The sequence below is a fragment of the Achromobacter sp. JD-1 genome, from assembly GCF_038594925.1.
Taxonomy (GTDB): Bacteria; Pseudomonadota; Gammaproteobacteria; order Burkholderiales; family Burkholderiaceae_B; genus Achromobacter; species Achromobacter spanius_C.
Genome location: NZ_JBCGCS010000016.1, coordinates 1 through 54,849 on the forward strand (window position 1 = coordinate 1; position 54,849 = coordinate 54,849).

The following is a 54,849-nucleotide window of genomic DNA, read 5'->3' on the forward strand; positions in this document are numbered from 1 at the left end:
AACAGCACCGCCTTGCCTTCCATGACCGGCTTGGAGGCCAGCGCGCCGATATTGCCCAGGCCCAGCACCGCCGTGCCGTTGGTGATCACGCCCACCAGGTTGCCACGCGCGGTGTAGCGGAACACATTGGCCGGGTCGGCCACGATTTCCTCACAGGCCGCCGCCACGCCCGGCGAATAGGCCAACGCCAGATCGCGCTGGTTGGTCAGTTGCTTGGTCGGCGTGACCGAGATTTTGCCGGGGCGGCCGGCCTCGTGATATTCAAGGGCGGCTTTGCGAAGGTTGGCATCCATATGGGCGGCTACAGGCTGGTAAGTGAAACAGAGGGAGGAATTCTATTCCCATGACGGCCGTCTGGGTATGCCCGCGCGACCTCGCCTCTTGGGGCAGGGCAAGCGGCGGAATCTTACATTAAGCTGAACAACATTCAGCTTGCGTTGGGCAGGAATAGGGGAAAACGACCATCGGGGTCGAATAGCGTCTTGACCCGGTCGTCGAGCCGGAACGTGGCAAGTCCGGGCGTTTGGGGTTCCGGTGACGGGAGGTAAGGCGCCGCGGGCTCCTGGCCCGAGTCCAGGTCCGAATCCAAGCTTGGCTCCATGGCGGCCGGCGCATCAGTCAGCGTCACGCCCTGCACCCATGCCAGCGTGCCGCCGTGGCCCAACAGCAGATGAGCCAGGTTCACGGTGGCCGGGGCATCGGGCTTCAACGCGTCCAGCCGGTAGCGGCCCAGCCAGTGGTCGCCGTCCCGCGTGGCGAAGGCGTCGCCGCCCGAGGCCAATTTGAATAGCGCGGGCACCAGGCTTTGCACGGTGGCCGAGCGCAACGGCTGGACATCGGCCTCGCCAAACGGCCCCAGGGTTTCTTCAACCCCGTCAGCCAACATGACATCCACCGTCAGCAAACCCGAGGCCGCACAGCGGCCCGCGCGCCAGGGTGCTGGCGCGGCCAGCCATTCCGCCAGGGTCATGGCGTCCGGCAAGCCCGCGAACTGCCGCAAGCCGGCCTGGACCAGCGCCGCCATGGGCACGCCTGGCTGCGCCCGCCAACGCGGGATGTCGCCGGGCTGGTCCACCAGGCGGGCCAGCCCGGCCAGCCGCGACGGATCAATCCGCAGGCGCGGGCTGCCGGACGGCGCATACGGCCCCGTCGCCCCCTCCAGCGCCATCACGACGCCGTACTCGGCGCACAGCGTGCGCGCATGGGCCACGTCGGCATCGCGCGTGGGCGTCAGGATGGCCTGCGCACCGCCCGGGCCGTTCTCGCCCAAATCATTGACCTGCCCCTGGCACAGCAGCTTCAAGCGCTGCATGAATGCGGCCCACGGCGTTTGCGCGGGCCGCCTACCTAGCAGGAAAGCGCGCCGGGATGGCTGCATGACTACAATTCCTTTTTGCTTCAAAGACGCTATTCGAGAATCCAATGCCCCGCCTTGCTGCTCGCACCCATGACTTTCTGACCTTCCAGGTAATGGAACTTTTCAAGCAGGCGCAGGCGCTCCAGGCGGCGGGCAAGGACATTATCAGCCTGGGCATTGGCGAACCGGACTTTACCGCGCCGCCCCAGGTGGTGGAAGCGCTGGACCGCGCCGCCCGCGCCGGCCTTAGCGGCTATGGCCCGGCCGCCGGCCTGATGCCGCTGCGAGCCGCCATTGCGCAGTTCTACCACGACCAGTTCGGCGCCAAGATCAATCCGGCGCGCGTGATTGTCACGGCGGGCGCGTCGGGCGCGCTCACGCTGGCCTGCGCGGCGCTGGTCAATCCAGGTGGCGAAGTCCTGATGCCGGACCCGTCCTACCCCGCCAACAGCAACTTCGTGCTGGCGGCGGGCGGCGTCCCGCGCTTGATTCCGAGTTCGGCCGCGAAGCGGTTCCAGCTTTCGGCGGACGACGTGGCCCGGCACTGGACGCCCGCCACCCAAGGCGTGCTGGTGGCGTCCCCGAGCAACCCCACCGGCACCTCCATCGCCCATGCCGAACTGGCGGAACTGTTGGCGCAGGTGCGCGCGCGCGACGGCTTTGCCATCGTCGATGAAATCTACCTGGGCCTGTCCTATGAAGGCCAGCCGAAGTCGGCATTGACGCTGGACGATGACATCATCGTCATCAACAGTTTTTCGAAGTACTTCCATATGACAGGCTGGCGGCTGGGCTGGATGATCGTGCCCGAAGACATGGTGGCGCCGGTCGAGAAAATTGCCGCCAGCCTGGCGATCTGCGCGCCCACCCTGGCCCAGCACGCGGCGCTGGCCTGCTTCACCGAGCAGGCGATGAAAACCTTCGAGCACCGCCGCGAAGCATTCAAGCAGCGCCGCGACTACCTGTTGCCTGAGTTCGAGCGCCTGGGCATCCATGTGCCGGTCAAGCCAGACGGCGCGTTCTATATCTACGCCGATATCAGCAACCTGGGCATGGACAGCGTCACGTTCTCGCAACGCCTGCTGCGGGAAGCCGGGGTTGCCGCCGTGCCGGGGCTGGACTTCGGGCCGGCCCATGGCGGCCACACCATGCGTTTTTCCTACGCCACCGGCCTGGACCGGCTGGAAGAGGCCGTGGCCCGCATCGGCCAACTGCTGCAGCGCTGAACCAAAAAAAAACGCGCTTCATGAAGAAGCGCGTTGTGTGCCGGTGGGCACGCCGGGCGGGATCAGTCCCGCGCCAGCGCAATGCCCGAGGCCAGCGCCAGGCGCCGGCGTTCTGCCTGTACCTTGGCACCATAGCCGTTGTCGTTCGGCCCGGTCGCGCCCACGTAGCAGGCCAAGCCGGCGTCGACCGAACCACGTCGGTTGATGCAGTCGCGCAGAATCGTGGCGCCCACGCCAATATTGGCGGCGGGGTCCAGCGGGTTCTTGCCCACGGCGTCGAACTTCTCCTGGTGCACGCTGGTCATGACCTGCATCAGGCCCTGCGCGCCCACATGGCTTTCGGCCAGGGGGTTGTAGCGGGACTCGATGGCGATGACGGCCAGCACCAACAGGGGATCAAGCTGCTTTTCGCGGCTGACCTTGTACACGGTGTTCAACAGCGGGCCGGTGGCGTCATAGGCCACCTTGTATTTGCGCGATATATAGTTGCGCAAAGCCTCTGCCTGGGGGCCCGTGGCCGACAAGGCGGACTTTTTCGGCGCCGGCGGCGCGACGCGCGCAGGCCCCAGCATGCCGGTGGCATTGCTGGCGGGAGCGGTTGGTACGGCCATGGCAATTGCCGACGCAGTGTCGGAACCCAGTTCGGAACCGGCATCGGAATCGGTGCCGGTTTGCATGGATGAAGGCGCTAGGGCGGTCAACAAGGCTTTGTGCACTTGCAATGCCTGGTCGCGCAAACCGGGCAGGGCAAATCCCATGCTTACCGTCACAATCACTGCGATGCCCAGATAGACTGAACAGATTCGCAAGCACTCGGCAAGATACTGGTGCACTCCTTGGGCCATATTCCTGAACAGGCTGGCCACTGACGCATCGGGCATGAAAACCTCCTGCGTGGAAAAAGAGGGAGTCAATGTTAACCTCTCTTTCGACCTCAAATGTAACCAAATCGCTGGGATCTGTAGTGAAATACCGCGACCTTAGAGACTTCCTCGCCCAACTCGAACGCATGGGCGAGCTCAAACGCATTGCCGCGCCCGTGTCCACGCGCCTGGAAATGACCGAAATTTCCGACCGCGTGCTGCGTGCCGAAGGCCCCGCCCTGCTGTTTGAAAAAGCCCAGCACGACGGCCAGCCGGCGCAGATGCCGGTGCTGACCAACCTGTTCGGCACCCCGTCCCGCGTGGCGCGTGGCATGGGCGCCGACAGCGTCAGCGCGCTGCGCGATATCGGCGAACTGCTGGCCTCGCTGCGCGAACCCGAGGCGCCCAAGGGGCTGCGCGACGCGCTGGCCAAGGTGTCGATGCTGAAGGCCGCGCTGTGGGACATGAGCCCCAAGAACGTGAAGAGCCCGGCGTGCCAGGAAGTGGTCTGGGAAGGCAAGGATGTGGACCTGACCCGCCTGCCTATCCAGACCTGCTGGCCCGGCGACGTGGCGCCGCTGCTGACCTGGGGGCTGGTGATCACACGCGGGCCGAACGCCAAGCGGCAGAACCTGGGCATCTACCGCCAGCAGCTGCTGGGGCCGAACAAGCTGATCATGCGCTGGTTGTCGCATCGCGGCGGCGCGCTGGATTTTCGCGACCACGCCCTGGCCAACCCCGGCACGCCCTTCCCCATTGCCGTGGCGCTGGGCGCCGACCCGGCCACCACCTTGGGCGCCGTCACCCCCGTGCCCGACAGCCTGTCCGAATACCAGTTTGCCGGCCTGCTGCGCGGTTCGCGCACCGAAGTCGCGCAAGCGCTTGGCAGCAACCTGTCGGTGCCGGCCTGGGCCGAGATCGTGCTGGAAGGGCATCTGCTGCCGTCCACCGACCCGCGCGCCATCAAGCCCGTGGTGCCCGAAGGCGTCAACCCGCCGCCCAACAGCGACTATGAAATGGCGCTGGAAGGTCCCTACGGCGACCACACCGGTTATTACAACGAGCAGGACTGGTTTCCCGTCTTCACGGTCGAGCGGATCACGATGCGGCGCAACCCCATCTATCACTCCACCTACACCGGCAAACCGCCCGACGAGCCCGCCGTGCTGGGCGTTGCGCTGAACGAAGTCTTCGTGCCGCTCCTGCGGCGCCAACTGCCGGAGATCGTCGACTTCTATCTTCCCCCCGAAGGCTGCAGCTACCGGCTGGCCGTGGTGTCGATCCGCAAGCAGTACGCCGGCCACGCCAAGCGCGTCATGTTCGGCCTGTGGAGCATTCTGCGCCAGTTCATGTACACCAAGTTCATCGTGGTGGTGGACGAAGACATCAACCCGCGCGACTGGAAAGAAGTGGTGTGGGCCATGACGACCCGCATGGACCCTGTGCGCGACACGCTGCTGGTGGAAAACACGCCTATCGACTACCTGGACTTTGCGTCGCCGGTGTCCGGGCTGGGCGGCAAGATGGGGCTGGACGCCACCAACAAATGGCCCGGCGAAACCCAGCGCGAATGGGGCACGCCCATCACCATGGATGCCGACGTCAAGAAACGCGTGGACGATATCTGGAGCCAGTTGGGCCTGTAGCCACACCCGGCAACCGCACCCCGTAAAAAAACCCGCCGTTGTATCCAACGGCGGGTTTTTACTTGGGCGCAACGCAGGACGCTACTGATCGTCCTCGCGCGAACTGCGCCACATCTTGAACAATTGCCAGCCGACCAGCGCACCGCCCGCAACCTTCAACAGCTTGGAGCGCTTGCCGCCCCGCATCAGCAGTGTCGACAAGGACGAGCTGACCAGCGGATAACGGCGCGCCAAGGTAATGGCCTGCATAACCCAGCGCGATGCGCCGCCCGAGGCCAGTCGGGGCAGTAGCCCCCGGATGATCGAGGCGGGCTCCAGCTTTTGGCCGGTCGTGACGATGTCGTGCACCAGCGATTCGCGTTCGATCGCCGCGCGGGCGCGCAGCAATTCGATACGCACCGCGCGATCCACGACGGGAGACCTTTTCGACATGGTTCAGCCCTCCTCGCGCCGACGCGCCAGGGGATCGTCGTCTTGAGCATCGCGCACCCGTTCCAGCAGTTCCGCATCGCGGCTCAGCTCTTCCAGGGTGGCCGCGAACGGTGGTGCGCCATTGACCAAACCATGCCGCACCATCAGCAGCAGCACAATGCCGGCGATTCCGTAAAACGCCGCCAACAAGCCCAAGGCCATGTAGCGGTCTTCGGTGGGCCAGAACAGCACCGCCACCGTCACCGTGAACACCAGCACCGCAAGCGTCAAAAAGAGCAACGCCGCGAATGCCATGCCCAGCAGTTTGAGCAGGCGCGCCTTTTCATCGGCGGCTTCCAGTGCCAGCAGCTCCAAGCGCGTTCGAAACAGCCCGACCAGGCTGGACGCAACGCCGAAAACAGATTTTCGTAGACCCATGGCGTCTGGAACGTCAAAGGCGGGCGTATGCCCGCCTTTGACGCTCTAGCCCTTAACGGCGGCTGATCAGCAAGCCGAGCAGCAGGCCGGTCACGCCTGCGACACCGATGGCTTGCCAGGGATTGTCGTGCACATAGTCGTCAGTGGCGCGTGCGGCTTTGCGGCCACGCTCCAACACGGCGTCTTGGGCTTCGTAGAGGGCTTCACGCGTGCGCTTGAGCGAGGTCATGGCGCGTTCACGCAGTTCGTTGGCCTTGTCGCCCGTGGTGCCGGCTGCTTCGCGCAGCAGGTTTTCGGCGTCGTTAAGGCTGGTCTTGACACTGTCGATGAGTTTTTCTTTTGCGACTTCTTCGGATTTTCTCGTGGCCATTTTATTGAGCTCCTGTTGTGTGTCTATGACGAAAACATCATACCAGCCGCCTTGCCCGCGGCAAGGCGTGCTTGATACCGTGTGCTACTTGATCTGCGTAATTTCAACGGCTGATTTGACGCCACCCTGATCGATGTCTTGCTTCATCACCAGATTCACCGCCGGGCAATACCAATCGGTGACCGTCGTGTTCATGCCGGGAATGGGAATGGTCAGGCCTTGGAACGTGGCCATGGTGGGGTCCGAGTTGCGCGTGTACTTGACGGGGTGGCACGACTGGCTGCCCAAGGCCGTGTTCAACGACGTCTTTTGGCCCACGCTTTTTTCGCCGATGCGAACCGTGGTGCTGGGCTGGCCGCCCACCGGCGCTTCCTTGCCGATCTTCAGGCGGAACGAAGAACCCGGCAGCTTCTGGCCGGGATTAAGCTTGCCGTCGTAAGCGAACAGGCCCAGCATGCGCAGGTCGAACTGGCCCTCGGACGGCTTCGGCGCTTCGCCCGCGGTGGCGTAGCGCACGAAGGTGGCTTGGCCGCCCTTCACCGTCATCAGGTAGTCCAGCTTGGACTTGCCCGGTGGCAGGCCGGCGTAGCCGAAGGTAGCCACGCCTTGCACGCGCGCGCGGCAGTTGTCGCCATTGCTTTTTGTAACTTCGGTGAAGTTCAGGTCCGCGCCCAGGGCCAGGTTGCCCGAACCGGTCAACTGCACCGCACCGCCGTCATGCATGAACTGGGCGTCGCACACGCCCGCCTGCACCGACGCGGCCGCGCCCAGCGCGCCCACGCACAACATCAAGGATGCGATTTTTTGCATCGTCACTAGCCACTCCAGTATTCAGGACAGGCCGCCCACGGCTGGCGGCGGCTGGCTTGATACTACACCGGTTGCCGTGCCTGACATATGTCCACTCGTGTCGATGCGCGGGCGATCAACGCGCGAAGTTCGGGCACGCAGGAACCGCAGCCCGTGCCGCAACCCAGGGTGGATTTCAGCCCGTCCAGATCGCATCCGCGCGCGATGCCCGCCACGATCGCGGCCTCGCTCACGCCAACGCACGCGCATACCGTACGCGAACGCGCCGGCCCGCTGATGCGCCCCGCCAGCAAGGCGGACACGCTGGCGGGCGCCTGGCCGCCGGCGGCCCAGGACAGCAAGGCGTCCTGCGCCCGCATATCCCCCGTCAGCAGGAAGGCGCGCACGCCGTCCTGCGCAACGGCCACGCGGCGCAGCTTGCCTTGCACCAGATCATCGAACACCACGTCGGCCTGGCCAAGATCCAGCGACTGCGCCAACTGGTTGATCACATCGACGTCCGGCGCCTGAGCCGCGGCCACGCGGATCCGCACGCCGCCCGCGCTGGATGGCAACACCACCGCGTAGTCAAAGCGGCGCAGCCAGGGCGCCAGGCGCGCGCGCAAGGCCACGGAATCGCCTTGCAGCCAGCCTGCCGCCTGCCAGGGCAGAGCGGCGGGTTCGACGGCGACGGCGCTGAACTTCAATTCGGGCTGGCGCGAAAAGGGGTCTGTCGCGGGGCTGGCCAGCGCGTTCACGCCCAGCCCCGACATATAGGCGCTGCCCCAATGCATGGGCAAGAAGGCGTGCCCGCGTTGCAACCCCTCGTCCGCCTGCACGGGTAGCACCACACTGCCCCTCCGCGAACGCAGCCGCGCCAGGGCGCCCGGCGCCAGACCCAGGCGCTGCAAGGTTTCGGGATGCAGCGACAGCCAAGGCTCTTCAACATGCTGCGTCAACACGCGCGCCAACGACGTGCGCGCCATCGTGTGCCAGTGGTCACGCAGGCGGCCGGTGGTAAGCGGCATGGGGAAGTCGGGCGTCAGCGCGTCGGCGGGCGGTAGATAGCGCACATCGCAAAACCGCGCGCGGCCGTTGGGGGTGGGAAACGCGCCGTCGGCGTAGAGGCGCGTCGTGCCCTGCCCGGCCCGATAGGGCCACTGCTGCGGGCCATCCCGATCCAGGATGCCGTAGTCCAGCGCGCTGTAATCCAGATCGCGCCCGGCCGTCATGCGGACGTGCTCCGCGAACACTTCGGCTTCGTCGCGGTACGCAAACCCGGCAGCCTGCTCCGGCGCGATGCGGGCCGCCAGGCGCTGCGCCACCGCCTGAGCCAATCGCCAATCCGGTTGCGCATCGCCAGGCGGCGCTACAGCGGCATGCACGCGGCTGACGCGGCGTTCGGAATTGGTGACCGTGCCCGATTTCTCGGGCCAGGTGGCGGCCGGCAGCACCAGGTCGGCATAGGCCAGCGTCTCGGTGCCGGTAAAGGCCTCTTGCACGATCACGAACTCGGCTTGCTCCAAGGCCGCGCGCACGCGGGCCTGGTCAGGCAGCGACTGCGCCGGGTTCGTTGCCGCAATCCACAGCACTTTCACACGGCCGTCGAGCACGGCGTCGAAAAGCTCCAGCGCGGTGGCGCCCGGCGTGTCGGGCAGGCGGTCCACGCCCCACAGCGCCGCGACCTCGGCGCGGTCCTGGGCCACGGCCGGATCGCGGTGGCCCGGCAGCAAGGTCGCCATGCCACCGGCTTCGCGCCCGCCCATGGCGTTGGGTTGGCCGGTCAGCGAGAACGGCCCCGCGCCCGGTTTGCCGATCTGCCCGGTGGCCAGATGCAGATGGATCAGCGCGGCGTTCTTGTCGGTGCCCTGGGTGGATTGGTTCAGGCCCATCGTGTAAAGCGACAGCGCCGCGCCGCCGCTTCCAAACCAGCGCGCGGCCTGGATGATGTCGGCGGCCGGCACGCCGCAAATCTCCTGCGCCACGGCCGGGGGATACGCATCCACGGTATGCATCAGCGCATCAAAGCCGTCGGTGTGGCGGTCGATGTAAGCCTGGTCGATCCGCCCTTCACGCGCCATGACGTGCAACATGGCATGAAAGAGCGCCACGTCCGTGCCTGGCGCGATGGGCAGGTGCAGGTCAGCGAACGCCGCCGTATCCGTACGGCGGGGGTCCACCACAATCACTTTCATGCCGGGCCGGCGCGCGCGGGCCGCTTCCAGGCGGCGAAACAGCACGGGGTGGGCGTACGCCATGTTTGAACCGGCGATCAGCACGGTGTCGGCCAGGTCCAGGTCGTCGTAGCAGGCGGGCGGCGCATCCGCGCCCAAGGTGCGCTTGTAGCCCGACACCGCGCTGGACATGCACAGCCTGGAATTGGTGTCGATATTGTTGGTGCCGGCCAGCGCGCGCGCCAGCTTGTTGAAGACGGCATAGTCTTCGGTCAGCAACTGGCCCGACAGGTAAAAACCCACCGCGTCCGGCCCATGCGCAAGAATGGTGTCGGCCAGTTTTTGCGCCGCGATGTCCAGCGCCTGATCCAGGGCAATGTTCTGGTGCGCCGCACCGCGCGACTCGCGCCATTGCGCCGACAGCACGCGCGCGCCGTCTCGCCGCACCGTGTCGGCCAGGGCCAGGCCCTTGCTGCACAGCTTGCCATGGTTGGCGGGATGATCTTCATCGCCACGCACCCGCAGCACCGCGCCGTCGCGCACCTGCACGCGCACGCCACAGCCCGTGCCGCAATAGCAGCAGACCGACCGCAGTTCGCGTTCGCCCTCGTGCGCGTGCCCCTCCTTCGCGCCGTCCCCATTCGACAGCGGCGCGATCCTACGCAACGGCATGTCCATGGTTTATCCGCCTACCGCCGCGTTATCGAACCCATCACCGGCAGGCTCGCCCGCCATCAACTGATCGCGCAGCGCGCCAATGGCCTGCCCTTCGCGCATCAACCGCACATACCAACTGCTGTCGGCCGTGTCGCCATACAGGCACGCGCCGACCAGCTTGTTGTCGCGAATCACCAGCTTCTTGTAGACACCGTCCAGCGCGTCGGCCAACACGATGGTCTCGGTCTGCGCGCCGCCCTTGAAGTCCCCGGCGGAAAACAGGTCGATGCCCGTCACCTTCAATTTCGTGGACGTGATGCTGCCTTCGTATCGGCCTATGCCATGCATGGCCAGATGATTGGCCGCCACCTTCGCCTGCTCGAACAAAGGCGCGACCAGGCCATAGGCCGTGCCACGATGGCTGACGCATTCACCCACCGCGTAGATGCGCGGGTCGTAGGTTTGCAAGGTGTCGGTGACGACGATGCCGCGATCCACCCGCAAGCCGCAGCTTTCCGCCAGCACCGTGTTCGGCCGCACGCCCACCGCCATCACCACCAAGTCCGCCGGCACCTCCGAGCCATCATCAAACCGCAGCGCCCGCACCCGTCCATCCTCGCCCGCGACGATCTCGCGCGTCTGGCGTTGCAGCAGAAAAGTCAGGCCGCGCGCCTCCAGGCTGCGCCGCAACAGCGCGGCCGCCTCAAAATCCAACTGGCGGTCCAGCAACCCCGCGCCCAGATGCACGACCGATACCCGCATGCCACGCGCGGCCAGACCATTGGCCGCTTCCAGGCCCAGCAGGCCGCCGCCGATCACCACCGCGTTGCGATAGCGCGACGACGCCTCGATCATCCGGTTCACATCGTCGATGTCGCGAAAGGCGACCACGCCGTCCAGGTCATGACCCGGCACCGGCAGGATGGTCGGGTTCGACCCCGTGGCCAGCAGCAGGCGGTCATACGCGGCTTCGGTGCCACCGTCGCAATGCACTCGGCGGCGCACCCGGTCCACCCGTGTGACCTTGCGGTTGCACAGCAGCCGGATGCCGTGCCGCGCATACCAGGCTTCGTCGTTCAGCACGATGTCCTGCAAGGTCTGTTCGCCGGTCAGCACGGGCGAGAGCAGGATGCGGTTGTAGTTGGTGTAGGGCTCGGCGCCGATCACCGTGATGTCGTAGAGGCCGGGTGCCTGCGCCAGCAGTTCTTCCACCGTGCGGATGCCGGCCATGCCGTTGCCCACCACCACCAGCTTGGGTTTTGCGCCCGGCTTGGATGTCGTCGCGCCCATAAGGTCTCCTGTGCGCCCGATCAGGCAACGGCCCGGACGGCGTCGTCTCGCACTTCCAAGACCTCGGCTTCCCGATCCCGTTCGGCGTTGGCGGCGGCTTGCGACCGTTCCGGGTTGCCATGACGGCGATGCAGGAAGTCCACCACCGACGCGCGGCAGGCCAGATACGTGGCGTCATTCGCCAGCCGCACGCGGTCACGCGGGCGCGGCAGGGGCACGGACAGAATGTCGCCTATGGTGGCGGCCGGGCCGTTGGTCAGCATGACGATGCGGTCGGACAGCAGCACGGCTTCGTCCACGTCGTGCGTGACCATGATGGTGGTGGTGCGCGTCTTGGCCACGATCTTCAACAACTCGTCTTGCAGATGCGCGCGCGTCAACGCATCCAGCGCGCCGAAGGGTTCATCCATGAGCAGCACGCCCGGCTCGATGGCCAAGGCGCGCGCGATGCCCACGCGCTGCTTCATGCCGCCCGAAATTTCACGCGGCAGCTTGTTCTGCGCCGGCAGCAGCCCCACCAGTTCAAGCGCCGCCCGCGTGCGCTGCTCCAGTTGCGGACGCTTTTCCGTGGCGCCGAATACGCGCTCCACCGCCAGGTAAACGTTCTGGAAACACGTCAGCCAGGGCAGCAAGGAATGGTTCTGAAATACCACCGCACGATCCGGGCCGGGTCCGGTGATCTCGCGCTCGGCACACAGCAGCACGCCACGGGTCGGCCGGGTCAAGCCGGCAATCAGATTCAACAAGGTCGATTTGCCGCAGCCGGAATGGCCGATCAAGGTAATGAATTCCCCCTGCTCGACTGTCAGGTCGATATCGCGCAGCGCCACGAAGTCGCCCTTGCGGGTGTGGAAGGTCTGGCCCACGTTTTCGATGCGAACGAATTTCTTCATGGCGCTATTCCTCGGTGTAGGTGAAGCGGCGGGCCAGGGCCACCAACAGGGTTTCCAACAGCAAGCCCACAATGCCGATTACAAAAATGGCGATGACGATGTGCTCTACCTTCAGGTTGTTCCATTCATCCCACAGCCAGAAGCCGATACCCGTGCCCCCGGTCAGCATTTCGGCCGCCACGATCACCAGCCAGGCGGTGCCGATGGACAGGCGCACGCCCGTCAGCACATAGGGCAGCACGGCGGGCAGCAGCACTTTCGTGGTCAGCTTCCATTCGGACAGGTTCAGCACCCGCGCCACGTTCAGGTAGTCCTGCGGCACGCGCGACACGCCCACCGCGGTGTTGATGATCATCGGCCAGATCGAACAGATGAAAATCGCCCAGATGGCGGCGGGGTTGGCGGCCTTGAACAGCAGCAGCCCCAAGGGCAGCCAGGCCAGCGGCGACACCGGCCGCAACAGGCTGACGATGGGTGAAAACATGGCGTTGATGGCGGCATAGCGCCCGATGGCGAAGCCCGCCGGAATGCCGATCACCGCCGCCAGGCCAAAGCCGATGGCCACGCGCTCCAACGATGCCACAAGATTCCAGCCGATGCCCTTGTCGTTGGGCCCGTTGTCATAGAACGGGTCGGAAAACAGCGTCACGGCGGCATGCCAGGTGACGCCCGGCGTGGGGATCTCTGGAATCTGCATCGCGATCACCTGCCACATCAGCACAAACAACGCGAAGCCGGCCACAGGTCCGGCCACGGTTTTCAGCGCGGATTCCAGTTTCTCGCGGCCAGCGGCAACCAGTGCTTCGCCGCGGCCCACAGTCGTTACGGTAGAAGTCATAGCAAGCCCTCTTCTGTTGCGGTATTGCGGTCAGACCTTGACCTTGAATCCGTCGGCATAGGCCGCCGGGTTGCTGCCGTCCCACTTCACCCCGTCGATCAGCGTGGACGTGCGCGTTTCGCTGGTGGGCAAGGCCACGCCCGCGGCTTGCGCGGCCTGTTTGTAGAGGTCGATGCGGTTGATCTGCTTGGCCACCGCCAGATAGTCGGGATGCTCTTTCAAGAGGCCCCACCGTTTGTGCTGCGTCAGGAACCACATGCCGTCGCTCAGGTACGGAAAGTTGGCCGAGCCGTCGGCGTAGAAGCGCATGGCGTGCTCGTCCGTCCAGGTCTTGCCCAAGCCGTCCTGGTACTTGCCCAGCATGCGGTCCACGATGCCGCTGGCGTCCGTGTTCACGTAGGATTTGGCGGCGATGGTTTCCGCCGTCTTCTGACGGTTGGCGGGCGAGGCGTCGATCCACTTGCCGGCCTCGAGGATGGCGGCGGTGACGGCGCGCGCCGTGTTCGGATTACGCGACACGAAATCCGCGCTGGTGCCCAGCACCTTTTCAGGATGGTCCTGCCAGATGTCTTGCGAGGTCACGGCGGTAAAACCGATCTTGTCCATGATGGTGCGCGCGCCCCAGGGCTCGCCCACGCAGAAGCCATCCATATTGCCCACGCGCATGTTCGCCACCATCTGGGGCGGCGGCACGGTGATGACCTTGGCGTCTTTCATCGGGTTGATGCCATAGGCGGCCAGCCAGTAATACAGCCACATGGCGTGCGTGCCCGTCGGGAAGGTCTGCGCAAAGGTGTATTCGCGCTTGTCCGACGCCATCAGCTTGGCCAGCGATTCGCCGTCGCGCGCGCCCTTCTCCAGCACCTTGTTCGATAGCGAGATTGCCTGCCCGTTCTGATTCAGGCTCATCAGGACAGCCATGTCCTTCTTGGGGCCGCCAATGCCCAGGTGCACGCCGTACACCAGCCCATACAGCACGTGCGCCATATCGAGCTCGCCATTCAGCAGCTTGTCGCGCACGGCCGCCCACGACGCTTCCTTGGACGGCGTGATGGTCACGCCGTATTTCTTGTCGATGCCCAGCACCGACGCCATCACCACCGAGGCGCAATCGGTCAGCGGAATAAAGCCGATCTTCACCTCGGTTTTTTCCGGCGCGTCCGTACCGGCGGCCCAGGCGCCGGCGCGCACCAACGGGTCAACCAGCGACAGCAGGCCGGCGCCCGCCACCGCGCGCGCCGTGCCGCTCAACCACTTGCGGCGGCTGGCATTCGCGCCCGCGTCCGCATGGGGGGCAAGGTCGGATGAGGGGCTACGTTGTACTGGCGTCATGCATGGCTCCTGGCAAAAAAAAACGTCCCGCGCGCCATGGAACCCAGTCCATTGGCGCAGCGGAACGTCGTTGTCCCTTGCCGCGTAGTGCGGCGCGTTGCGTTGGCGACCGCCGTTGGTCGCCCGATATCACTTAAGCAAACGCTGTGCCAGATGCGCGGGAAACTACCGTGGCTCGCCGCTACGCCGCGCTAGCATTGGTGTTGCGAGGAATCATGGGTCAACGCCGGGTTGCCCTACGCGCGCACCGTAGAACCAAGTTGGTGCGCAATGCGATGCGGCGGCGCACCATCCCTGTGCCGTCCGCGCCCTGCCGCTGTGCGCGGGAATCCTGCCGCGCGCGCAATCAGAGATGGCATGGAACTTGCATGCTTGAGCAGCATCAGGGGGATCACATGCTGAAGGTCATGCTGCTGAACGATGGCGAGGGACGCGCGGCGTCGCTGCGGCAAACGCTTGCCGCGGCGGGCGTACACGTGGTCTCGGAAGTAGCACCCGGCAGTGACCTGGCTACCGCCATCGCCCAGGCGGCGCCGGACGTGGTGCTGATCGACAGCGACGCCCCCGGGCGCGACACGCTGGAAAACGTCTGTGTGGCCAGCGCGCACAGTGATCGGCCAGTGGTGATGTTCACCGACGACGGCAACCGCGACACCATCCGCACCGCCTTGCGCGCGGGCGTGGCGGCTTATGTGGTGGGCGACGTGTCGGCGGCCCGCATCGAACCGCTGCTGACTGTGGCGATTGAACGCTTCGCCATGGAGAAGTCGCGGCGCGAGGAACTGCGCGATGCGCAACTGCGGCTGGCCGAACGCCAGTGGGTGGAAAAGGCCAAGGGCATCCTGATGAAGACGCGCTCGATACCGGAAGAGGAAGCGCACCGGCTGCTGCGCGACCGCGCCATGCAAAGCCAGAAGCGGCTGGGCGAGGTGGCGCGCGAGGTCGTCGAAATGAGCCAATGGCTGGGCAGCGCCTGACCAAATAAGTTATGGATATAAGGATTCAAGAAATCAAAAGTTGTGGGGATGTAAACCCGTCCCTATCATCGGCAGATATTTTGCCGGGTACGCCCGAGGCGGGCACAAGATGAAGCTTTTCCCGATTTTTGCTGACCTGAAGGGTCGGCGGGTGCTGGTGGTGGGCGGTGGCGCGGTGGCCGAGCGCAAGACGCTCGCGCTACTGGAAGCCATGGCCGACGTGGTGGTGGGCGCGCCGGCACTGACCCCGGCATTGACGGATCTGGTGGCCCAGGGCCGCATCCGCCACCTGGCCGACCGATTCAACCCCGACTGGCTGGATGACGTGTGGCTGGTGGTGGCCGCCACCGATGACCGCACCGCCAATGCCGCGGTGTCCGATGCCGCCAGCGCGCGACGCATTTTTGCCAATGTGGTGGACGACCCGGAACTGTCCTCGTTCCAGGTGCCGTCCATTGTTGACCGCTCGCCCGTCATCGTGGCGATCTCGTCGTCGGGCGTAGCGCCTGTGCTGGCGCGCCGCGTGCGCGAGCGCATCGAATCCCTGTTCGACCATACGTTGGGCCAACTGGCCGCGTTGGCCGCCACCTACCGCAAGCGCATTCGCGCCAGCCATCCCGATCTGGGCGCGCGCCGCCGCTTCTACGACTGGCTGCTGGACGGCCCCGTGGCGGGCCTGCTGCGCCAGCAGCAAGCCGCACAGGCCGAAGCCGCGCTGACCCAGGCCCTGGACTCGCCGCTGGCCCCAGCCGAAGGCAGCGTGGTGCTGGTGGGCGCGGGGCCGGGCGACCCCGGCTTGCTGACCCTGAAGGCATTACGCGCCTTGAACGAGGCCGACGTCATCCTGTACGACCGCCTGGTCAGCGAAGACGTAATGTCACTGGCGCGCCGCGATGCCGACCGCATCGCCGTGGGCAAGCTGCCCGGCGAAAACCACCACGCGACCCAGGCGCGCATCCACGCGCTACTGGTGGAACACGCGCAGGCAGGCCGCCGGGTGGTGCGCTTGAAGGGGGGCGACGCGTTCATCTTTGGCCGGGGCGGTGAAGAACTGGAATACCTGCGGGCGCACAATGTGCGCTTCGAGGTGGTGCCGGGCATCACGGCCGCGCTGGCCTGTGCCGCTTACGCCGGCATTCCGCTGACACACCGCGAGCACGCGCAATCGGTGCGGCTGATCACGGCGCACTGCCGTGAAGACGAAGACAATCTGGACTGGCCGGCGCTGGCCCGTGAAAAGCAGACCCTGGCGTTCTATATGGGGGTGGGTCAGTTGGACCTGCTGACCCGCCGCCTGCTGGCTCATGGCCGTGCGGCCGACACGCCGTTCGCGCTGATCGAAAACGGCAGCCGGCCGGAACAGCGCGTGCTGTCGGGCACGCTGGAAGCGCTGCCGCGCCTGGCGGCGGAACACGCCATCCGTTCGCCCGCCCTGTTGATCGTGGGCGAAGTGGCGGGGCTGGCGCCGCGCTTGCAATGGTTTGGCCGGCACATCGAGGGCGCTGGCGGCGCGTAGCCGCTTGCCCCCCGAGCTTGGCTTAAATCGCCTTCTGATTCGTGCCGAAAATGCGGTCGCCCGCATCGCCCAGGCCGGGCATGATGTAGCCGTGTTCGTTCAGGCCGTCATCGATGGACGCCGTATAGATATGCACGTCGGGGTGCTTGGCCAGCACGGTATCGATGCCCACGGGCGCGGCCACCAACACCAGCGCGCGGATTTCCTTGCAGCCGGCGCGCTTAAGCAGATCAATCGCGGCAACCATCGAGCCGCCGGTCGCCAGCATGGGATCCACGATCAGCGCCAGGCGCTGGTCCAGTTCGCCGACCAGGCGTTCCAGATACGTGTGGGCTTCCAGCGTTTCTTCGTTGCGGGCCACGCCCACCACGCTGACCTTGGCGCCGGGAATCAAGCTGAGCACCCCGTCCAGCATGCCGATGCCGGCGCGCAAGATGGGCACCACGGTGACTTTTTTGCCGGCGATCTTCTCAACCTGGACCTCGCCACACCAGCCCTGGACAGTGGCGGGCTCCAGAGGCAGGTCCTTGGACGCTTCGTACGTCAGCAGCGCGCCCACTTCCTGCGACAACTCCCGAAAGCTCTTGGTGCTGAGGTCGGCGCGACGCATGATCCCGAGCTTGTGGCGGATCAGCGGATGGCGGATTTCGTGCACGGGCATGTGCGTAATTCTCCAGAATATTGAAATACAGGGGGTGTCGCCTCAGGCCATTTTCGAGCCATAGCTGAGGATCGTAATCGGTTTGGCAGCCGCGCGGAGCGGAGAGGACTTTTCCCCGCCGGGCCGCCCCAAGGGGAAAAAGCCCCCTCGGGGGGCAGCAAGCGCACAAAGTGCGCGCGGCGTGGGGGCAACCAACATCTATTGTTCTGCTAGCCAGGCGATAAGGGCGTCGTCGAACGCGCGAACGGCACCCGCCTGCTCGTGGTTCACGATGCTGACCACCACGTAGCGCTTGCCGCTGGCGCCCAGCACGTAGCCGGCGATGGCGCGCACGTCGCGCAGCGAGCCGGTCTTCAGGTGGGCCATGCCCTGGGTGCCGTCGCCCTTCAGGCGGCGGCGCACCGTGCCGTCCACCCCGGCGATGGCGAACGATGAAATGTATTCGGGCATGAGCGGCGAATTCCAGGCCACGGTCAGCATCGACGCCAGGCTGTCGGCCGACACCCGGGCGTCGCGCGACAGGCCCGCGCCGTTGTCGATGATCAGTTCGGGCATATCCAACCCCTGCTTGACCAGCGCGCCCTTGGCCACGGCCTCGCTGCTGGTCACCGTGGCGGGCCGGCGGCCGCGCTCGGCGCCCAGCGTCAGCAGCAGCGTGCGCGCCATGACGTTGTTGCTGCGCTTGTTGATCTGGCGGATCACTTCCGCCAGCGTCGGAGAATCATGCGAGGCCAGCACCACCGCGTCGGCCGGCACCATGCCGGATTTGACCTGCCCCTTGAACGTGCCGCCCAGCTCTTTCCAGAGCAGGCGGAAGATTTCGGTGGCGTACTCAGGCTGCGACAAAGCCAGGCGATACAGGCTGAATTCCCCGCACGAACCCGCCACCTTGCCGCCCAGGCGGATCGTGACGCCCTGCTGGGTGATCAGCGGTTCGGTCGTGACTATCGGCGGGCCAGGGCAGCGGATGTCGCTCCATTCCACGCTGCCCTCAAGTTTCAGGCCGGGCAGGGGCGGATCGATCAGCGGCACCCATTTGTGCGCGGCGGGGTCCGGCGTGAACAGCAGGCGCTGCGCGCCAAAACCCACCATCAGCGCATCCGGGCTGGCGTTGTAGGCGCGGTCGGGCGCGCCGTCGAAGGCGCCGGGGTCGATCGCGACCTGGCCGAAGATGCTGCGGTCGATGATCAGGTCATTGATCTGCTTGACCCCGCGCAGACGCAATTCGCGCAACAGGGCCCACAGGTCTTGCATCAGGAATTGGGGGTCGCCGCCCGCCCGCAGGTACAGGGGGCCGGCCAACACGCCGCGGGCGTCGGGCCGGGCGCCCGGCGCGGTCATGAATTCGGTGCGCCATACGTAATTGGGGCCAAGCTCGGACAGCGCGGCCCAGGTCGTGACCAGTTTCATCACCGACGCCGGGTTGCGGGGTTCCTTGGCGTTCAGCGCCACCATGCGCGGCCCGCCCAGTTCCTGCACCACCAGCGACAGCGAACTGTCGGGCAACTTGGTGGCCTTCCAGGCCCGGATGACGTCTGGCGGCAGCCCCTGGACCTGCGCAAAGGCGGCGCCCGCCGACAAGGCCAGCAGCCCGCCGGCCAGCCATTGCCTGAGTCCGCCCACCCGCTTCTTCGCTTGTCCCATCATGCGCTGTCCACCTTGTTGCCCGTCCTGCAAAACCGAGAGCATACAAAACCTGGGACGGTTACGGGGCTCTCGTCTGCTCCGGCCCTGATAACCTTCGCCTTTACAATAGCCGGTTGCCCCGAGCCCGCCCGGTTGGCCCAGCCCACGTTTTCCGGGCCGCCCTCACTGACAGACAGATACCCGCGTGACCCAGTCCCTGACCGTTTCCGATTTCAATTACGAGCTGCCGCCTGAGCTTATCGCGCAGACGCCCGCCGCCCAACGCACGGGCAGCCGCCTGCTGCACCTGGACGCCGCCAGCCAGTTGCACGACCGCCAATTCGCCGACCTGACCGGTCTGCTGCGCCCCAACGACCTGCTGGTGTTCAACGACACCCGCGTCATCAAGGCGCGCTTGGGCGGTCACAAGATCACGGGCGGCAAGGTCGAGGTACTGGTCGAACGCATCACCGAATCCGACCGCGTCCTGGCCCACGTGCGCGCCAGCAAATCGCCCGGGCCGGGCATGGTGCTGCGCCTGGCCGAGGCCTTCGAGGCCACCGTGCTGGGCCGCGAAGGCGAACTCTTCGACATCCGCTTCCCCGGCCCCGTGCTGGACCTGCTGGACGCCCACGGCGCCACCCCGCTGCCGCCCTACATCACGCACGCGGCCGACGCGGGCGACGACGACCGCTATCAAACCGTTTACGCCCGCGAACCCGGCGCGGTTGCCGCGCCCACGGCCGGCCTGCACTTTGACCAGCCCACGCTGGACCGCCTGGCCGACCTGGGTATCGCGCGCGCTTTTGTCACACTGCACGTGGGCGCGGGCACGTTCCAGCCGGTGCGGGTCGACAACCTGGCCGACCACATCATGCACGCCGAATGGTTCACGGTGCCCCAGGCTACCGTGGACGCCATTGCCGCCACCCGCGCCAAGGGCGGCCGCGTCATCGCCGTGGGCACCACCAGCGTGCGCGCGCTGGAATCCGCCGCCGCGCAGACCGAAGGCCGCACAGCGCCCGGCCTGCCCCTGGCCGCCGCCCAGGGCGACACCCGCCTGTTCATCACCCCCGGCTACCAGTACCGCGTCGTGGACGCCCTGGTCACCAACTTCCACCTTCCCCAGTCGACCCTGCTGATGCTGGTGTCGGCGCTGGCCGGCGTTGAGCCGATCCGCCGCGCCTACGCCCACGCGGTGGCCCAGCGCTACCGTTTCTTCAGCTATGGCGACGCCATGTTTATCGAGTCCCCCGCCCCATGACCGGTCTGAATTTTGAACTGCTCGCCACCGACGGCGGCGCCCGCCGCGGCCGCATCACGCTGAACCACGGCGTGGTCGAGACGCCCATCTTCATGCCCGTGGGCACCTATGGCAGCGTCAAGGCCATGATGCCGCACGAGCTGAAAGAGATCGGCTCGCAGATCGTGCTGGGCAACACGTTCCACCTGTGGCTGCGCCCGGGCACGGACATCATGGAAAAGCACGGCGGCCTGCATGGCTTCATGCAGTGGGACAAGCCCATCCTGACCGACTCGGGCGGCTTCCAGGTGTTCAGCCTGCAAGGCATGCGCAAGATCACCGAGGAAGGCGTGAAGTTCGCCTCGCCCATCGACGGTGCGCGCCTGTTCCTGACGCCCGAAGAATCGATGCGCATCCAGCGTTCGCTGAATTCCGACATCGTCATGGTGTTCGACGAATGCACGCCGTATGAAATCGACGGCCGCCCCGCCACGGTTGAAGAAGCCGCGCGCTCGATGCGCATGTCCCTGCGCTGGGCGCGCCGCTCGCGCGACGAATTCGACCGCCTGGGCAACCCCAACGCGCTGTTCGGCATTGTCCAGGGCGGCATGTATGAATCGCTGCGCGATGAATCCCTGGCGGGCCTGCAGGACATCGGCTTCCATGGCTACGCCATCGGCGGGCTATCGGTAGGCGAGCCCAAGGAAGACATGATGCGCATCCTGGCGCACGTCACCCCCAAGCTGCCGGCCCAGGCGCCGCGCTACCTGATGGGCGTGGGCACGCCGGAAGACCTGGTCGAAGGCGTGAGCCGCGGCGTGGACATGTTCGACTGCGTCATGCCCACCCGCAACGCCCGCAACGGCTGGCTGTTCACCCGCTTTGGCGACGTCAAGATCCGCAACGCCAAGTACCGCGACGACACCCGCCCGCTGGACCCCAGTTGCACCTGCCACACCTGCGGGAATTTTTCGCGCGCCTACCTGCACCATCTGCAACGGGCCAACGAGATCACCGGCGCGCGCCTGAACACGCTGCACAACCTGCATTTCTATCTGACTATCATGAAGGAAATGCGCGAAGCCATCGCCGAAGGCCGTTTCGACGCCTGGCGCGCGCAGTTCGCCGCGGACCGCGCCCGCGGCATCGAGTAGTCGGGCTTTCCCTGAGGGGGCTTTTCTATTGAGATTTCGTCCCCATAGATTGGGATCCCCCCCTAGTGAAAGGCCGGCAATAAGATGGATACAATAGCCGGCTTGCCCTATCCATGGCTCGCGCGGGGATGGGCGCATAACAAGACAGCTAGTGGGTATGGCGATGTTTCGTAGTTACACAGAGAACTCGGGCCGGGCCGTCCATAGCAACAAACAACCCAAACAGACTTAAACGCAGGAGAATTCAATGTCCGTTATCGATACCGCAAGCCTCGTCGTGGCTCAAGCCGCCGCCCCTGAAGGTAATGCGCTGATGGGCATGTTGCCCATCGTCCTGATGTTCGTGATCCTCTACTTCCTGATGATCCGCCCGCAGATGAAGCGCCAGAAGGAACACCGCAACCTGATCGCCGCCCTGGCCAAGGGTGACGAAGTGGTCACCGCAGGCGGCATGCTGGGCAAGGTCACCAAGGTCAATGACAGCTACGTGACCGTTGAAGTGTCCGAACTGGCCGACAAGCCGGTCGAAGTGATCATGCAGAAGTCGTCGGTTTCGACCGTGCTTCCTAAAGGAACCATCAAGGCCCTTTAAGCGTCTAATAGGAGCCCCATCGGGCTCTTCTTACGTTTGATGGGACCCAACCGCCGCCCGCAGCGTTCATCGCCCGGGCGGCCCTTTTATCACCCTGACATGAAGTAGCCGGCAATGAACCGCTATCCCCTCTGGAAGTACATTACGGTCCTGATCGCGGTCATCATTGGCCTGCTGTACACGCTGCCCAATTTCTACGGCGAGTCCCCCGCGGTCCAGGTTTCCAGCGCCAAGGCCACCATCAAGGTGGAACCGGCCATGCTGAACCGGGTCGAACAAATCCTGACCGACGCCAAGATCCCGAACGAAGGCGTCTTCTACGAACAAAACGGCACGCTCGGCACCGTGCGCGCCCGCTTCACGTCGACCGACCTGCAACTGCAGGCCCGTGACCTGATCGAAAAATCCCTGAACACCGTCGCCGACGACCCGCACTACACCGTGGCGCTGAACCTGTTGCCCGCGTCGCCCCCCTGGATGCGCGCCCTGGGCTGGTTCGCCCCCAAGCCCATGTACCTGGGCCTGGACTTGCGCGGCGGTGTGCACTTCCTGCTGCAAGTCGACATGCAGGGCGCGCTGACCGCCCGCTACGATTCGCTGGCCGCCGACGTGCGTTCCGTGCTGCGTGACCAGAAGGTCAACGTGGCCAGCGTTGAACGCTCGGGCATGGGCGTTGCCGCCACCTTCGCCAACAACGACGACCGCGACCGCGCCATCGCCACCCTGCGCACCCGCCTGCCGGACCTGGAGTTCACGGAACGCCAAGAAGGCGGCAAGCCGCTGCTGCTGGGCGCCCTGAATCCCGCCGCCGTCCAGCGCGTGCAAGACTCCGCGCTGAAGCAGAACATCAACACCCTGCACAACCGTATCAACGAACTGGGTGTGGCCGAACCGGTCATCCAGCAACAGGGTACGGACCGCATCGTGGTGCAACTGCCCGGCGTGCAGGACGTGGCCAAGGCCAAGGAACTGCTGGGCCGCACCGCCACGCTGGAAATCCGCATGGTTGACGATTCCCCCACCGCGCAAGGCGCGCTGCTGGGCGGCACCGTGCCCTTCGGCCTGGAACGCTACAACGACCGCGACGGCCGCCCGATCCTGGTTCGCCGCCAAGTGGTGCTGACCGGTGAAAACCTGCAAGACGCCCAACCCGGCCGCGACTCGCAAACCCAGCAAGCCGCCGTCCACCTGACACTGGACTCCAAGGGCGCGCGTATCTTCCGCGACGTCACCCGCGACAACATCGGCAAGCGCATGGCCATCCTGCTGTTTGAAAACGGCAAGGGCGAAGTGGTCACAGCGCCGGTCATCCGCAGCGAAATCGCGGGCGGCCAGGTGCAGATCTCGGGCAGCATGAGCTCGGAAGAAGCCGCCGACACCGCGCTGCTGCTGCGCGCGGGCGCGCTGGCCGCGCCGATGTCCATCATCGAAGAACGCACCATCGGCCCGAGCCTGGGCGCCGACAACATCTCGAAGGGCTTCCATTCGACGCTGTACGGTTTCCTGGCCATTGCCGCGTTCATCATGCTGTATTACCGCCTGTTCGGCGTGTTCTCCACGGTGGGCCTGACGATGAACGTGCTGCTGCTGCTGGCGCTCTTGTCCATGCTGCAGGCCACGCTGACCTTGCCGGGTATCGCCGCCATTGCGCTGACGCTGGGCATGGCGATTGACTCGAACGTGCTGATCAACGAGCGGATACGCGAAGAACTGCGCGCCGGGGCTTCGCCGCAGCAGGCCATCCACCAAGGTTTTGAACGCGCCTGGGGCACGATTCTTGACTCGAACCTCACGACGCTCATCGTCGGCCTGGCGCTGCTGGCCTTCGGTTCCGGCCCGATCCGCGGCTTCGCGGTGGTGCACTGCCTGGGCATCCTGACGTCGATGTTCTCGTCGGTGGTGGGCGTGCGCGCCCTGGCCAATCTGTACTACGGCCGCAAGAAGAAGCTGACCTCGATCTCCATCGGCGAAGTCTGGAAACCGAAGGCAAACTGACAATAAGGCGGGTGGCGCACAGCCATCCGCCGTAGAAAAGAACCGAAGGCGAAAAATGGAATTCTTCCGTATTCACCGCACCATCCCGTTCATGCGCCACGCGTTGGTGCTGAACATCATCAGTCTCATCACGTTCGTCCTGGCGGTCTTCTTCATCGTCACGCGCGGCTTTCACCTGTCGATCGAGTTCACCGGCGGCACGGTCATGGAAGTCAACTACGCCCAGACGGCGCAGCTTGAAAACGTGCGTGGCGTGGTCTCCAAGCTGGGCTACACCGACTTCCAGGTGCAGAACTTCGGCACCTCGCACGACGTCATGATCCGCCTGCCGCTGCAGGAAGGCCAAACGTCGGCCACCCAAAGCGAAAGCGTGCTGGCCGCCCTGAAGGCCGCGGACTCCGGCGTGGAACTGCGCCGCGTGGAATTCGTGGGGCCGCAGATCGGCCAGGAACTTCTGCACAACGGCTTGATGGCCCTGCTTGTCGTGGTCATCGGCATCATGGTGTACCTGGGCTTCCGTTTCGAATGGAAGTTCTCCGTCGCCGGCGTGATCGCCAACCTGCACGACGTGGTGATCATCCTGGGCTTCTTCGCCTTCTTCCAGTGGGAGTTCTCGCTGTCGGTGTTGGCGGGTGTGCTGGCGGTGCTGGGTTACTCGGTGAACGAATCCGTGGTCATCATGGACCGCATCCGCGAAAACTTCCGCAAGTACCGCAAGGCCGACACGCAGGAAGTCATCAACAGCGCCATCACCCAAACCATCTCGCGGACCATCATCACCCACGGTTCGACGCAGATGATGGTGTTGGCCATGCTGTTCTTCGGCGGCCCCACCCTGCACTACTTCGCCCTGGCCCTGACCATCGGCATATGGTTCGGCATCTATTCGTCGGTGTTCGTCGCCGCCGCGCTGGCCATGTGGATGGGCGTCAAGCGCGAAGACCTGATCAAGCCGGTCAAGAAAGAAGGCGAGGAAGGCGAAGTCGCCTGATCCTGACCTGTCTTGCGTTTCCCAAAGCCCGTCGCCCGCGACGGGCTTTGTGCTTTCTGCTTTCCCTGCTTCTAACGAGGGAACGCCTCGGCGACTACGAACGGCGCCCTGAGCCAGGGAACTAGCCAATTTCATGCCGGAAGACGCGTTGATTTATATACCCGAACTGGTATATTCGATCCAGCATATCTTCCTACAGCAATAACCATCTATGACTCAAGCCTCAAACCCTGGCACCAAGAACGTCCTCTACGACCTCGGTTTTGAAGACGCCGCCGACCTTACCGCCAAAGTGCAATTGGCCATGAAGCTCAATGACTTGATCGACAAGCGCGGACTGAATCAGACCGACGTCGCGGCACTGACCGGGATGACGCAGCCCAAGGTCTCTCAAATTCGCCGCTACAAATTGCTGAACATCTCACTGGAACGGCTCATGCAAGCCCTGGTTGCCCTGGATCAGCACGTTGAAATCCGCGTTCGCAAAGCGCGCCAATCCGACACGGCCGGCATTACCGTCACGGCCTGATCCGCACTGTACCGTCCGCTCTCGCCCTGCTGTACGGGTACGAATCCTTCCGCATTCGCTACCATAGACCACCATGAAACTCACCATCGATCATCTCGTCATTGCCGCGGCGGACCTTGCCAGCGGTACGGAATATGTCGCGGGCCTGCTCGGCATCGCGCCCCAGGGCGGCGGCGCGCACCCGCGCATGGGCACCCACAACCGCGTGCTGGGCATGGCGGACGGCGTGTATCTGGAGGTCATCGCGATAGACCCCGATGCCCCCGCCCCCGAACGCCCCCGCTGGTTCGGGCTGGATCAGGGCGACATGCGCGCGCGGCTGGAACAGGGGCCTTTCCTGGCGCACTGGGCCGCGCGGGTGGAAGCGCCGCTGGACCTGACCCGCATGCAGGCCGAACACCCGGAACGCATCGCCCCCGTCATCCCCATGACGCGTGGTGACCTGCGCTGGCGCCTGACGGTGCCGGACGACGGCAGCCTGCCCACCTGGCGCGAAGCGGGCCACACGGCGGGCGACGGCCTGCTGCCCACGCTGATCCAATGGGACGTGGACGCCTACCCCGGCGTCAGCTTGCCGCGCCAGCCCTTGACGCTGGTGCGCCTGACCGGTAGCCACCCGCAGGCGGGCCTGCTGCGTCAAGGGCTGACCTGGATGGGGGCCGACACCCTGATCGACCTGGAACAAACCGACGGACCGCCGCGCCTGAGCGCGCTGATCGACACGCCACAAGGGCAGAAGACCCTGGCCTGAAGCGCCCCCGCCCCCTACAAACCGGAGACTCCCCGCATGACCGCCACCCCCATGCCCGCCACCCGCAAACGTTTCGACGACGAGCCCTATCTGGATCAGTGCGACGCCACCATCATTGCCGTCACGCCTGAAGGCGTCGAACTTGACCAGACCATCTGCTATGCGCGCAGTGGCGGCCAGGCCGGCGACAGCGGCACCTTGACCCTGGCCGATGGGCGGGTGCTGCCCTTGACGGACACGGTCTACGCGGACGACCGGCAACGCATCCTGCACGTACTGGCCCTGCCCGAGGGCGACGCGCCCCCGCAAGTGGGCGACCGCGTCACCGTGGCCATCGACTGGCCGCGCCGCCATCGCCTGATGCGCCTGCACACCTGCCTGCACCTGCTGGGTGCCCTGGTGCCCGCGCCCGTGACGGGCTGCAGCATCTCGCCCGACTCCGCCCGCATCGATTTCGACCTGCCCGAATCCACCCTGGAAAAGGGCGAGCTGACCGAGCGCCTGAACGCGCTGATCAACCGCGGCCTGGACGTTGCCGTGAACGGCATCACCCCCGAGGAACTGGCGGCCCAGCCCGATCTGGTGCGCACCATCGGCGCCGCGCCGCCGGCCGGCACGGCCAAGATCCGCATCATCGACATCCCGGGCGTGGACCGCCAGCCCTGTGGCGGCACCCATGTGCGCAATACCCAGGAAATCGGCGCGGTGGCCATCACCAAGATCGAAAAGAAAAGCCGCACGAACCGCCGCGTGGTCGTGAATTTCGCGTGACAGGCGTCTGGCCCACCGACAAAAAAATGGCCGCGATGTTCATCACGGCCTTTTTTCATTCAGCGCGCACCTTCATGCTTTTTTCCACCAGCGCCAGGGCGCGCGCAGCGGCCATTGATATTGGCTGCTCAGCACGCGCGGCGCCAGCAGATGGCCCACTATGAAGGCGATGCCCGCCGCCGTCATCACGTCCGACAGATAGTGGTCCAGATTGACCAGGCGGCTCATTGCCACCAGCACGGCCAGCAGTAGAAAAACCGCACGCCAACGCGGGGCCAGGATACTGAGCACGACGGCCACGGCGAACGCGGCGTACGTGTGGCTGGACGGAAAGGAATTGAACTGCTGCACGCGTGAAAAGGATTCGCCCAGGCCGTAGATGCCCTTCTCGAAAAATAATTCTGGACGCGAGCGCGCTACTAACCGTTTAAGCAAGAGCACCACCAGCCCACCCACCGCCAGCGTCGACAACATCAGCAGACTGCCGCGCGCCATGCTGGCGTAGCTCATGCGCAGCGGGTTGCGCCAGCCGCGCGCCAGGCCAATCAGGCCCACGACGTAAAACGCCAGCGCCACGCCGATGTACGGGCCGCTTTCGCCCAATTCGCCGATCCATTCGAAGGAGAGGTTCACGCCGTCGGAGACGGATCGCTGAATCCAGATAGCCAGGGGCAGATCGATCCAGCGCGCGCAGGCGCCGGCCAGCAATGCCAGGACGCCGCTCAACAGCAGCCACGTCGCCCAGGAAAATGGGTTGCGGATCGGGTTCTGCGCGGATAGGCCGGGCGCGGCAGGGGCCACGGAAACGGCGGCCTGGGGCGTCAGGGGCTTGGGATTCATCGGTAACGCTCAAGGAGAATAAGAAATATTACTGTCGGCTGAAAGACGGCCGGCTCGCTATCGTAACGGCACCCGTCCGCCCGGCAAAGAAACAATTTCCGCGCAAGGGTTAAAATTCCGCGTTTCCATCCCTTTCAGCCCCCGGGATCTACACCCGTCACGGCGACCATCATGCAAGCTACCTCCCTGAAGCGCGGCAACGCGCCCGGCGACGGCACCTCCGCCGCCGCCCCCGTCCTGGACATCCCCGCCGCTGACGCCGGCACCGGTTCCCCCCGCAAGCTGTACATCCGCACCTTCGGCTGCCAGATGAACGAGTACGACTCGGACAAGATGGCCGACGTACTGCGTGGCGACCAGGGCCTGGAACTGACCGACAACCCGGAAGAGGCCGACGTCATCCTGTTCAACACCTGTTCGGTGCGGGAAAAGGCGCAGGAAAAAGTGTTTTCGGACCTGGGCCGGGTGCAGCACCTGAAGAAGACCAATCCGAACCTGGTGATTGGCGTGGGCGGCTGCGTGGCCAGCCAGGAAGGCGCCGCCATCGTCAAGCGCGCGCCCTACGTCGACGTGGTGTTCGGGCCGCAGACCCTGCACCGCCTGCCCGACTTGATTGCGCGCCGCCGCGCCGAAGGCCGCTCGCAGGTGGACATCAGCTTTCCGGAAATCGAAAAGTTCGACAACATGCCGCCCCCGCGCGTTGATGGCGCCACGGCGTTCGTGTCCATCATGGAAGGCTGTAGCAAGTACTGCAGCTTCTGCGTCGTGCCGTACACGCGCGGCGAAGAAGTCTCGCGCCCGTTCGAGGACGTGCTGATCGAAGTGGCCGACCTGGCCGACCAGGGCGTGAAGGAAGTGACGCTGCTAGGCCAGAACGTGAACGCCTATCGCGGCAAGATGGAAGGCACGGACGAGATCGCCGACTTCGCCATGCTGCTGGAATACGTGCACGAAATCCCCGGCATCGAGCGCATCCGCTACACGACCTCGCACCCCAAGGAAATGACCCAGCGCATGGTGGACGCCTACGCCCGCCTGCCCAAGCTGGTGTCGTTTTTGCACCTGCCCGTGCAAGCCGGCAGTGACCGCGTGCTGGCCGGCATGAAGCGCGGCTACACCACGCTGGAATTCAAGTCGGTGGTGCGGCGCCTGCGCGCGGCCCGCCCCGACCTGACCTTGTCGTCGGACTTCATCGTGGGCTTTCCCGGCGAAACCGAAGAAGACTTCGAAAAGACCATGAAGCTGATCGAGGACGTCGGTTTCGACACCTCGTTCTCGTTCGTCTACTCGCGCCGGCCGGGCACGCCAGCCGCCGACCTGGCCGACGACACGCCGCAAGACGTGAAACTGCGCCGCCTGCAACGCCTGCAAGCGCTGATCAACGAACAGGCGGCCACCATTGCCCGCAACATGGTCGGCACCCGCCAGCGCCTGCTGGTCGAAGGCCCCTCGCGCCGCGATCCCAACGAACTGATGGGCCGCACCGAGAACAACCGCATCGTGAATTTCGCCGCGCCCGCGCGGCTCATCGGACAAATGGTCGACGTCATCATCACCGAAGCGCACACGAATTCGTTGCGCGCCCGAGTGGCCGATGTGGACCGCGTTCCCCAAGAGGCCGAATGACCACTCCCCGTTCCCGCGCTCGTCGCAGCATGCCCGCCGTCGTCAACCTGGACGGCGACAACACCCACCTGGCCAACCTGTGCGGCCCGCTGGACGAAAACTTGCGGCAGCTTGCCGACGGCATGGAAGTGAAGCTTTCGCGCCGCGGCAGCCGCGTCACCATCGAAGGCGAGCGGGCTGAACTGGCCGGCCGCGTGTTGCGGCGCTTTCACGAACAGGCCGTGCACCGCGCCCTGTCGGTGGACGACATCCAGCTGGGCCTGGTTGAAATCGGCGTCGGCCGCCAGGAAGACAAGCAGGAAGCCCAGGCCCCCGAAGCCGACCCGCTGCCTGCCCTGGACGACGAAAGCGACAGCATCGCGCTGCGCACCAAGCGCAGCGACCTGCGCCCGCGCACGCCACGCCAGCGCGACTACCTGAACAACATCCTGAAGCACGACATCACGTTCGGCGTCGGCCCGGCCGGTACCGGCAAGACCTGGCTGGCGGTGGCCTGCGCCATCGACGCCATGGAACGCGACACGGTGCAGCGGCTGGTGCTGACCCGCCCCGCGGTGGAAGCCGGCGAACGCCTGGGCTTCCTGCCGGGCGACCTGGCCCAGAAGGTAGACCCGTATCTGCGCCCGCTGTACGACGCGCTGTACGACCTGATGGGCTTCGAGAAGGTGCAGCGCCTGTTTGAAAAGCAAACCATCGAAATCGCGCCGCTGGCCTACATGCGCGGCCGCACGCTGAACCATGCCTTCGTCATCCTGGATGAAGCGCAGAACACCACGCCGGAACAAATGAAGATGTTCCTGACGCGGATCGGCTTCGGCAGCAAGGCCGTGATTACCGGCGACCCCTCGCAGGTAGACCTGCCGCGCGGTCAGGACAGCGGCCTGGCCCACGCGGTCAAGGTGCTGGAAAACGTGCAAGGCATTGCCACCACCCGCTTCACCAGCCGCGACGTCGTGCGCCACCCCTTGGTGGCCCGCATCGTCGACGCCTACGACCGCGCCTCTGAAAATGAAGCCTGATCTGTCTCTGTCCGTGCAATACGGGGTGGAAGAGCCGCGCCTGCCCCGCTGGCGTCTGCGCCGCTGGGCCGAGCGCGCGCTGGCGGCAGCCGCCGAAGATGGCCTGGTGGATTTCTCGGCCGCCGAGCTCAGCCTGCGCCTGGTCGGCGCGGCCGAGGGCCGTCGGCTGAATCGAGACTTCCGCGAACGCGACTACGCCACCAACGTGCTCACTTTTGAGTACGGGGTGGACCCCGTGGGCGTGGCGCGTGGCGATATCGTGATGTGCGTGCCCGTGTTGGTGCGCGAGGCCCGTGAACAGCGCAAGCCGCTGCTGGAACACGCCGCCCACCTGACCATCCACGGCGTGCTGCATGCGCTGGGCTACGACCACATCAAGGCGCGCGACGCCAAACGCATGGAAGCGCTGGAAACGGCCACGCTTGCGCGGATGGGCATCAACGACCCGTACATCGTCGCCGACTGAAGTCAGGCCGGGCCGGGATCGAGATCGGGATCGAGACTCGGGTCTACCCCTAGCCATGCACGGAAAATAGCGGCCAGCAAGGCGCAGATGCCGTTGTTTGGCCCCATTTTCATGGCCGTCGTAACAAAAGGCTCGTCAGTTTCGGTTATGCTGGCCCCTCCATAACTTGTCCTCCCGGACGATGTCTGACCCTTACCCTGCTCCTGAAGCGACCACTGCTCGCTCATCCAAACCCGCCACCAAATCCCTTCTAGACCGCCTGCTTTCCCTTGTGCGCCGAGAGCCCGAGGACCGAGACGGCATCAAGGCCATTCTGGAAGCCGCCCACGATCGCCACCTGCTGGACGCCGAGTCCTACAAGATGATCAAGGGTGCGCTGGCCGTGTCCGAAGGCACCGTCGGCGACATCATGGTTCCCCGCTCGCGCATGGATCTGCTGGACATCACGCAGCCCATCCCGTATCTGGTGGCCTCGGTGATCGAAACCGCGCATTCGCGGTTTCCGGTTTACGAGGGCGACCGCGACAACATCATCGGTATCCTGCTGGCCAAGGATCTTTTGCGCTGCATGCTGGAACCCGGCATCGAATTGCGCACGCTGGTCCGCCCGGCCGTGTTCATTCCCGAATCCAAGCGCCTGAACGTGCTGCTGCACGAATTCCGCGCCAGCCGTAACCACCAGGCCATCGTCATCGACGAGCACGGCGGTATTTCGGGCCTGGTCACGATGGAAGACGTGCTGGAACAGATCGTCGGTGAAATCGAAGACGAATTCGACGAAACCGAGGAAGACGAGATCTTCCCCGAAGGCGAAAATCAGTGGCGCGTCATGGCGGCCACCGATATCTCGCACTTCAACGAGGTCTTTGGCTGCCAGTTGCCGGACGACGAATACGACAGCGTCGGCGGTTGGATGGGTGGCCAGTTGGGCCGCATTCCGCGCCGTGGCGACGTCGCCGAATTCGACGGCCTGCGCCTGGAAGTGGCCCGGGGCGACGCCCGCCGCGCCATCTGGCTGCGCGTCAAGCGCAACGTTCCCGCCCAAACTTCCCGCCCCACCGACGACGCATGAGCCGTATTCCGCGCAGCACCCTTCTGCGCGGCGCCGCCGGCTTGATGCTGGCCGGCGCCGTGCACGCGCTGACCTTCGCGCCCGGCCCCTTGCCCGACTGGGCATTGGCGATTACGCAGATCCTGATGCTGGCCATCGCGGCGCGCGTCACGCTGACCGCGCCGTCGGCCAGGCAGGCCTGGCTGCGCGGCTGGCTGTTCGGCTTCACCACCTATGCGGTGGGCCTGTACTGGCTGTTCATCAGCATGCACCGCTACGGCGACCTGGCCGCGCCGCTGGCCGTGGCCGGTGTGCTGGCCTTGTCCGCCTTTCTGGCGCTGTTTCCGGCCACGGCCAGCGCGCTGACGCGACGCTACACGCCCCTGTCGGCCGACGCCACGCCGCTTGGCATCCTGGCGTCCACACTGGCCTGGGCCGCGATGTGGGCAGGCTTCGAATGGCTGCGCGCCGTGTTGCTGACGGGTTTCCCGTGGCTGAACATCGGCTATGCGCAGGTAGACAGCCCAATCGCCGGCTGGGCGCCGGTTCTGGGCGTACACGGCATGGCGTTCATTGCCGCGTTCGTGGCGGCCACCATCGCCAGCTTGTGGCAACCGTCGCGCAAGACGGCCCTGAATTCACGCCAGGCCTTGGCAGCCGGCATTGCGGTGGCCCTGGCCGCCGTCGGCTGGCCGCTGTCGCGCATGGACTGGTCAGCCCCCACCGGTGACCCGCTCAATGTGCGGCTGATTCAGGGCAACATCGAACAATCACAGAAATTTGATCCGGCCTTGCTGGAGCAAAGCCTGGTGCGCCATCTGGAAATGACGGCTTTGCCGCCCGCCCAGGGCGTGCCCGCGCCGCAACTGGTGATTCTGCCCGAAACGGTGCTTCCCATTTTCCAGGACCAACTGGATCCGCGCGCCTGGGAAGCCTGGCGCGGCGTGGCCGCACGCGGCAACATGACGATCGCCATGGGCGTGCCCTTGCATGACCGCGTGGACGGCCGTGACCGCTACACCAACAGCGTGATGGGCTTTGACGGCAACACGCCGGTCGAACAACTGGTGCGTGGCAACACCGCCATGCGCTACGACAAACGCCATCTGGTGCCTTGGGGCGAATACGTGCCGCCGGGATTCCGCTGGTTCGTCGACCTGTTGAACATGCCGCTGGGCGATTTTGATCGCGGCGCGGCACGCCAGACCCCGTTCGCGGTGGGCGGCCAGCACATCGCCTTCAACATCTGCTACGAAGACCTGTTCGGTCCCGACCTGCTGCCCGCGCTGCAGACGGGCGCCAATGGCGAACCCGGCGCCACCATTCTGGTCAACGTCAGCAACCTGGGCTGGTTCGGCAATTCGTGGGCCTTGCGCCAGCATTTGCAGATTGGCCGCTTGCGCACCATCGAAACCGCGCGGCCCATGCTGACGGCCACCAATACCGGCATCACCGCCGCGATCGATGCCAAGGGCCATGTGGCCGCACAGCTTGCGCCGTTGCAGCCGGGCGTGCTGCCGGTGTCGGTCCAGGGCATGACCGGGCTGACTCCCTACGCGCGCTTCGGCGACAAATTGGCCTTGGCGCTGATGGGGCTGGTGCTGATCGGCGCCATCGGCAGCCACCGCAAGGCGCGCCGGGGCTGAGCGGCCCCGGGCGTTGCCCTTATCAAGCGAACAGATTGGCCGGCAGCCTGCCGCTGTCTTCGGGCGGGCGCACGGGCCCCGCGCCCGCGCCGGTCAGTTCAATGGCTTCGGCCACGGCGTCCAGGTCCTCGCTATCCAATTCCAGTTCCGCCGCCCCCAGCAAACCATTGACCTGCGCGGCGCTGCGCGCGCCCACGATCGCCCCGCTAACGCCTGGCCAGGCCAGCGTCCACGCGGCGGCAACGGCGGCAACGGTAGTGCCGTGCCGTTCGGCGATGGGCTTCAGCGCGTCGGCCAGGGCCAGGTTCCGGTCCAGGTTGGGCGGCGCGAATTCCGCATTGCGGGCACGCCAGTCGTCAGCCGGCAGGGCGCGCGCGCGCTCGATGCTGAACGCGCCGCTCAACAGCCCGGACTGCAAGGGGCTGTAGACGATCACGCCGATGTCGTGCTCGGCGCACCAGGGAATCAGGTCAGCAGCGGCACCGCGCTGAATCGCCGAAAACGGGGGTTGCAGGGAATCCACGTGGCCCAGCGATTCAGCATTCTGCAACCGCGCCAGGTTGTGGTTCGACAGGCCGATCGCGCCGACCTTGCCCTCCTGTTTCAGGTCCAGCAGTTCTTGCCAATAGGTCTCGATGGGCGTGCCGTCGCCCGCCGGCCAGTGCATCTGATACAGGTCGATGCGTTCCACGCCCAGGCGACGCAGCGAACCCTCGATCTCACGCCGGATGCTGGCTGGCGCGCCGGTGCGTCGCGGCATCGCCTGGGGGTTGTCGGCCGACCAGGTCAGCCCGCACTTGGTGAACACGTAAGGCCTTTCCCCCGGGGTCATCTGCGCCAGCGCTTGCCGCACGATCTCTTCGGAATGACCCAGTCCATAGACGGCCGCCGTGTCGATCCAGTTGATGCCCCGGTCCACCGCCAGCCGGATGGCGGCGATGGAGTCAGCGTCGTCCTGCGGCCCCCACCCGACCGCCCAGCCGTTGCCGCCGATTGCCCATGCGCCCAGACCGATACGCGTGATGGCCATGCCGCTGCGGCCTAACGGCCGAGTGGGAAACGAAGTCTTGGTGCTCATGCGTGAATTCTCGATGTTGTCGCGCGGGGTCTTTTTTTACGCGAAAGCCACAGGATGCAGAAATTTTTTTGCCCTTCACGATAGCATCTGCACAAGCCCTTGATTTTCCTGGATTCTGCACAAATCGATGCCGCGTGTCTTGCGATGAATCGCTCACAAAATAAGCAAAAAAAGCCATCCAACCCTGATTTTTTTTGTCGTTTTAACGTTTTTGCCCCCGACCGACTTGCACACCCGATTTTGTTCGTGCATAATCTCGTTTCTTCGCCAACGGCACTAAACAAAACCGGCAACGAACGACGAAAAACGCACCATAAAACGTGTGTTTATCTCGTAAAACGTAGCAGGCATTGCTTAGAGAAACGGGGGTATAGCTCAGCTGGGAGAGCGCTTGCATGGCATGCAAGAGGTCAGCGGTTCGATCCCGCTTACCTCCACCAGTCAACAGCGAAGAAAGTAGTACCAGTATTGCAGTAACAGCAAGTCCAAGTCCCCTTCGTCTAGAGGCCTAGGACATCACCCTTTCACGGTGAGTACAGGGGTTCGAATCCCCTAGGGGACGCCAGTTTACTGGCAGCAGTACAGAAGTAGATAAGTGCAGTTGAAGTGACAAAGTAGTTGAGTAAGCCGCTGCGGAGCGGTAGTTCAGTTGGTTAGAATACCGGCCTGTCACGCCGGGGGTCGCGGGTTCGAGCCCCGTCCGCTCCGCCAAAAGCTCTCTCGCTCTGAGTCTTTCAAGAGCTCCGTCTTCGGGGCTTTTTGCATTTATAGAGTGTGAGACCTTGTTGTTTGCCGTTCGGAACCTCAAGGCGCCCTGTGGGGGTATAGCTCAGCTGGGAGAGCGCTTGCATGGCATGCAAGAGGTCAGCGGTTCGATCCCGCTTACCTCCACCACGATGCAGTACCGTAGTAAAGTTGTTTGCAGTTCTGTTAGTTCAGGTCCCCTTCGTCTAGAGGCCTAGGACATCACCCTTTCACGGTGAGTACAGGGGTTCGAATCCCCTAGGGGACGCCAGCTTACTGGCAGCAGTACAGAAGTAGATAAGTGCAGTTGAAGTGACAAAGAAGTTCAGTAAACCGCTGCGGAGCGGTAGTTCAGTTGGTTAGAATACCGGCCTGTCACGCCGGGGGTCGCGGGTTCGAGCCCCGTCCGCTCCGCCAAGCACTTCGTGCTTGCCAGCATTGCATCACCCTCGTAGTACAGCCATCGAAGCTCCGGAATCCGGAGCTTTTTGCTTTTCCGCGCCCGCCATCTTTCCCCTCCCCCTGGCGGCTTTACCCTTCGGTTTTACCCCCCCGCCAAGACTCGTCCGTTTTGCTCTCTGGACAGCATCGCCGCGCACCTGCATCCTGTGGGATCACGCCACGCGAACCGAAGAGGCCTACGTGACCGCAAACGCCGCCGCGCCCGACGCGCATCGCCAACACCTGCAAGCCATCATCGCGGGTTTGAATGAAGGCATCATCCTGCTCGAATCCGACGGCTCAATCGCCTGGGCCAATGCCAGCGCACTGGAATTACACGGCGTGGACACGCTTGACGCGCTGGGCGGCACGCCCGCCGGCTACCGCAAACGCTACACCCTCACCTTCCGCAACCATCACCGCGTCCCCCCGCGCCAATATCCGCTGGACCGTCTGGCGGCCGGCGAGAGCTTTGATGATCTGTTGCTGGACCTGAACCGCAAGGACGACGAAGATTTCCTGCGCAACGTGCTCGCGCGTGGACTCAAGCTGGAAGGCGACAAAGACGCCGACTACCGCGTACTGATCCTGCACGACCAAACCGAACAGATCAACGCCGAGCAGCGCTTCGAACGGACCTTTGGCGCAAACCCCGCGCCCGCGCTGATCTGCCGGCTATCCGACCTGCGCTATGTCAAGGTGAACCAGGGTTTTCTGGAGATGACGGGCTACACGCGCGAGGCCGTACTGGGCAAATCCGCCTACGAGCTCGACATCCTGGATGGCGGCGAAGACAAAGAACAGGCAGTGGCCAATCTGAACGAAGGCAAGACCATTGCGCAGCGCGAGGGCGTGATCAAACTGGCGAACGGCGAGACGAAGTTCGTCATGGTGGCCGGCCAGCCCATCGATATGCAGGACGAACCCTGCATGCTGTTCACCTTCATCGACCTGGAAGCGCGCAAGCGTACCGAAGCGGCGCTGCGCGAAAGCGAAGAGCGTTTCTCGAAGGCATTCAAGCTGGCGCCCGTGCCCATGGCCGTGTGCGAAGGCGATACGCTGGCCGTGCTGGACTTCAACGACGCCTTTACGGCGGTCACTGGCGCATCGCTCGAGACCAGCATCGGCGCGGCCCTGACCGACATCGGCCTGCAACCCTACGAGGGCATGGCCGCCAGCCTGAAACGCGGCGAAAGCGCACGCAACCGCGAGGCCACGCTGGCCACCCAGGACGGTGGCAGGCTGGACTGCCTGGTGTCCGCCGAGCCGGTGATGATCGGCGGACAGCGCCGGCTGCTGGTCGTGATGCAGGACATCACCGAGCGCAAGCGTTCCGAAATCGAATTGCTGGCCGCGATCGAAGCGGTCATGCAGGACACGTCGTGGTTCAGCCGCGGCATCATCGAAAAGCTGGCGCAACTGCGTCAGCCCGCGCCCGCGTCCCGCGACGTGGCGGAACTGGCGCAATTGACCACCCGCGAACGCGAAGTGCTGGGCCTGCTTTGCCAAGGTCACGATGACGACGCCATCGCCAAGGCCTTGAAGTTGTCGCGCAACACCGTGCGCAATCATGTCGCCACGATCTACAGCAAGATCGGCGTGCATCGGCGCAGCGCGGCCATCGTGTGGGCGCGTGACCGCGGCATCACAGGCCACGAGTCCGCCCGCGTGCGCGACAAGCCCGCCAAGGACTGAAGGCACGGGTCGAACCCACGGATTTTACAATTAGAATCAAAATATCCGGGGGTTCGACGTCGCCGAAGATGCGATCGCGTTACGCAAGCCTACCCACCAAAATCCAGCATCTACCGCAATAAATCCTGTAAATACCCCGCATTTTCCGCCTCCATTCACGCATTGCGTAAACCCTGCGCAGGTTCTTACGATCCGCCGATCCGTCCTTGCCAGCTTCGGCAAGCGGCGCGATTTCCGTAAGACCGACAGGAGCCCGCCTTGCAGACCGCCACCATTCCCGTCCCGCTGACGGCCAAGCACTTGCCCGCCCCGGCCTGGCGCACCGCCGACATCCTGGCGCTGTACGCGCTGCCGTTCATGGACCTGCTGCACCGCGCGCAGCAGGTGCACCGCGCCCACTTCGACCCCAACGCCGTCCAGTTGTCCAGCCTCTTGTCGATCAAGACGGGCGGCTGTCCCGAAGACTGTGCCTATTGCCCGCAGTCCTCGCATTACGACACCGGACTGGACGCCGACAAGCTGATGCCGCTGGACGACGTGGTGGCCGCCGCCCGCGCTGCCCAGGCAGGCGGTGCGCAGCGCTTTTGCATGGGCGCGGCCTGGCGCAGCCCCAAGCCCCATCACCTGGAGGCCGTGGCGCAGATGGTCAGCGCGGTCAAGGCGCTGGGCCTGGAAACCTGCGTCACGCTGGGCATGCTGCAAGACGGCCAGGCCGAGCAACTGAAAGACGCCGGGCTGGACTACTACAACCACAACCTGGACACGTCGCCGGAGTTCTACGGCAAGATCATTTCCACCCGCACCTACCAGGACCGGCTGGATACGCTGGACCGCGTGCGCGAGGCCGGCATCAACGTGTGTTGCGGCGGCATTGTGGGCTTGGGGGAATCGCGGCAGCAGCGCGCGGGCTTGATCGCCCAACTGGCCAACATGACGCCCTACCCCGAGTCGGTGCCGATCAACAATCTGGTGCACGTCGAAGGCACGCCGCTGGCCGACGTCGAGGCGCTGGACCCCTTTGAATTCGTGCGCACCATTGCCGTGGCCCGCATCACCATGCCGCGCGCCGCGGTGCGCCTGTCCGCGGGCCGCGAAGCCATGGACGACGCGCTGCAGGCCTTGTGCTTCATGGCGGGCGCCAACTCGATGTTCTACGGCGACGCGCTGCTGACCACCGCCAATCCGCAAATGCAGGCCGACCAACGCCTGCTGCAACGCCTGGGCATGCACGTCGAAGCAGGCGAGCACCCCGCGCCCGCCGAGCCGCAGCAGCAGAACACGACATGCCGTTGACGCCGGGCATTCTGTATCTGCTGGCCAGCGTGACGTGCAGCGTCACCGTGGCCGTGCTGCTGAAGCTGGCGCGCCGCTATGACGTGGACGTGCGCCAGGCCATCACCATGAACTACGCCGTAGCCGCCCTGCTCTGCTGGGCAGTCTTGAAACCCGACCCCGCCGCGCTGCTGACGCCGCACACACCTTGGGCCGTGCTGGCCGCCCTGGGCGTGTTGCTGCCCAGCGTTTTCCTGGCGATGGCGGCAGCGGTGCGCCACGCCGGCATCGTGCGCAGCGACGCGGCGCAGCGCCTGTCGTTGTTCATTCCTTTGCTGGCGGCATTCCTGCTGTTTGGCGAACCGATCAGCGGGCGCAAGCTGGCGGCGATTCTGCTGGCGTTCGCCGCATTGGCTTGTCTGCTGCGCCGTCCCGCCGCCGACGCCAACACCGGAACGGCACCAGGCCGAGGCATTTGGCTTTGGCCGCTCGCGGTCTGGGCGGGCTATGGGGTGATCGACATCCTGTTCAAGCAGGTGGCGCGCGCCGGCACCGCGTTTGCCGCGGGGCTGCTGCTGGCGTTCGTGTTGGCGGGAGGGCTGATGCTGGCCTATCTGCTGGCGCGTCGAGTGCGCTGGGAACGCCGCCACCTGTTGGCAGGCGTGGCGCTGGGCGTGTTCAACTTCGGCAACATCCTGACCTATATCCGCGCGCACCAATCGTTGCCCGAGCACCCGGCGCTGGTCTTCGCGTCGATGAACATGGGTGTCATCACCCTGGGCACGCTGGTGGGGGCCTTGGCGTTTCGCGAGCCCTTGACGCGGGTCAACGGCTTGGGCATCGCGCTGGCGCTGGCCGCCATCGTACTGATGGCGCCTTGGTAGCCCACGCAGGCCGGGTCTTAGGTGCCGGTGCGGCGCGCGCGTTCGGCAGCGTCGTCCGCGTCTCGGGCGGGCTCCGCTGACCCGGTTGCCCCGGTGGATTCGGTTGACGAGGCAGCGGAGCCGGACTCTGCCGTATCGGACGCGGAGCTATCGGCTGCCGCAGCGTCGGCTGCCGCAGCATCGGCTGCCGCAGCATCGGCTGCCGCAACATCGGCTGCCGGCGCTGCCGCGGCATCCGCCGGCCATTCTTGGGTGAGCGGCGGAGCCACGGGCGACGGCTCCGAGGGTTTTGACGCGTCTGATGCGTCTGATGCATCCAATGCGTCCGACGCGTCCGATGGCTCCGCCGAATCCGTCGATTCCGACCCAGCCGCAGGCGCGGATACCGTTGCCGCCGCCGGATCAGGCTGCACCATTTCCATCGCAATATCGTTTTCCGGGTCCACGCGCGGATCCAGCACGGCCGCGGCCGGCGAGCTTTGCAAGGTATCGGGCATGGGCACGAAATGCGTCGGAGCCTCGTCGACCTGATGCGCGCCGGTGACGCGCGTCGGGCGCACCTGCCACACCAGAATCAGTGCGCAAGCCGAGATGAACACGTAATACATGCTATGGCCGAAAAGCGACATCAGCAGGCCCGCCACCATGGGGCCAATACAGGCGCCCACGCCGTAGGTCATGAGCAACACGGCCGACAAGCTGACCCGGCGCTCGGACTCCACGTGGTCGTTGGCGAATGCCGCGCCCAGCGGGTACAGCGTGAATTGCAGGATGCCGAAGACGCAGGACAAGGCCACCAACGCCCAATATGGCAAGGTCAGCCAGCCCCACATGACCGTAGGCAGCAGCACCAGCAACAACGCATTGAAGCGGATCAGGCCGGCGCGGTTGATGCGGTCGGACAGCCAGCCCATGGGCCATTGCGACAACAAGCCGGCCGTGACGGCGGCAGCCACGAAGATGGCGGCTTGCGAGGTCGTCAACCCATGCTTGGCGCCATAGACGGCGGCCAGGCCATAAAAAGCCCCGGACAGGTTGCCCGCCACGAACAGCACCGTCATCGACAGCGGCACGCGGCGCATGAAGAAGCGAATGTCCAGCGGCGCGGGCAGTGGTGTGGGCGGGTGCGAACGGGCGGTGACGGCAATAGGCACCAGACACAGCACCAGGCACATGGCCACCAGCGTCAGCGGCCGCAGGTCCAGGGTGGCGTAGGCGGTCAGCGCCAACTGCCCCAGCACCGTGCCCAGGCCGGACACCACCATGTAGACCGAGAACACCCGGCCGCGCTGATGGTTTTCAGTTTGTTCGTTGAGCCAGCTTTCGATGACCATGAATTCGGTCACCATCACCACGCCGGAGATCAGGCGGAACACCAGCCACAGCGGCATGGAATCGACCAGCGTCTGGGCCAGGATCATGCTGGTGGCGATAGCCGCGCACGCGACGAACGCGCGGATGTGGCCCACGCGGATGATGAGCTTGTGCCCCAGGCGGGCGCCGCACACCAGGCCCAGGTAGTAGCCGGCGATCAAGGCGCCGATCCACACTTCGCTGACAGACTGCGCAGTCAGCCGAAGGCCCATGTAGGTGTTGAACAGACCCGTGCCGATCAGCATCAGCAAGGTCGCGAAGTACAAGGACGAGAATGAGGAGAGGGTGGCGAGCATGGCGTTGGCAACCGCTGCTGGCATTAGCGCGGCAGGCTGCAAAGGCAGCCTGCCGTGTTGAGCGGTAAAACAGGGAACTACGTTAGGTCAGATTTGCGACAGCAGCGTGGCGGCATCGCTGACTTCGAACTTGCCAGGGCCTTCCACGTTCAACTGCTTGACCACGCCGTCGACGATCAGGGCCGAATAGCGTTGCGAACGCACGCCCATGCCGCGCGCGATCAGGTCCAGTTCCAGACCGAGTTCCTTGGTCCACAGCGCCGAGCCGTCGGCCAGCATGCGCACCTTGCCTTCGGTCTTTTGCTCGCGGCCCCAGGCGCCCATGACGAAAGCGTCGTTGACGGCCACGCACCAGATTTCATCCACGCCCTTGGCCTTCAAGGCGGCGGCTTGTTCCACATAGCCCGGCAGATGCTTGGCCGAGCAGGTGGGGGTGAAGGCGCCCGGCAAGGCGAACAGCGCAATGGTCTTGCCGCGGGTCAGGTCGGAAACCTGGAACGCGTTGGGGCCCAGCGAGCAGCCTTCGGTTTCGGTTTCGATGAATTCGGTCAGGGTGCCTTCCGGCACGCGGTCGCCGACGTTGATCGTCATGGGGTATCTCCAGGGAAAAGTGGGGCAATGCATTGAGGCGGGATCGCCTCACACCCGACATCATAGTGCGTGCGCGCCCTGCCCGCTGCGCCAGACCGGCGCGAAAAAATCACGCACAGTCTGAAACGACTCCATACCCCCGCCACACGGCCTGGAAACGGCTGCTTGCCATAATGCAGGCGTGACCCACGCCCGCCCGGGTTGAAAGCCGCCCGCGGGCATCTATCGGAGACTCACCGATGCACAAGATCTTGACTGGCCTGGCCTGGGTCCTGGCCACCGCCACCGCGCCGGCCTTGGCCGCGCCGGATGCAAGCGAACAGACCCTGTACGATTCCTTCGTGATTGCGGCCGGAGCGTCCAACGGCGCCGCGCGCGCCTGCGGCGCCTCGGACCCCGACCTGGCCCAACATAAGGCGACAGCCCAGAAGAACCTGACGCGGTACGCCAAGGAATATGGCTTTTCGTTGGCGTCCTATGACGCCCTGTTCCAACAAGGCCAGGGCGAGGGCAAGACGATGATGGACGACATGAAGCGTTCGGGCGTGGACGGATGCCAGGGCGTGCTGGGCAGTTTCCAGCACGAGCGCGCCATCAGCTATGAGGGCATGAAAAAGGCCTTGGCTGAAGTCAGCGACGGCCTGCCTGGGGAAAAAGCCAAGTAGATTGCGCGGTAAAGACGCCGTCTACGTCGCCAGCCCGTTCTGCTTGAACCAATCCAGCATGCGGGTCCAGGCTTGCTCGGCCTCGGGCTTGCGGTACGACGGCCGGTAATCCGCATGGAAGGCATGCGGCGCCTCGGGGTACACATCGATCCGTGACGCCTTCGCCGCCGCCGAGCCTTTCGCCAGTTCGGCCCGCATGCGGTCAACGTCCGTCAGCGGAATGCCCGCATCCTTGCCGCCATACGCGCCCAGCACCGGGGCTTTCAGCTCGTTCACCAGGCTCAAGGCCGACTTGGGCTTGAGGTCGGTGGGTTCGCCGGCCAGTTGGCCATAGAACGCCGCGCCCGCTTTCAGCTTGGGGTTGTGGGCCGCGTACAGCCAGACCTGGCGGCCACCCCAGCAAAAGCCCACGATACCCAGCTTGTCGGGGTTGCCGCCGTTGGCCGCCGCCCACGTCGCGGTGGCGTCCAGATCGCTCTGCACCTGAAGGTCGGGCACTTTGCTGACAACCTCGGCCAGCAGCTTCGGGATTTCGGTGTATTTGGAGGGGTCGCCCTGGCGCGCGTAGAGTTCCGGCGCAATGGCCAGGTAGCCCAGGTGCGCCAGGCGGCGGCACACGTCCTGGATGTATTCATGCACGCCAAAAATCTCGGACACGACCAGCACGGTGGGCAGGTTCTTCTTGCCTTCCGGCGCCGCGCGATAGGCCGGCATCTTGCCGTCCTTGGTGGGAATGTCCACCTTGCCGGCCGTCAGCCCCTTCGTGTCGGTGGCGATGGCGGTCTGGGCCACGGCTGGCCCTGCCGCCAGGGAAAAGCCCGCCGCGACCGTCGTGGCGATGAAACCCCGGCGGTCCAGCCGCAAGGGCGGCAACAGGCTGTCGAAGTGCGCGTCCTGATCTTTCATCGAGAATCTCCTGGCAAAAAGCCGGGTCCAAGACGCGGCACGTGGCGCGTCGTCGGCCCAGCGGGTTCACTTCAGGGAGAAGTCCACGCGCGAGGGTTGCCCCTCATCCTCGATACCGTCCGCGTCCAACTGCGGCGCAACGATGAAAACACGCTCCGCGAGGCCTTCCTGGGCTTGCAACTTCTCATAAACCGCTTGCGCGCGGGCATCGGCCAGTTGGCGCAATTGCTCGTCGCCCACCGGCGCCACGCCGCGCAACATGGATTCCATCTGCTCGGCCGGCACGGACTTCGACATGCCGATGAAATTGCGCGGCTTGTCCTTGATGTCCGTGTCGTCGTAGACGGCTTCGAGGTATTTGGCGCGTTCGGCGGCAGACACCTGCCCCCCGGCCGGATTCGGTTTCTTGCCGCGCGGGGCCGTGTCGGCGGCCTTGGCGGCGCGGATCCGAGCATCAACCCAGGCTTGGCGCAGGCCTTCCAAGTCGGTCTTGGGGTCGGCGCGGCCGCTGATGTCCATCTTCAGCGCGGGGCGCTCGGTCAAAGCCTTGGTCAGCGTGTCGATGCGCTGGATGGAATCTTCTGTCAGCACCGCGCTGCCCGGCGCGAACTCCACATAAGACAGTTCTTCGCCGCCACCGAAGGCCGAGGCCAACAGGCTGAACGGCGACGTGACCGCCTTGACCACCAGGTTCAGCAATACGCGCACCACGATGCCACCCACGGAAAACTCCGGATCGTCCAGCGAGCCGGACACGGGCAGGTTGATGTCGATATTGCCGCGCGAGTCCTTCAGCAGCGCCACCGCCAACAGCACCGGCAGCTTGGTCGCGTCGGGGCTGTTGGTCTTGTCGCCAAAGGTCAGTTGGTTCAGCACCACATGGTTGGACGCCTGTAACGCACGGTTCTTGATCTTGTATTCGAGGTCCACCGACAGCTTGCCGCGCTTGATCGGGTAGCCCACGTACTTGGCCGAATAGGTGTTGAAGCGCGGCAGGTCCACGCCCTTGGCCGACGCCTTCAGGTCCAGCGTCAAGTACTTGGCGAAGGGTTGCACGATGCCGCTGATGGACAGCGGCGCGGTGGTGTAGACACGCCCCGTGACCTTCACCTTGGCGGGCTGCGGGTTGGTGGACGACACCGCCGAGATCGCGCCTTCGATGGCGGACAGTTCCGCCACGTAGTTCGGCTTGACGAAGCGGTCGGTGAACGTCATGCGGCCGCGAGACAGCGTGACGCTGTTGACCGAGATGTCGGGCATGGCGGCGCCTGCCCCCGCTTTGTCGGAAGCCTGCGCGGCAGGCGCTTGCCGGCCCGGTGTCTGCGTGTCCTGCGTGATGGAGCCGCCCGCCTGCCCCGGCGCGGCCACCAGGTCCATGACGTTCAGCCGGCCCTGCGCATTCAGCAGGATGCGGCCATAGAAGTCTTCCAGCGCGATGTCGCCCAGCTTGGCGGCGACCTTGTCGCCCGCCACGGACACATCCATGCCGGCAAACGCCAGGCGCTTCCAGTTGAGGAAGTCGTCGTTGTTGACGCGGTCTTGCAGGTCAACGCCGGTTATATCGACGCCGCCCTTCCAGTTGACCCGCATGGGCGTATTGCCCGTTGCGGCGGCAAAGGCCACGTCGCCCTTGGCCGCCAGCGTAATGGCGCGCACGGTGGCGTTCAGACTGCCGGCGGCATAGGGCGCGAACGGCGCCACATTCAGGTCGGACAGGTCCACGGAAGACGACAGCGTCAGCGGCTGCGGGGCGAACGTGCCCTTCATGTTCAGCGCGCCATTGCCCTGGATGCCCGCGGCCGCCAGGGTGAAATTGCTTTGCCCGGGGCCCATGGCCAGGCGATCCGCCGTCATGCGCAGCGATTGCAAAGCGATGTCCAGCGCCGGCTTCTGGGCCTCGTCGCGCGCCTTGAATTGGGTCAGGTCGGCCTGGACGGACGTAGCCGACGCGTCGATGGCGCCGTCTTTTTCGCGGACATGAATCTGCGCCGACGCGCCCAGCCGGCCATCCAGCAGCAAGATGGGCGCGGCGTTGCGCACGGCCGGGGCCAGGGGCGCCAGGGCGATGTTGCCCATGCGCACGGCCAGTTCCAGCGACAGCGGTTTCAGTTCCAGCGGACCCTTGGCGCGGATCCAGCCGCCGTCGGTGCTGTTGTCCACGTTCAGCCACAGGTTGACGGGCTGGTCCTTGACCTCGGGAATGGTCACGCCCTCAACGATGGCGCTCACGCCGGTCACCATGTAATCCAGCTTGCTGATCGCGTCGGTCAGCGTGAGCTCGCCTTCGTGCAGGTTGAAGGCGTCCAGCGTGACCGTCCAGTCCGACGAGGCGGGGCTGGGGGCTGGCGCCGGGGCAGTAGCGTCTACGGTGGCGCCCGCTGGAGCGACACCTGGGGCAACACCCGGAGCAGCACCCGGGGCAGCACCCGGAGCAGCATCCGGGCCGGACGGCGGCGTGCCGGGCGGGGCATCAGGAACGGGGTCCACGGCGGCATCAGGGGCAGGCGTTGCGGCGGCGTCCGGCTTCGGCTTTTCCTTCAAGCCCATATCCCGCCGCAGCTTGTCGGCCACCGGCGTCTCGGTGGGTGCAACCCCCGCCAGCGCCTTCAGCTTGACGACCACGTCCTGCCAGTTCAGGTGTTCATTGGCGTAGCGCCGCACATGGACCTGCGGCGCCCACAGCCCGATTTCACCCACATAGGCCTGGCGCGCGATGGGTTCCAGTTCCAGGCGGGTGACGGTCAGCGCGCTCCAGGCGGCCAGCGGGTCGCCATTGGTGTCACGCAGGTCGAACCGGCGCAACCCCACATCACCCACCACGCGAATCTTGGGCGCGGCGTCCTTGGGCTGTTCGAACACCACTTGCAGGTTGGAATCCAGCAGCGCGCTTTCCAGTTTGAACGGCAGCGGCATCGGCCAGACGTCCGCCCACTTTTCAAGCTGCAGGCCGTTGAAGGCCACGCGCAGCGTGGACGATGGCACCGTGTCGAACGGGCGCGCCACGCCATTCAGATCGAAGGGGCTACCGTTGATGCGCAGGTGCAGCCGGGGCTGCACGTCGATGTCGGTGGCGTAGCCGAAATTGGAAATGAACGGCACGCCCAGGCCCAGTTCATCCACCACCTGCTTGCGCCCGGTGACCTTGTCATCCAAGGTGATGGAGCCGCCTTCGATGACCATGTTGTTCAGCGAAAAACGCGGCAGGCCGGCGTCGGGCTCGGGCGGTTCTTCAGGCTGGGCCGCCGCCATGTCCGCGACGCGTTGCTGGATGTCAGAAAAATTGAAGCGCGTGACGTCTTCACGCACGATGGCGATGCTGGGCTCGCGCAGCGTCAAGCGGTCGACGACGGGCGCGAACCAGAACAGGGAGCTCCAGGCGGCGCTGGCATCCAGTTCTGCCAATGTCAGCAGCGGGGTCTGCGAGCCGGGTTGGGCCACGGCAAGGTCGTGGGCGCGAACGGTCAGCGTGAAGGGGTTGAAGCTGATCTTGCCCACGGAAACATCGCGGCCGATCATCTTGGCGACGTCGGTGGTCAACACGTTGTGCAAGACCTTGGGCACTTGCCAGGCAGCGATACCGCAGACGATCAGCGCGAACGCCACAATGCCCAGTAGGATTTTGCCGGCGCGCCGGGTGAACCGTAACTTGGGGCGCCGCAAGGGCATCGCGTGTCTCCTGATGCGAGTTGATGGCGATTATCGCGCCCTGGTTAGCGCTCGTCTATCATAGGCGGAACCTGCGGCCCGCCCGGCCTGGCGGCACCGCACTTTTCAAACATTAACAATTCTCGATCCCGATTCCCCATGCCTTCTTCCCCTCCTTCCCTGAGCCACCTTGACGAAGCCGGCCAGGTGCGCATGGTCGATGTCATCGCCAAATCGGACACCGAGCGCGTGGCCATCGCCGTGGCCAGCGTGCGCATGAACGCCGTGGCCTACGGCCTGTTGACGCAACCGGGCCAAGGCAAGGGCGAAGTGCTCAACACGGCGCGCGTGGCCGCCGTGCTGGCCGCCAAGCGCTGCGCGGAGCTGATCCCGCTTTGCCACAGCCTGCCGCTGGCGTTCGTGGGCGTGGACTTCGCGCTGGACGACGCCGCGCATCGCATCGACATCCAGGCCACCTGCCGCACCAGCTACAAGACGGGCGTGGAAATGGAGGCCATGATGGCGTGCAGCGTGGCCGCGCTGACCATCTACGACATGTGCAAGGCTGCCGACAAAGGCATCGTGGTTGAACAAGTACGCCTTAAGTACAAGGCCGGAGGAAAAAGCGGTGAATGGCGCAACGATTAATCTGCTGTACTTCGCCCGCGTGGCCGAACTGGTCGGCAAGCGCAGTGAAGACTGGCCGCTGGATGGCGAATCCACCGGCGCCCAACTGCTGGCCGCGCTGGGCGAACGGTATCCCCAACTGGCCCCGGCAGCGCGCTTGAAACTGGCCATCAACCAAACCCATTCCAAGCCGACGGCGCCGATCCGCCCGGGCGACGAAGTCGCTGTGTTCGAACCCGTCACCGGAGGTTGAACGCCATGATCAGCGTCCAGGAAGCCGATTTTGACGCCGCCGCCCTGACGGCCGCGTTGCGCGAGAACGCCGGGTCCGGCGTGGGAGGCATCGTCACCTTCGTGGGCTATGTGCGCGACTACGCGCCCGATGCGCCCACCGACACGCTGTACCTCGAACACTATCCCGGCATGTGCGAGCGCGAACTTGAAGCCATTGCCGAGACCGCCCGCCAGCGCTGGAAGCTGGACGGCACGGTCATCGTGCACCGCGTGGGCGCGCTCTCGCGCAACGCGCAGATCGTGTTCGTGGCGGCCGCCAGCGCGCACCGGGGCGACGCCTTCCGCGGCTGCGAATACATCATCGACGCGCTGAAGACGCGTGCCCCCTTCTGGAAGCGCGAAACGCTGGCAGGCGGCCGTAGCTTCTGGGTAGAACAACGCCAGGCCGACCAGGACCGCACCGACGCCTGGGATGAAGACACCGCCCCTACCAAGGAACGTCCATGAGCGAAGAAATTCCCGTCTCGCTGGCCTGTGCCGTGCTGACGGTCAGCGACACCCGCAGCGCGGGCGACGACACCTCCGGCAACCTGCTGGCCCACAGCCTGGCGCATGCGGGCCACGAGTGCGTACGCCGCGACATCGTCCGCGACGACATCTACCAGATCCGCCGCATCATCAGCGACTGGATCGCCGACCCCGAAGTGCAGGTCATCCTGACCACCGGCGGCACGGGCTTTTCGCATCGCGACCATACGCCTGAAGCCATCCTGCCCCTGCTCGACCGCGAAATACCCGGCTTTGGCGAACTGTTCCGCCAGATCTCCTACACCGAGATCGGCAGCTCCACGATCCAGTCGCGCGCGTTCGCGGGCTCGGCCAACCAGACGCTGATCTTCTGCCTGCCCGGTTCGAACAACGCCTGCGAAACGGCCTGGGCGCAGATCCTGCGCGAACAGCTCGACAGCAGGCACCGCCCGTGCAATTTCGCCTCGCATTTCAAGCCCCGGAAAGAAGACCACTGACCCATGCTGGATTTCGATCACGCCCAAACCCTATTGGCCAACGCCGCAACGCCGCTGCAACGCCGCGAAGAGATTGAACTGAACGAAGTCGCCGGCCGCGTGCTGGCGACCGATCTGCAAGCCACGGTAGACATTCCACCGGCCGACAACAGCGCCATGGACGGCTACGCGCTGCGCGTGGCCGACTGGCGCGCGGGCGCCCGCCTGCCCATCCAGCAACGCTGCTACGCGGGCGACGTGCCCGAACCGCTGAAGCCTGGGCACGCCATCCGCCTGTTTACCGGCAGCCTGATTCCCGATGGCGCGGACACCGTCGTCATGCAGGAAGACGCCGTCGAAGCCGACAACCAGGTAGAGATCACACGCGCACCCGCCCCCGGCCAGCACATCCGCCGCCGCGGCGAAGACACGATGGCCGGCGCGCCCTTGCTGGCGGCAGGCGCCGTGCTGCAAGCCGCGCACGTGGCGCTGCTGGCCTCGCAGGGGCTGGCCACCGTACCGGTGATGGGCCGGCTGCGCGTGGGCATCCTGACCACCGGCGACGAACTGGTGCCGCCCGGCACGCCGCGCGCGCCCGAGCAGATCTACAACTCCAACGGCCCCATGCTTGCCGCCCTGACGCGCGGGCTGGGCGCCGTGCCCGTGCATGTGCTGCACGCGCGCGACACCGAAGAAGAACTGCTGGCCGCGTTCAAGACCCTGCTGGCCGATTGCGATCTGGTGTTGAGCGTGGGCGGGGTGTCGGTGGGCGAACGCGACCTGGTCAAGCCCGCCCTGGCCACCTTGGGCGGCGAGCTATCGCTGTGGAAGGTCCGCATGAAACCCGGCAAGCCGGTGGCGCTGGCCCAGATCGGCGGCAAGCCCGTGGTCAGCCTGCCAGGTAATCCGGTGTCGGCCTATGCGGTCTTCGCCATGCTGGTGTCGCCGCTGGTGCGGCGCATGCAAGGCCGCGAAGAAATCTTCCCGCCCGTCAACCTGTTGCCGCTGCGCACCGAGCATCCGCGCCAGGACGGACGCGAGGAGTTCCTGCGCGTGCAGCGCCGCGTGGCCAAGGACGGCACCGCCGAGCTCGTGCCCTATGGCCATCAAGGCTCGGGGGTGATCAGTTCCGTACCCTGGGCAACGGGGCTGGCGCGCTTGCCGGCCGACGTGCTGGTCAATGACGGCGACCGCGTGCCTTATTACGACATGCGGCACTGGCTGGTGTAGCGTTCAGCCACGGCCAGTTCTTCGGGCGTGTTCACGTTCATGAAGGCGTCTGGCACGTCGTCAAAACACGCCGCCACGCCACCCACGCGGGCCTGCCACACGCCCACCTTGCGGTCGCCCGCCTGCAAATAAGCACGCAGGTCGGGCAAGAGCGACGGGCGCAACGCCATGCAGGCGGCATGGCGTTGGCCGCCGGCCATCGCGTAGGCCAGTGGGGCCTGGGCGGAAACCGCCTCGGCGATCAGCCGCGTTGCAAGGTCATGGGGAAGAAAAGGCGTGTCGCACGGCACGGCAACTACCCAGTCGTCGTCGGCGTGTGATGCCGCGACAAGCCCCGCCGCCAGCCCCACCAGCGGCCCTTGAAAGTCGCCCAGCGCGGGCGCGCCGTCCGCCACCACCGTTCCGTATTGCGCGTAACGCTCGGCATGCCGGTTGGCGCTGATGATCAGCCTGCCCACCTGCGGCGCCAGCCGGCGCGCCACATGCGCCACCATGGGTTCGCCGTTCAGCAAGACCAACCCCTTGTCCTGATGGCCCATGCGTGCGCCCTGCCCGCCCGCCAGGATCAGCCCGACGATGCGCGCCGTGGGTAACGGCAAAGACTGGTCAGCCACCGATGTAGCTCATTTCGACCTTGCGGCCGGAAGTGGGTGTGGTGTCCGCCATGTTGCGGCCACGCAGTTCGGAATAATTGTCGTGGCGGCCGCCCCAGATGCCTGCCACGATGGCGGCCAGTTCCGCGTCGCTTGCGCCGTCGCGCAAGGGCGCGCGCAGATCAAAGCCTTCGTGCGCGAACAGGCACAGATACAGCTTGCCCTCGGGCGACAGGCGCGCGCGCGTACAGCCGCCGCAGAAGGCCTGCGTGACGCTGGAAATGACGCCGATTTCGCCGCCGCCATCCGCATAGCGCCAGCGTTCGGCCACGCGGCCCATGTCGTTGGATTGCACGGGTTCCAGCGGATACACCGCGCCGATGCGGTCCAGCACTTCCTGGCTGGGCACCACTTCCGTCAGGTTCCAACCGTTGGTGCTGCCCACGTCCATGTATTCGATGAAGCGCAGGATGTGGCCGCTGTGGCGAAAGCGTTCGGCCATGGGCAGGATCTGGCCGTCGTTCAGGCCGCGCCGCACCACCATGTTGACCTTCACCGGCGCCAGGCCAGCCTCGGCCGCGGCGTCGATGCCGCGCAGCACGTCATCGGGCGTGAAGCCGCTGTCGCTCATGTCCTGAAACATGGAGGCATCCAGCGCATCCAGGCTGACGGTTACGCGCGTCAATCCCGCCGCTTTCAGATCGGCGGCCTTGCGCGCCAGCACGCTGCCATTGGTCGTCAGGGTCAGGTCCAGCGGAAGGCCCGCCGGCGTGCGCAATGCAGCCAGTTGGCCCACCAGGTTTTCCAGGTGCTTGCGCAGCAGCGGCTCGCCGCCTGTCAGGCGGATTTTCTCCACACCCAGCTGCGTGAAAATGCCGGCCAGGCGGCTGATTTCCTCGAAGGACAGCAGCGCCGAATGCGGCATGAAGGTATAGCTGGCGTCGAATACTTCGCGCGGCATGCAGTAGGTGCAGCGGAAGTTGCAGCGGTCGGTGACGGAGATGCGCAGATCGCGCAGCGGACGCGCGCGCTGGTCCAGCGCGGGCTGGCCGTCTGGCGGCAGCTCGCCAGGCGCGGGCCAGATTGCGCGATCGGTGCGCTGGCTGACCCGTTCATCGGCAAGGAATATCACTTTGCTCATGGGGCGATCATATATCGGCGGCCAGGGTCCGGGCGGCCCCGCCTACGCGAAAGCCTCTTCCAGGGTTTGTAAACGGCCGGTGTCCTGGGCGTCGTAGCCCACCAGTTGCCCTACGTAGCCCACGTAGTCGGCGCTGCGCATGATGGACAGCAGGTCTTGCATGGCGGGCGTCTCCAGCGACGACTTGCGGATGGCGAAGAAGTAGCGTTCGCGCACCAGTGGAATGAAGTCCAGCCCGAACCGGCAGGCTGCCGTCTCTACCCCTACGCCCGTGTCCGCCATGCCGCTGGCAATGTGCGCGGCAATCGCCATGTGCGTGAATTCATTGGTTTCGTAGCCCTGGACCTCGCCAATGGACACCCCGGCGCGTTGCAGCATCAGCCCCACCAGGTAGCGGGTGCTGGACCCGATCTGGCGGTTCACGAAGCGCACGTCCTGGCGCGCCAAGTCAGCCATGCCACGGATCTGCTTCGGGTTGCCGGCGGTGACGAACAGGCCGGTATTGCGCACGGCCAGATGAATCAGCAGGTAGTCGTCGGCGTGCAGCCACTGCGCGTAGCGCTCCATGATGGGCGATTCGAAATCGCCCAGCGGCACCTGAAACCCGGCCAGATCGCATTCATGGCGTTCCAAGGACGCCAACGCCTCGATCGCGGTGCGATAACGCAATTCCAGCCCCGGCTTGCGGTCGCCCATGTGCTGCATCAGCGATTCCACCGCGAAGCCGTGGCTGGCGTGCAGCCGCAAGTGCGGACCGCTTTCAGGCAGCAGCCGTTCCAGCTCTTCCTGTAATTCCGACGCCATGCTGTCCAGCGTGGGCATCAAGCGCGCCTCGATGCGGCGGTTGGCCCACAGCAGGCGCTGCGCGAAGGGCGACAGTTGCGTGCCCTGGCGCCGATTCGTGATCAGCAACTGCGTGCCGAAGGTGGTTTCGAAGCGGCGCAGCACGCCCCAGGCATGCCGGTACGACAGCCCGCAGGCCCGACACGCGCCCGAGATATTGCCGGTGGCGTCAATCGCGGCCAGCAGCGCAAGCATGTCTTGCAAGGGCACGGGCGCCGTGTCGTCACCCCCGCCCAAGGTCCATTGGGGCCGCAGACCGATTCGGAACTTATATGTCATTTCTTTCTTATTGAAGACAGTCAAGTACGTGGTTAGAGTACACAAATAACGCGGCAGCCGGGCTTTTATTATGTTTTTAAAAACATATTAAATGCCCTCAGAGCCTGATCCGCACCACAGACCCCTGAACGGGGCCCGCAACATTGGAGGAGACCACCGTGCAACAGCGCGAGGCAAAATCCGACCTGGCATCCAGCGGCGGCGCCCGCGGCGGCCCACTGGCGCTGGACGCCGCCCAGGCGTCCGCCACCCCCGCCACCGCCACCACCGCGCGCATTCTTGCGCGGCTGAAAGACCTGCCCGGCCCCCTGCTGCCGGTACTGCACGAGGTGCAGCACGAATTGGGCTGTATTCCGGCCGAGGCGGTGCAAACCATCGCCGAGGCCCTGAACCTGTCCCGCGCTGAAGTGCACGGCGTCATCACCTTCTACCCGCACTTTCGCAGCCAGCCGGCCGCGCGCCATACGCTGGAAGTCTGCCGCGCCGAAGCCTGTCAGGCCATGGGCGGCGAACCGCTGGCGGCGCATGCCCGCGCCCACCTGGGCTGCGACTTCCATGCCAGTTCGGCGGACGGCAATTTCACGCTGGAACCCGTTTACTGCCTGGGGCTGTGCGCCCAGTCGCCCGCCGTCATGATCGACGGCCAGCCGCATGCTCGTGTTACCCCCGCCAAGCTGGACCGCTTGTTGGCGCGCACCTTGGATCGCGCTTTGGACCGCACGCCGGACCGCACGCCGGAGGTCGCGCCATGAGCGCCCCCGTCGTCATCTACGTGCCGCGCGACGCCGCGGCGCTGGCCATGGACGCCGATGCCGTGGCCCATGAAATTGAGCGCATCGCTGATGAACGCGGTGTGGCCGTGCAAGTGGTGCGCAACGGCTCGCGCGGGCTCTTGTGGCTAGAGCCGCTGGTGGAAGTGGCCACGCACGATGGCCGCGTGGCCTACGGCCCCGTGGCGCCGGAAGACGTGGCCGGTTTGTTCGACGCCGCTTGGCTGAAGGACATCTCCACCCACCCCCTGTGCCTGGGCCTGACCGAAGACATCCCCTACCTGAAACACCAGGAACGCCTGACCTTCGCCCGCGTCGGCGTGATCGACCCCTTGTCCTTGCAGGACTACGCCGCGCACGGCGGCCTGGCGGGCTTGAAGCGGGCATTGGCGATGGAGCCGGCCGGCATCATTGACGAAGTGGTCACCTCGGGCTTGCGCGGACGCGGCGGCGCGGCGTTCCCGACCGGCATCAAATGGAAAACGGTAGCGGGCACGCCCAGCGACCAGAAGTACATCGTGTGCAACGCCGACGAAGGCGACTCCGGCACCTTCGCCGACCGCCTGCTGATGGAAGGCGACCCCTACGTGCTGATCGAAGGCATGACCATCGCCGGGCTGGCCGTGGGCGCAAGCTATGGCTACATCTACGTGCGTTCCGAATACCCGCACGCCATCGCCACGCTGGAGGCCGCCATCACCCGCGCGCGCAGCGTGGGCTGGCTGGGCGCGGACGTGCACGGCAGCGGACGCCGCTTCGACCTGGAAGTGCGCAAGGGCGCGGGCGCCTACATCTGCGG

At 65.5% G+C, this 54,849-nt stretch carries 48 protein-coding genes, 6 tRNA genes and 3 pseudogenes; 34 read left to right on the forward strand and 23 right to left on the reverse strand.

Annotation, left to right across the window (positions count from 1 at the left end):
- Together WBR68_RS21925 and WBR68_RS21930 are read right to left on the reverse strand one after the other, a co-directional pair.
- Nucleotides 1-293 (reverse strand): annotated as a pseudogene (locus tag WBR68_RS21925) (NADP-dependent malic enzyme); the annotation flags it as partial.
- 134 nt (nt 294-427) lie between these two features.
- Nucleotides 428-1,378, reverse strand: coding sequence for an FAD-binding protein (locus WBR68_RS21930; RefSeq protein ID WP_230695253.1), 951 nt, complete (start codon nt 1,376-1,378; stop codon nt 428-430).
- 44 nt (nt 1,379-1,422) lie between these two features.
- On the opposite strand from WBR68_RS21930, the gene WBR68_RS21935 reads away from it, so the two are divergent.
- Nucleotides 1,423-2,583 carry a pyridoxal phosphate-dependent aminotransferase gene (locus tag WBR68_RS21935; protein WP_050448270.1) on the forward strand — a complete coding sequence of 387 codons (1,161 nt, stop codon included), beginning with the start codon at nt 1,423-1,425 and terminating at the stop codon, nt 2,581-2,583.
- Nucleotides 2,584-2,645: 62 nt separating this feature from the next.
- On the opposite strand, the gene WBR68_RS21940 is transcribed toward WBR68_RS21935, so the two are convergent.
- Nucleotides 2,646-3,464, reverse strand: coding sequence for a lytic transglycosylase domain-containing protein (locus tag WBR68_RS21940; protein ID WP_050448269.1), 819 nt, complete (start codon nt 3,462-3,464; stop codon nt 2,646-2,648).
- An 83-nt stretch (nt 3,465-3,547) separates the two neighbouring features.
- Between WBR68_RS21940 and ubiD the strand changes: the two genes are divergently transcribed.
- On the forward strand, nt 3,548-5,092 hold the full coding sequence (gene ubiD, locus WBR68_RS21945) for a 4-hydroxy-3-polyprenylbenzoate decarboxylase (protein WP_230695254.1): 1,545 nt from the start codon (nt 3,548-3,550) through the stop codon (nt 5,090-5,092).
- Between the two features lie 81 nt (nt 5,093-5,173).
- Here ubiD and WBR68_RS21950 read toward each other — a convergent pair whose 3' ends face one another.
- From WBR68_RS21950 to WBR68_RS21990, 9 genes and pseudogenes are all read right to left on the reverse strand, one after another.
- The gene (locus WBR68_RS21950; RefSeq protein ID WP_050448267.1) at nt 5,174-5,524 is read right to left on the reverse strand and encodes a hypothetical protein; all 351 of its coding nucleotides are present in this window, start codon (nt 5,522-5,524) and stop codon (nt 5,174-5,176) included.
- A gap of 3 nt (nt 5,525-5,527) precedes the next feature.
- A complete protein-coding gene (locus WBR68_RS21955; protein ID WP_230695255.1) occupies nt 5,528-5,941 on the reverse strand; it encodes a phage holin family protein in 414 nt (137 codons plus the stop codon).
- A 52-nt stretch (nt 5,942-5,993) separates the two neighbouring features.
- Nucleotides 5,994-6,311 carry a DUF883 family protein gene (locus tag WBR68_RS21960; protein ID WP_050448265.1) on the reverse strand — a complete coding sequence of 106 codons (318 nt, stop codon included), beginning with the start codon at nt 6,309-6,311 and terminating at the stop codon, nt 5,994-5,996.
- A gap of 84 nt (nt 6,312-6,395) precedes the next feature.
- Nucleotides 6,396-7,121: a hypothetical protein gene (locus WBR68_RS21965; protein WP_083447457.1), complete on the reverse strand. Its 726-nt coding sequence runs from the start codon at nt 7,119-7,121 to the stop codon at nt 6,396-6,398.
- Between the two features lie 62 nt (nt 7,122-7,183).
- On the reverse strand, nt 7,184-9,952 hold the full coding sequence (locus WBR68_RS21970) for a nitrate reductase (protein ID WP_230695256.1): 2,769 nt from the start codon (nt 9,950-9,952) through the stop codon (nt 7,184-7,186).
- Nucleotides 9,862-11,221, reverse strand: a pseudogene (locus WBR68_RS21975) (NAD(P)/FAD-dependent oxidoreductase); the annotation flags it as partial. The pseudogene WBR68_RS21975 and the gene WBR68_RS21970, both read right to left, overlap by 91 nt.
- Before the next feature lie 20 nt (nt 11,222-11,241).
- Complete coding sequence (locus WBR68_RS21980; protein ID WP_050448264.1) at nt 11,242-12,114, reverse strand: ABC transporter ATP-binding protein; 873 nt, start codon at nt 12,112-12,114, stop codon at nt 11,242-11,244.
- Nucleotides 12,115-12,118: 4 nt separating this feature from the next.
- On the reverse strand, nt 12,119-12,952 hold the full coding sequence (gene ntrB, locus WBR68_RS21985) for a nitrate ABC transporter permease (protein ID WP_050448263.1): 834 nt from the start codon (nt 12,950-12,952) through the stop codon (nt 12,119-12,121).
- A 30-nt stretch (nt 12,953-12,982) separates the two neighbouring features.
- The gene (locus WBR68_RS21990; RefSeq protein ID WP_127185518.1) at nt 12,983-14,284 is read right to left on the reverse strand and encodes a CmpA/NrtA family ABC transporter substrate-binding protein; all 1,302 of its coding nucleotides are present in this window, start codon (nt 14,282-14,284) and stop codon (nt 12,983-12,985) included.
- Nucleotides 14,285-14,652: 368 nt separating this feature from the next.
- On the opposite strand from WBR68_RS21990, the gene WBR68_RS21995 reads away from it, so the two are divergent.
- Both WBR68_RS21995 and cysG read left to right on the forward strand, forming a co-directional pair.
- The gene (locus WBR68_RS21995) at nt 14,653-15,261 is read left to right on the forward strand and encodes an ANTAR domain-containing response regulator (protein WP_230695258.1); all 609 of its coding nucleotides are present in this window, start codon (nt 14,653-14,655) and stop codon (nt 15,259-15,261) included.
- Between the two features lie 109 nt (nt 15,262-15,370).
- Nucleotides 15,371-16,777, forward strand: a complete 1,407-nt coding sequence (cysG, locus tag WBR68_RS22000) for a siroheme synthase CysG (RefSeq protein WP_230695259.1) — start codon at nt 15,371-15,373, stop codon at nt 16,775-16,777.
- 22 nt (nt 16,778-16,799) lie between these two features.
- On the opposite strand, the gene upp is transcribed toward cysG, so the two are convergent.
- Together upp and dacB are read right to left on the reverse strand one after the other, a co-directional pair.
- Nucleotides 16,800-17,438 (reverse strand): uracil phosphoribosyltransferase, encoded by a 639-nt coding sequence (upp, locus tag WBR68_RS22005; protein WP_050448260.1) that lies wholly within the window; start codon nt 17,436-17,438, stop codon nt 16,800-16,802.
- A 198-nt stretch (nt 17,439-17,636) separates the two neighbouring features.
- Complete coding sequence (gene dacB / locus WBR68_RS22010; RefSeq protein ID WP_050448259.1) at nt 17,637-19,085, reverse strand: D-alanyl-D-alanine carboxypeptidase/D-alanyl-D-alanine endopeptidase; 1,449 nt, start codon at nt 19,083-19,085, stop codon at nt 17,637-17,639.
- A gap of 184 nt (nt 19,086-19,269) precedes the next feature.
- Between dacB and queA the strand changes: the two genes are divergently transcribed.
- The 8 genes from queA to WBR68_RS22050 all read left to right on the forward strand — a co-directional run bounded on the left by queA (nt 19,270) and on the right by WBR68_RS22050 (nt 27,090).
- A complete protein-coding gene (queA, locus tag WBR68_RS22015) occupies nt 19,270-20,328 on the forward strand; it encodes a tRNA preQ1(34) S-adenosylmethionine ribosyltransferase-isomerase QueA (RefSeq protein ID WP_230695260.1) in 1,059 nt (352 codons plus the stop codon).
- Nucleotides 20,325-21,461, forward strand: a complete 1,137-nt coding sequence (gene tgt / locus WBR68_RS22020; RefSeq protein ID WP_230695261.1) for a tRNA guanosine(34) transglycosylase Tgt — start codon at nt 20,325-20,327, stop codon at nt 21,459-21,461. Before queA ends, tgt begins: the two co-directional genes overlap by 4 nt.
- Nucleotides 21,462-21,708: 247 nt before the next feature.
- Nucleotides 21,709-22,053 carry a preprotein translocase subunit YajC gene (gene yajC, locus WBR68_RS22025; protein ID WP_006221220.1) on the forward strand — a complete coding sequence of 115 codons (345 nt, stop codon included), beginning with the start codon at nt 21,709-21,711 and terminating at the stop codon, nt 22,051-22,053.
- 114 nt (nt 22,054-22,167) lie between these two features.
- Complete coding sequence (gene secD / locus WBR68_RS22030; RefSeq protein ID WP_230695262.1) at nt 22,168-24,048, forward strand: protein translocase subunit SecD; 1,881 nt, start codon at nt 22,168-22,170, stop codon at nt 24,046-24,048.
- Nucleotides 24,049-24,103: 55 nt separating this feature from the next.
- Nucleotides 24,104-25,039: a protein translocase subunit SecF gene (gene secF / locus WBR68_RS22035; protein ID WP_050448255.1), complete on the forward strand. Its 936-nt coding sequence runs from the start codon at nt 24,104-24,106 to the stop codon at nt 25,037-25,039.
- Nucleotides 25,040-25,250: 211 nt separating this feature from the next.
- Nucleotides 25,251-25,568 carry a helix-turn-helix domain-containing protein gene (locus tag WBR68_RS22040; RefSeq protein ID WP_127185521.1) on the forward strand — a complete coding sequence of 106 codons (318 nt, stop codon included), beginning with the start codon at nt 25,251-25,253 and terminating at the stop codon, nt 25,566-25,568.
- A gap of 73 nt (nt 25,569-25,641) precedes the next feature.
- Nucleotides 25,642-26,319 (forward strand): VOC family protein, encoded by a 678-nt coding sequence (locus WBR68_RS22045; protein ID WP_230695263.1) that lies wholly within the window; start codon nt 25,642-25,644, stop codon nt 26,317-26,319.
- Nucleotides 26,320-26,370: 51 nt separating this feature from the next.
- Complete coding sequence (locus tag WBR68_RS22050) at nt 26,371-27,090, forward strand: alanyl-tRNA editing protein (protein WP_230695312.1); 720 nt, start codon at nt 26,371-26,373, stop codon at nt 27,088-27,090.
- A gap of 72 nt (nt 27,091-27,162) precedes the next feature.
- On the opposite strand, the gene WBR68_RS22055 is transcribed toward WBR68_RS22050, so the two are convergent.
- Complete coding sequence (locus WBR68_RS22055) at nt 27,163-27,930, reverse strand: phosphatase PAP2 family protein (RefSeq protein ID WP_083447454.1); 768 nt, start codon at nt 27,928-27,930, stop codon at nt 27,163-27,165.
- Nucleotides 27,931-28,101: 171 nt separating this feature from the next.
- Here WBR68_RS22055 and miaB point away from each other — a divergent pair, with 171 nt between their 5' ends.
- From miaB to lnt, 5 genes are all read left to right on the forward strand, one after another.
- Complete coding sequence (gene miaB / locus WBR68_RS22060; protein ID WP_050448252.1) at nt 28,102-29,556, forward strand: tRNA (N6-isopentenyl adenosine(37)-C2)-methylthiotransferase MiaB; 1,455 nt, start codon at nt 28,102-28,104, stop codon at nt 29,554-29,556.
- Entirely contained in the window at nt 29,553-30,575 is a 1,023-nt protein-coding gene (locus WBR68_RS22065; protein ID WP_127185522.1) for a PhoH family protein, read from the forward strand. Before miaB ends, WBR68_RS22065 begins: the two co-directional genes overlap by 4 nt.
- Entirely contained in the window at nt 30,565-31,041 is a 477-nt protein-coding gene (gene ybeY, locus WBR68_RS22070; protein WP_230695264.1) for an rRNA maturation RNase YbeY, read from the forward strand. Before WBR68_RS22065 ends, ybeY begins: the two co-directional genes overlap by 11 nt.
- Before the next feature lie 181 nt (nt 31,042-31,222).
- On the forward strand, nt 31,223-32,113 hold the full coding sequence (locus tag WBR68_RS22075) for an HlyC/CorC family transporter (protein ID WP_050448249.1): 891 nt from the start codon (nt 31,223-31,225) through the stop codon (nt 32,111-32,113).
- Nucleotides 32,110-33,738 carry an apolipoprotein N-acyltransferase gene (gene lnt / locus WBR68_RS22080; RefSeq protein ID WP_127185523.1) on the forward strand — a complete coding sequence of 543 codons (1,629 nt, stop codon included), beginning with the start codon at nt 32,110-32,112 and terminating at the stop codon, nt 33,736-33,738. The genes WBR68_RS22075 and lnt overlap by 4 nt, the downstream gene beginning before the upstream one ends.
- A 22-nt stretch (nt 33,739-33,760) precedes the next feature.
- On the opposite strand, the gene WBR68_RS22085 is transcribed toward lnt, so the two are convergent.
- Complete coding sequence (locus tag WBR68_RS22085; protein ID WP_230695265.1) at nt 33,761-34,816, reverse strand: aldo/keto reductase; 1,056 nt, start codon at nt 34,814-34,816, stop codon at nt 33,761-33,763.
- Between the two features lie 364 nt (nt 34,817-35,180).
- On the opposite strand from WBR68_RS22085, the gene WBR68_RS22090 reads away from it, so the two are divergent.
- The 9 genes from WBR68_RS22090 to WBR68_RS22130 all read left to right on the forward strand — a co-directional run bounded on the left by WBR68_RS22090 (nt 35,181) and on the right by WBR68_RS22130 (nt 39,852).
- A tRNA-Ala gene (locus WBR68_RS22090) sits at nt 35,181-35,256 on the forward strand.
- A 49-nt stretch (nt 35,257-35,305) separates the two neighbouring features.
- Nucleotides 35,306-35,381 (forward strand) — tRNA-Glu (locus WBR68_RS22095).
- A gap of 69 nt (nt 35,382-35,450) precedes the next feature.
- A tRNA-Asp gene (locus WBR68_RS22100) sits at nt 35,451-35,527 on the forward strand.
- Between the two features lie 107 nt (nt 35,528-35,634).
- Nucleotides 35,635-35,710: transfer RNA gene (locus tag WBR68_RS22105), tRNA-Ala, on the forward strand.
- A gap of 45 nt (nt 35,711-35,755) precedes the next feature.
- Nucleotides 35,756-35,831, forward strand: a tRNA-Glu gene (locus WBR68_RS22110).
- Between the two features lie 69 nt (nt 35,832-35,900).
- Nucleotides 35,901-35,977 (forward strand) — tRNA-Asp (locus tag WBR68_RS22115).
- A gap of 225 nt (nt 35,978-36,202) precedes the next feature.
- A complete protein-coding gene (locus WBR68_RS22120; protein ID WP_127185525.1) occupies nt 36,203-37,696 on the forward strand; it encodes a helix-turn-helix transcriptional regulator in 1,494 nt (497 codons plus the stop codon).
- A gap of 258 nt (nt 37,697-37,954) precedes the next feature.
- Nucleotides 37,955-38,989, forward strand: coding sequence for a biotin synthase BioB (gene bioB, locus WBR68_RS22125; protein WP_230695266.1), 1,035 nt, complete (start codon nt 37,955-37,957; stop codon nt 38,987-38,989).
- A complete protein-coding gene (locus WBR68_RS22130; RefSeq protein WP_230695313.1) occupies nt 38,986-39,852 on the forward strand; it encodes a DMT family transporter in 867 nt (288 codons plus the stop codon). The genes bioB and WBR68_RS22130 overlap by 4 nt, the downstream gene beginning before the upstream one ends.
- A gap of 17 nt (nt 39,853-39,869) precedes the next feature.
- Here the strand turns inward: WBR68_RS22130 and WBR68_RS22135 are convergent, their stop codons facing one another.
- Both WBR68_RS22135 and WBR68_RS22140 read right to left on the reverse strand, forming a co-directional pair.
- Nucleotides 39,870-41,522: an MFS transporter gene (locus WBR68_RS22135; RefSeq protein ID WP_230695267.1), complete on the reverse strand. Its 1,653-nt coding sequence runs from the start codon at nt 41,520-41,522 to the stop codon at nt 39,870-39,872.
- 87 nt (nt 41,523-41,609) lie between these two features.
- Nucleotides 41,610-42,113: a peroxiredoxin gene (locus tag WBR68_RS22140; RefSeq protein WP_050448243.1), complete on the reverse strand. Its 504-nt coding sequence runs from the start codon at nt 42,111-42,113 to the stop codon at nt 41,610-41,612.
- A 239-nt stretch (nt 42,114-42,352) separates the two neighbouring features.
- Between WBR68_RS22140 and WBR68_RS22145 the strand changes: the two genes are divergently transcribed.
- Nucleotides 42,353-42,778 carry a hypothetical protein gene (locus tag WBR68_RS22145; RefSeq protein ID WP_127185529.1) on the forward strand — a complete coding sequence of 142 codons (426 nt, stop codon included), beginning with the start codon at nt 42,353-42,355 and terminating at the stop codon, nt 42,776-42,778.
- A 21-nt stretch (nt 42,779-42,799) separates the two neighbouring features.
- On the opposite strand, the gene WBR68_RS22150 is transcribed toward WBR68_RS22145, so the two are convergent.
- Together WBR68_RS22150 and WBR68_RS22155 are read right to left on the reverse strand one after the other, a co-directional pair.
- Nucleotides 42,800-43,684: a dienelactone hydrolase family protein gene (locus WBR68_RS22150; protein ID WP_050448241.1), complete on the reverse strand. Its 885-nt coding sequence runs from the start codon at nt 43,682-43,684 to the stop codon at nt 42,800-42,802.
- Between the two features lie 66 nt (nt 43,685-43,750).
- Complete coding sequence (locus tag WBR68_RS22155) at nt 43,751-47,350, reverse strand: DUF748 domain-containing protein (RefSeq protein WP_230695268.1); 3,600 nt, start codon at nt 47,348-47,350, stop codon at nt 43,751-43,753.
- A gap of 138 nt (nt 47,351-47,488) precedes the next feature.
- Here WBR68_RS22155 and moaC point away from each other — a divergent pair, with 138 nt between their 5' ends.
- Genes moaC through WBR68_RS22180 form a run of 5 tightly spaced genes read left to right on the forward strand, consistent with a single transcriptional unit; the run spans nt 47,489 to nt 50,424 of the window.
- Nucleotides 47,489-47,977, forward strand: a complete 489-nt coding sequence (gene moaC, locus WBR68_RS22160) for a cyclic pyranopterin monophosphate synthase MoaC (protein WP_050448239.1) — start codon at nt 47,489-47,491, stop codon at nt 47,975-47,977.
- Nucleotides 47,958-48,209 carry a MoaD/ThiS family protein gene (locus tag WBR68_RS22165; RefSeq protein ID WP_050448238.1) on the forward strand — a complete coding sequence of 84 codons (252 nt, stop codon included), beginning with the start codon at nt 47,958-47,960 and terminating at the stop codon, nt 48,207-48,209. Before moaC ends, WBR68_RS22165 begins: the two co-directional genes overlap by 20 nt.
- Before the next feature lie 5 nt (nt 48,210-48,214).
- Nucleotides 48,215-48,697 (forward strand): molybdenum cofactor biosynthesis protein MoaE, encoded by a 483-nt coding sequence (locus WBR68_RS22170; RefSeq protein ID WP_050448237.1) that lies wholly within the window; start codon nt 48,215-48,217, stop codon nt 48,695-48,697.
- Nucleotides 48,694-49,215 (forward strand): molybdenum cofactor biosynthesis protein B, encoded by a 522-nt coding sequence (gene moaB, locus WBR68_RS22175; RefSeq protein ID WP_050448236.1) that lies wholly within the window; start codon nt 48,694-48,696, stop codon nt 49,213-49,215. Before WBR68_RS22170 ends, moaB begins: the two co-directional genes overlap by 4 nt.
- 3 nt (nt 49,216-49,218) lie before the next feature.
- A complete protein-coding gene (locus tag WBR68_RS22180) occupies nt 49,219-50,424 on the forward strand; it encodes a molybdopterin molybdotransferase MoeA (RefSeq protein WP_050448235.1) in 1,206 nt (401 codons plus the stop codon).
- On the opposite strand, the gene mobA is transcribed toward WBR68_RS22180, so the two are convergent.
- The 3 genes from mobA to WBR68_RS22195 are packed head-to-tail and all read right to left on the reverse strand — an operon-like array spanning nt 50,397 to nt 53,280.
- Nucleotides 50,397-51,038 carry a molybdenum cofactor guanylyltransferase MobA gene (gene mobA / locus WBR68_RS22185; RefSeq protein ID WP_342490513.1) on the reverse strand — a complete coding sequence of 214 codons (642 nt, stop codon included), beginning with the start codon at nt 51,036-51,038 and terminating at the stop codon, nt 50,397-50,399. The genes WBR68_RS22180 and mobA overlap by 28 nt on opposite strands.
- Nucleotides 51,031-52,158: a GTP 3',8-cyclase MoaA gene (gene moaA, locus WBR68_RS22190; RefSeq protein ID WP_230695269.1), complete on the reverse strand. Its 1,128-nt coding sequence runs from the start codon at nt 52,156-52,158 to the stop codon at nt 51,031-51,033. Before moaA ends, mobA begins: the two co-directional genes overlap by 8 nt.
- Nucleotides 52,159-52,200: 42 nt before the next feature.
- Complete coding sequence (locus WBR68_RS22195; RefSeq protein ID WP_230695270.1) at nt 52,201-53,280, reverse strand: helix-turn-helix transcriptional regulator; 1,080 nt, start codon at nt 53,278-53,280, stop codon at nt 52,201-52,203.
- Between the two features lie 158 nt (nt 53,281-53,438).
- On the opposite strand from WBR68_RS22195, the gene WBR68_RS22200 reads away from it, so the two are divergent.
- A complete protein-coding gene (locus WBR68_RS22200; protein ID WP_230695271.1) occupies nt 53,439-54,032 on the forward strand; it encodes a formate dehydrogenase subunit gamma in 594 nt (197 codons plus the stop codon).
- A pseudogene (locus tag WBR68_RS22205) lies at nt 54,029-54,849 on the forward strand (formate dehydrogenase); the annotation flags it as partial. The gene WBR68_RS22200 and the pseudogene WBR68_RS22205, both read left to right, overlap by 4 nt.

Excerpts from the sequence above, each read along its gene's own strand:
- WBR68_RS21930 (WP_230695253.1), bottom strand. The coding sequence starts at position 1,378 with ATGCAGCCATCCCGGCGCGCTTTCCTGCTAGGTAGGCGGCCCGCGCAA.
- WBR68_RS21935 (WP_050448270.1), top strand. The coding sequence starts at position 1,423 with ATGCCCCGCCTTGCTGCTCGCACCCATGACTTTCTGACCTTCCAGGTA.
- WBR68_RS21940 (WP_050448269.1), bottom strand. The coding sequence starts at position 3,464 with ATGCCCGATGCGTCAGTGGCCAGCCTGTTCAGGAATATGGCCCAAGGA.
- WBR68_RS21950 (WP_050448267.1), bottom strand. The coding sequence starts at position 5,524 with ATGTCGAAAAGGTCTCCCGTCGTGGATCGCGCGGTGCGTATCGAATTG.
- WBR68_RS21955 (WP_230695255.1), bottom strand. The coding sequence starts at position 5,941 with ATGGGTCTACGAAAATCTGTTTTCGGCGTTGCGTCCAGCCTGGTCGGG.
- WBR68_RS21960 (WP_050448265.1), bottom strand. The coding sequence starts at position 6,311 with ATGGCCACGAGAAAATCCGAAGAAGTCGCAAAAGAAAAACTCATCGAC.
- WBR68_RS21965 (WP_083447457.1), bottom strand. The coding sequence starts at position 7,121 with ATGCAAAAAATCGCATCCTTGATGTTGTGCGTGGGCGCGCTGGGCGCG.
- WBR68_RS21970 (WP_230695256.1), bottom strand. The coding sequence starts at position 9,952 with ATGGACATGCCGTTGCGTAGGATCGCGCCGCTGTCGAATGGGGACGGC.
- WBR68_RS21980 (WP_050448264.1), bottom strand. The coding sequence starts at position 12,114 with ATGAAGAAATTCGTTCGCATCGAAAACGTGGGCCAGACCTTCCACACC.
- ntrB (WP_050448263.1), bottom strand. The coding sequence starts at position 12,952 with ATGACTTCTACCGTAACGACTGTGGGCCGCGGCGAAGCACTGGTTGCC.
- WBR68_RS21990 (WP_127185518.1), bottom strand. The coding sequence starts at position 14,284 with ATGACGCCAGTACAACGTAGCCCCTCATCCGACCTTGCCCCCCATGCG.
- WBR68_RS21995 (WP_230695258.1), top strand. The coding sequence starts at position 14,653 with ATGCTTGAGCAGCATCAGGGGGATCACATGCTGAAGGTCATGCTGCTG.
- cysG (WP_230695259.1), top strand. The coding sequence starts at position 15,371 with ATGAAGCTTTTCCCGATTTTTGCTGACCTGAAGGGTCGGCGGGTGCTG.
- upp (WP_050448260.1), bottom strand. The coding sequence starts at position 17,438 with ATGCCCGTGCACGAAATCCGCCATCCGCTGATCCGCCACAAGCTCGGG.
- dacB (WP_050448259.1), bottom strand. The coding sequence starts at position 19,085 with ATGATGGGACAAGCGAAGAAGCGGGTGGGCGGACTCAGGCAATGGCTG.
- tgt (WP_230695261.1), top strand. The coding sequence starts at position 20,325 with ATGACCGGTCTGAATTTTGAACTGCTCGCCACCGACGGCGGCGCCCGC.
- yajC (WP_006221220.1), top strand. The coding sequence starts at position 21,709 with ATGTCCGTTATCGATACCGCAAGCCTCGTCGTGGCTCAAGCCGCCGCC.
- secD (WP_230695262.1), top strand. The coding sequence starts at position 22,168 with ATGAACCGCTATCCCCTCTGGAAGTACATTACGGTCCTGATCGCGGTC.
- secF (WP_050448255.1), top strand. The coding sequence starts at position 24,104 with ATGGAATTCTTCCGTATTCACCGCACCATCCCGTTCATGCGCCACGCG.
- WBR68_RS22040 (WP_127185521.1), top strand. The coding sequence starts at position 25,251 with ATGACTCAAGCCTCAAACCCTGGCACCAAGAACGTCCTCTACGACCTC.
- WBR68_RS22045 (WP_230695263.1), top strand. The coding sequence starts at position 25,642 with ATGAAACTCACCATCGATCATCTCGTCATTGCCGCGGCGGACCTTGCC.
- WBR68_RS22050 (WP_230695312.1), top strand. The coding sequence starts at position 26,371 with ATGCCCGCCACCCGCAAACGTTTCGACGACGAGCCCTATCTGGATCAG.
- WBR68_RS22055 (WP_083447454.1), bottom strand. The coding sequence starts at position 27,930 with ATGAATCCCAAGCCCCTGACGCCCCAGGCCGCCGTTTCCGTGGCCCCT.
- miaB (WP_050448252.1), top strand. The coding sequence starts at position 28,102 with ATGCAAGCTACCTCCCTGAAGCGCGGCAACGCGCCCGGCGACGGCACC.
- WBR68_RS22065 (WP_127185522.1), top strand. The coding sequence starts at position 29,553 with ATGACCACTCCCCGTTCCCGCGCTCGTCGCAGCATGCCCGCCGTCGTC.
- ybeY (WP_230695264.1), top strand. The coding sequence starts at position 30,565 with ATGAAGCCTGATCTGTCTCTGTCCGTGCAATACGGGGTGGAAGAGCCG.
- WBR68_RS22075 (WP_050448249.1), top strand. The coding sequence starts at position 31,223 with ATGTCTGACCCTTACCCTGCTCCTGAAGCGACCACTGCTCGCTCATCC.
- lnt (WP_127185523.1), top strand. The coding sequence starts at position 32,110 with ATGAGCCGTATTCCGCGCAGCACCCTTCTGCGCGGCGCCGCCGGCTTG.
- WBR68_RS22085 (WP_230695265.1), bottom strand. The coding sequence starts at position 34,816 with ATGAGCACCAAGACTTCGTTTCCCACTCGGCCGTTAGGCCGCAGCGGC.
- WBR68_RS22135 (WP_230695267.1), bottom strand. The coding sequence starts at position 41,522 with ATGCTCGCCACCCTCTCCTCATTCTCGTCCTTGTACTTCGCGACCTTG.
- WBR68_RS22140 (WP_050448243.1), bottom strand. The coding sequence starts at position 42,113 with ATGACGATCAACGTCGGCGACCGCGTGCCGGAAGGCACCCTGACCGAA.
- WBR68_RS22145 (WP_127185529.1), top strand. The coding sequence starts at position 42,353 with ATGCACAAGATCTTGACTGGCCTGGCCTGGGTCCTGGCCACCGCCACC.
- WBR68_RS22150 (WP_050448241.1), bottom strand. The coding sequence starts at position 43,684 with ATGAAAGATCAGGACGCGCACTTCGACAGCCTGTTGCCGCCCTTGCGG.
- WBR68_RS22155 (WP_230695268.1), bottom strand. The coding sequence starts at position 47,350 with ATGCCCTTGCGGCGCCCCAAGTTACGGTTCACCCGGCGCGCCGGCAAA.
- moaC (WP_050448239.1), top strand. The coding sequence starts at position 47,489 with ATGCCTTCTTCCCCTCCTTCCCTGAGCCACCTTGACGAAGCCGGCCAG.
- WBR68_RS22170 (WP_050448237.1), top strand. The coding sequence starts at position 48,215 with ATGATCAGCGTCCAGGAAGCCGATTTTGACGCCGCCGCCCTGACGGCC.
- moaB (WP_050448236.1), top strand. The coding sequence starts at position 48,694 with ATGAGCGAAGAAATTCCCGTCTCGCTGGCCTGTGCCGTGCTGACGGTC.
- WBR68_RS22180 (WP_050448235.1), top strand. The coding sequence starts at position 49,219 with ATGCTGGATTTCGATCACGCCCAAACCCTATTGGCCAACGCCGCAACG.
- moaA (WP_230695269.1), bottom strand. The coding sequence starts at position 52,158 with ATGAGCAAAGTGATATTCCTTGCCGATGAACGGGTCAGCCAGCGCACC.
- WBR68_RS22195 (WP_230695270.1), bottom strand. The coding sequence starts at position 53,280 with ATGACATATAAGTTCCGAATCGGTCTGCGGCCCCAATGGACCTTGGGC.